This is a genomic window from Candidatus Neomarinimicrobiota bacterium, from assembly GCA_041154365.1.
Taxonomy (GTDB): domain Bacteria; phylum Fidelibacterota; class Fidelibacteria; order Fidelibacterales; family Fidelibacteraceae; genus Fidelibacter; species Fidelibacter multiformis.
Genome location: AP035449.1, coordinates 1 through 57,671 on the forward strand (window position 1 = coordinate 1; position 57,671 = coordinate 57,671).

Annotated in this window: 42 protein-coding genes (1 of these 42 running past the window's edge); 26 read left to right on the top strand and 16 right to left on the bottom strand. The window is 46.4% G+C overall.

All coding sequences use genetic code 11. From position 1 onward, the window contains the following. The first annotated feature begins 18 nt into the window (after positions 1 to 18). Both dnaA and strainIA91_RS00010 read left to right on the top strand, forming a co-directional pair. Entirely contained in the window at positions 19 to 1,422 is a 1,404-nt protein-coding gene (gene dnaA / locus strainIA91_RS00005; protein WP_400167028.1) for a chromosomal replication initiator protein DnaA, read from the top strand. A gap of 191 nt (positions 1,423 to 1,613) precedes the next feature. Continuing rightward, entirely contained in the window at positions 1,614 to 2,003 is a 390-nt protein-coding gene (locus strainIA91_RS00010; RefSeq protein ID WP_400167029.1) for a single-stranded DNA-binding protein, read from the top strand. On the opposite strand, the gene strainIA91_RS00015 is transcribed toward strainIA91_RS00010, so the two are convergent. Beyond that, complete coding sequence (locus tag strainIA91_RS00015; RefSeq protein WP_400167030.1) at positions 1,994 to 3,163, bottom strand: SPL family radical SAM protein; 1,170 nt, start codon at positions 3,161 to 3,163, stop codon at positions 1,994 to 1,996. The genes strainIA91_RS00010 and strainIA91_RS00015 overlap by 10 nt on opposite strands. Next, positions 3,160 to 4,092 (bottom strand): hypothetical protein, encoded by a 933-nt coding sequence (locus tag strainIA91_RS00020; RefSeq protein WP_400167031.1) that lies wholly within the window; start codon positions 4,090 to 4,092, stop codon positions 3,160 to 3,162. The genes strainIA91_RS00015 and strainIA91_RS00020 overlap by 4 nt, the downstream gene beginning before the upstream one ends. Positions 4,093 to 4,305: 213 nt before the next feature. On the opposite strand from strainIA91_RS00020, the gene strainIA91_RS00025 reads away from it, so the two are divergent. The 23 genes from strainIA91_RS00025 to strainIA91_RS00135 all read left to right on the top strand — a co-directional run bounded on the left by strainIA91_RS00025 (position 4,306) and on the right by strainIA91_RS00135 (position 36,966). Next, on the top strand, positions 4,306 to 5,595 hold the full coding sequence (locus tag strainIA91_RS00025) for an MATE family efflux transporter (RefSeq protein ID WP_400168270.1): 1,290 nt from the start codon (positions 4,306 to 4,308) through the stop codon (positions 5,593 to 5,595). A 57-nt stretch (positions 5,596 to 5,652) separates the two neighbouring features. Then, complete coding sequence (locus strainIA91_RS00030; protein ID WP_400167033.1) at positions 5,653 to 6,255, top strand: XTP/dITP diphosphatase; 603 nt, start codon at positions 5,653 to 5,655, stop codon at positions 6,253 to 6,255. A gap of 53 nt (positions 6,256 to 6,308) precedes the next feature. Beyond that, on the top strand, positions 6,309 to 12,428 hold the full coding sequence (gene sprA / locus strainIA91_RS00035) for a cell surface protein SprA (RefSeq protein ID WP_400167034.1): 6,120 nt from the start codon (positions 6,309 to 6,311) through the stop codon (positions 12,426 to 12,428). Beyond that, a complete protein-coding gene (locus strainIA91_RS00040) occupies positions 12,425 to 13,333 on the top strand; it encodes a M28 family peptidase (protein ID WP_400167035.1) in 909 nt (302 codons plus the stop codon). Before sprA ends, strainIA91_RS00040 begins: the two co-directional genes overlap by 4 nt. After that, positions 13,334 to 14,176, top strand: coding sequence for a 50S ribosomal protein L11 methyltransferase (locus tag strainIA91_RS00045; protein ID WP_400167036.1), 843 nt, complete (start codon positions 13,334 to 13,336; stop codon positions 14,174 to 14,176). Positions 14,177 to 14,190: 14 nt separating this feature from the next. Further along, a complete protein-coding gene (locus strainIA91_RS00050; protein ID WP_400167038.1) occupies positions 14,191 to 15,345 on the top strand; it encodes a hypothetical protein in 1,155 nt (384 codons plus the stop codon). Continuing rightward, complete coding sequence (locus tag strainIA91_RS00055; protein ID WP_400167039.1) at positions 15,342 to 16,931, top strand: WD40/YVTN/BNR-like repeat-containing protein; 1,590 nt, start codon at positions 15,342 to 15,344, stop codon at positions 16,929 to 16,931. The genes strainIA91_RS00050 and strainIA91_RS00055 overlap by 4 nt, the downstream gene beginning before the upstream one ends. Continuing rightward, the gene (locus strainIA91_RS00060) at positions 16,931 to 17,869 is read left to right on the top strand and encodes a hypothetical protein (RefSeq protein WP_400167040.1); all 939 of its coding nucleotides are present in this window, start codon (positions 16,931 to 16,933) and stop codon (positions 17,867 to 17,869) included. The genes strainIA91_RS00055 and strainIA91_RS00060 overlap by 1 nt, the downstream gene beginning before the upstream one ends. Next, positions 17,841 to 18,710: a hypothetical protein gene (locus tag strainIA91_RS00065; RefSeq protein WP_400167041.1), complete on the top strand. Its 870-nt coding sequence runs from the start codon at positions 17,841 to 17,843 to the stop codon at positions 18,708 to 18,710. Before strainIA91_RS00060 ends, strainIA91_RS00065 begins: the two co-directional genes overlap by 29 nt. Positions 18,711 to 18,761: 51 nt before the next feature. Continuing rightward, positions 18,762 to 19,364 (top strand): hypothetical protein, encoded by a 603-nt coding sequence (locus tag strainIA91_RS00070; protein WP_400167042.1) that lies wholly within the window; start codon positions 18,762 to 18,764, stop codon positions 19,362 to 19,364. Continuing rightward, complete coding sequence (locus strainIA91_RS00075; protein ID WP_400167044.1) at positions 19,364 to 19,930, top strand: hypothetical protein; 567 nt, start codon at positions 19,364 to 19,366, stop codon at positions 19,928 to 19,930. The genes strainIA91_RS00070 and strainIA91_RS00075 overlap by 1 nt, the downstream gene beginning before the upstream one ends. Beyond that, on the top strand, positions 19,914 to 21,014 hold the full coding sequence (locus strainIA91_RS00080; RefSeq protein WP_400167045.1) for a divergent polysaccharide deacetylase family protein: 1,101 nt from the start codon (positions 19,914 to 19,916) through the stop codon (positions 21,012 to 21,014). Before strainIA91_RS00075 ends, strainIA91_RS00080 begins: the two co-directional genes overlap by 17 nt. Beyond that, positions 21,011 to 22,021 carry an asparaginase gene (locus strainIA91_RS00085; RefSeq protein ID WP_400167046.1) on the top strand — a complete coding sequence of 337 codons (1,011 nt, stop codon included), beginning with the start codon at positions 21,011 to 21,013 and terminating at the stop codon, positions 22,019 to 22,021. Before strainIA91_RS00080 ends, strainIA91_RS00085 begins: the two co-directional genes overlap by 4 nt. A gap of 84 nt (positions 22,022 to 22,105) precedes the next feature. Next, the gene (locus strainIA91_RS00090) at positions 22,106 to 24,625 is read left to right on the top strand and encodes a PKD domain-containing protein (RefSeq protein WP_400167047.1); all 2,520 of its coding nucleotides are present in this window, start codon (positions 22,106 to 22,108) and stop codon (positions 24,623 to 24,625) included. A gap of 15 nt (positions 24,626 to 24,640) precedes the next feature. Further along, entirely contained in the window at positions 24,641 to 26,632 is a 1,992-nt protein-coding gene (locus strainIA91_RS00095; protein ID WP_400167048.1) for a hypothetical protein, read from the top strand. Positions 26,633 to 26,641: 9 nt separating this feature from the next. Then, entirely contained in the window at positions 26,642 to 27,565 is a 924-nt protein-coding gene (locus strainIA91_RS00100) for a hypothetical protein (RefSeq protein WP_400167049.1), read from the top strand. A 5-nt stretch (positions 27,566 to 27,570) separates the two neighbouring features. Then, the gene (locus strainIA91_RS00105; RefSeq protein ID WP_400167050.1) at positions 27,571 to 30,036 is read left to right on the top strand and encodes a hypothetical protein; all 2,466 of its coding nucleotides are present in this window, start codon (positions 27,571 to 27,573) and stop codon (positions 30,034 to 30,036) included. Positions 30,037 to 30,096: 60 nt separating this feature from the next. Beyond that, complete coding sequence (locus tag strainIA91_RS00110) at positions 30,097 to 31,395, top strand: hypothetical protein (RefSeq protein WP_400167051.1); 1,299 nt, start codon at positions 30,097 to 30,099, stop codon at positions 31,393 to 31,395. A gap of 19 nt (positions 31,396 to 31,414) precedes the next feature. After that, the gene (locus tag strainIA91_RS00115; protein ID WP_400167052.1) at positions 31,415 to 33,055 is read left to right on the top strand and encodes a bifunctional metallophosphatase/5'-nucleotidase; all 1,641 of its coding nucleotides are present in this window, start codon (positions 31,415 to 31,417) and stop codon (positions 33,053 to 33,055) included. 71 nt (positions 33,056 to 33,126) lie between these two features. Next, the gene (locus strainIA91_RS00120; protein ID WP_400167053.1) at positions 33,127 to 33,735 is read left to right on the top strand and encodes a hypothetical protein; all 609 of its coding nucleotides are present in this window, start codon (positions 33,127 to 33,129) and stop codon (positions 33,733 to 33,735) included. An 11-nt stretch (positions 33,736 to 33,746) separates the two neighbouring features. Further along, complete coding sequence (locus strainIA91_RS00125) at positions 33,747 to 34,580, top strand: glycosyltransferase family 2 protein (RefSeq protein ID WP_400168271.1); 834 nt, start codon at positions 33,747 to 33,749, stop codon at positions 34,578 to 34,580. Between the two features lie 20 nt (positions 34,581 to 34,600). Next, positions 34,601 to 35,617 carry an alpha/beta fold hydrolase gene (locus strainIA91_RS00130; protein WP_400167054.1) on the top strand — a complete coding sequence of 339 codons (1,017 nt, stop codon included), beginning with the start codon at positions 34,601 to 34,603 and terminating at the stop codon, positions 35,615 to 35,617. 5 nt (positions 35,618 to 35,622) lie between these two features. Then, positions 35,623 to 36,966: a C1 family peptidase gene (locus strainIA91_RS00135; protein ID WP_400167055.1), complete on the top strand. Its 1,344-nt coding sequence runs from the start codon at positions 35,623 to 35,625 to the stop codon at positions 36,964 to 36,966. Here the strand turns inward: strainIA91_RS00135 and strainIA91_RS00140 are convergent. The 10 genes from strainIA91_RS00140 to strainIA91_RS00185 form a co-directional block, all read right to left on the bottom strand. Continuing rightward, positions 36,946 to 38,214: a bifunctional folylpolyglutamate synthase/dihydrofolate synthase gene (locus strainIA91_RS00140; RefSeq protein ID WP_400167056.1), complete on the bottom strand. Its 1,269-nt coding sequence runs from the start codon at positions 38,212 to 38,214 to the stop codon at positions 36,946 to 36,948. The two genes, strainIA91_RS00135 and strainIA91_RS00140, sit on opposite strands and share 21 nt — an antisense overlap. Next, a complete protein-coding gene (gene murI / locus strainIA91_RS00145; protein WP_400167057.1) occupies positions 38,211 to 39,068 on the bottom strand; it encodes a glutamate racemase in 858 nt (285 codons plus the stop codon). Before murI ends, strainIA91_RS00140 begins: the two co-directional genes overlap by 4 nt. Next, complete coding sequence (locus tag strainIA91_RS00150) at positions 39,043 to 40,536, bottom strand: N-acetylmuramoyl-L-alanine amidase (RefSeq protein WP_400167058.1); 1,494 nt, start codon at positions 40,534 to 40,536, stop codon at positions 39,043 to 39,045. The genes murI and strainIA91_RS00150 overlap by 26 nt, the downstream gene beginning before the upstream one ends. 11 nt (positions 40,537 to 40,547) lie before the next feature. After that, positions 40,548 to 41,948 carry a hypothetical protein gene (locus tag strainIA91_RS00155; protein ID WP_400167060.1) on the bottom strand — a complete coding sequence of 467 codons (1,401 nt, stop codon included), beginning with the start codon at positions 41,946 to 41,948 and terminating at the stop codon, positions 40,548 to 40,550. After that, a complete protein-coding gene (locus strainIA91_RS00160) occupies positions 41,882 to 42,655 on the bottom strand; it encodes a hypothetical protein (protein ID WP_400167062.1) in 774 nt (257 codons plus the stop codon). Before strainIA91_RS00160 ends, strainIA91_RS00155 begins: the two co-directional genes overlap by 67 nt. A gap of 88 nt (positions 42,656 to 42,743) precedes the next feature. After that, on the bottom strand, positions 42,744 to 42,998 hold the full coding sequence (locus strainIA91_RS00165) for a DUF493 domain-containing protein (protein ID WP_400168272.1): 255 nt from the start codon (positions 42,996 to 42,998) through the stop codon (positions 42,744 to 42,746). A 378-nt stretch (positions 42,999 to 43,376) separates the two neighbouring features. Next, positions 43,377 to 44,753 carry a hypothetical protein gene (locus strainIA91_RS00170; protein ID WP_400167064.1) on the bottom strand — a complete coding sequence of 459 codons (1,377 nt, stop codon included), beginning with the start codon at positions 44,751 to 44,753 and terminating at the stop codon, positions 43,377 to 43,379. Positions 44,754 to 44,764: 11 nt separating this feature from the next. Next, positions 44,765 to 45,571, bottom strand: coding sequence for an outer membrane lipoprotein-sorting protein (locus strainIA91_RS00175; RefSeq protein WP_400167065.1), 807 nt, complete (start codon positions 45,569 to 45,571; stop codon positions 44,765 to 44,767). Next, positions 45,568 to 48,243 (bottom strand): RND family transporter, encoded by a 2,676-nt coding sequence (locus strainIA91_RS00180; RefSeq protein ID WP_400167066.1) that lies wholly within the window; start codon positions 48,241 to 48,243, stop codon positions 45,568 to 45,570. Before strainIA91_RS00180 ends, strainIA91_RS00175 begins: the two co-directional genes overlap by 4 nt. Next, a complete protein-coding gene (locus strainIA91_RS00185; RefSeq protein ID WP_400167067.1) occupies positions 48,244 to 48,837 on the bottom strand; it encodes a TetR/AcrR family transcriptional regulator in 594 nt (197 codons plus the stop codon). A 177-nt stretch (positions 48,838 to 49,014) separates the two neighbouring features. On the opposite strand from strainIA91_RS00185, the gene strainIA91_RS00190 reads away from it, so the two are divergent. Further along, positions 49,015 to 49,758, top strand: coding sequence for a hypothetical protein (locus strainIA91_RS00190; RefSeq protein ID WP_400167068.1), 744 nt, complete (start codon positions 49,015 to 49,017; stop codon positions 49,756 to 49,758). A 47-nt stretch (positions 49,759 to 49,805) separates the two neighbouring features. On the opposite strand, the gene strainIA91_RS00195 is transcribed toward strainIA91_RS00190, so the two are convergent. The 4 genes from strainIA91_RS00195 to strainIA91_RS00210 all read right to left on the bottom strand — a co-directional run. Beyond that, positions 49,806 to 51,482, bottom strand: coding sequence for a histidine kinase N-terminal 7TM domain-containing protein (locus strainIA91_RS00195; RefSeq protein ID WP_400167069.1), 1,677 nt, complete (start codon positions 51,480 to 51,482; stop codon positions 49,806 to 49,808). A 15-nt stretch (positions 51,483 to 51,497) separates the two neighbouring features. Further along, on the bottom strand, positions 51,498 to 54,806 hold the full coding sequence (locus tag strainIA91_RS00200) for a PAS domain S-box protein (RefSeq protein WP_400167071.1): 3,309 nt from the start codon (positions 54,804 to 54,806) through the stop codon (positions 51,498 to 51,500). Positions 54,807 to 54,962: 156 nt separating this feature from the next. Then, positions 54,963 to 56,825, bottom strand: a complete 1,863-nt coding sequence (locus strainIA91_RS00205) for an amino acid permease (protein ID WP_400167072.1) — start codon at positions 56,823 to 56,825, stop codon at positions 54,963 to 54,965. A 248-nt stretch (positions 56,826 to 57,073) separates the two neighbouring features. Continuing rightward, on the bottom strand, positions 57,074 to 57,671 hold the 3' end of the coding sequence (locus strainIA91_RS00210; RefSeq protein ID WP_400167074.1) for a PKD domain-containing protein. The gene runs 4,544 nt beyond the window's last position; 598 of the gene's 5,142 nt are visible here — the last part of the coding sequence; its start codon lies off the right edge, out of view; the stop codon is at positions 57,074 to 57,076.

Genomic DNA, 57,671 nt, shown 5'->3' on the forward strand with positions numbered 1-57,671 from the left:
TTGTCAATTGTGGATAAGATGGATTCTGAGATGCTGAAAAAGTGGGACGCTCTCCTTGAAGATTTGCAGAAGTATATTCCTACGCATAGCTACACATCATGGTTTTTACCCTTGCAGCCCGTATCCGCCAACGAACAGGTCCTTAGGATTTCTGCACCCAACCGGTTTCATTCTGAATATGTGGAGATGCACTACCGGGATGTTTTAAAAAAATGTATTAAAACGGTTTTCGGTAAAGATTTATTGGTGCAATTTACGATTGCAGAAAATTTACAGCAGGACATTTCATCTGAAAAATCCACACCGGGACCATCTCCCCGGCCTACAGTAACAGAAAGAAGTGACCGGGAAAACCTTCCGCCTCAAGAGTACTATGTTGAGGATCGTTACAGTCAGTTGAACGGAAGATACACCTTTGAAACTTTTGTGGAGGGTCCCCATAATCAGTTTGCTAAAGTAGCCAGCCGTGCCGTGGCGGAAGCCCCGGGCAATACGGCGTTCAACCCTCTCTTGATTTATGGGGGTACGGGGCTTGGGAAAACTCACCTTTTACAGGCCATCGGCCATTATGCCAGAACCCGGAACCCAAACCGGCGGGTGATTTATGTGTCCAGTGAAAAATTCATGGTCGATTTTATCACGGCAATCCGCAATAACCGCCTGAATGAGTTTGGTAATATTTATCGCAAGGCAGATCTGTTACTGGTGGACGACATTCAGTTTCTGGAATCCCGTGAAGGAACCCAGGAACAATTTTTTCACACGTTTAACGATTTGTATCAAAGGGGAAAGCAAATTGTCATCACGTCAGACAGAACCCCAAAAGAGTTAAAAGGAGTGGAGGAACGGCTGATTTCCAGGTTTTTGTCCGGATTAACCGTGGATATCCAGCCCCCGGATTTTGAATCCCGAATTGCCATTCTCCAGAAAAAGGCGGATATGGATCAGGTGGCAATTCCCCCGGAAGTGATAGAGTTTGTGGCACAAAATATTACGACCAACGTCCGTGAACTGGAGGGGGCCATGACCCGGATCTTTGCTTACAGTTCCCTTGCCCATACGGATGTTACGATCAATCTGGCAAAAAAGGTGATCAAAGATATTCTGGGAGTCCGGAAAACCCGCCACATTTCTATTGATATCATTCAAAGTGCCGTCTCTGATTATTACAAGGTTACAGAAAATGAACTGATGGGCAAAGGACGGAAACGGGAAGTGGCCCTGGCGCGTCAGGTGATCATGTTTCTGAGCCGTGAAATCAGCGGCATGTCGTTGAAAACTATCGGACTCCGTCTCGGCCGCAGGGATCATACAACCGTGATGCATGCATGCAATGTGATCGGCAAAAAAATTCGAGAAAACAAGGAATTTGCCCGTGAAATCGACGCCATCCGACACCAAATAGATCTGACGGCCGGCTAATCCTGTTGTTTGCAATCCCCCATGTGATAGATGACGCGTATCATTTACTCAGCAAAAGTTTTTTATTTAAAGCATTACAACATAGAATAAACCCTATATACATTTATTAAAATTATACTATAATATTGACATTTATTTTCTTCTTGTGTAAACTTGATGTAAGAAAGCTACAATGAAGCAAGGAGGTGTCTATGAACCGAAATTCAGCGAACAAGGTAATACTTGTCGGGTATTTGGGGAACCAGCCGGAGATGCGGTATACCCCCAATGACATTATGACCACCACATTCAACCTGGCGACAAATTTTTTTTGGCGGGATGAAGAGGGGGAATTTCAGGAGAGGACGGACTGGCACCGGGTGGTGGCATGGAGGAGTCTGGCTGAATACGCCAAAAGCCTGAAAAAAGGACAGTTGCTTTATGTAGAGGGCCGCCTCCAGTCTCGGGAGTGGACGGATAAAGATAACAACAAGCACTTTGTTACTGAAGTCATTGCAGAAACTCTTACGATGCTTGGAGCCCGTAAAAAAGGTGAAAGTGGCGGCAACGGAAACGATTCAGCCAAAAAAGATCAGGGTTGATTTCTGTGACGGGGTGTGTTGAAATGGAGGTAGTCATTTAAACGCGGTGGTTCGGTAAGCAGTCCCGGAAAGTGATGGTAGAGGTGGCGGGCAAACCAGTAGTCCAGTTCTCCATTACTGTCCGGGGCCTTGCCCGTGACGGCTCTCCATGTTTCTGCATCTTCCATGCAAAAATAGATAAACAGGTCCTGTCCGCCATATTTCCTTAGCATTTGATAAACATGGCGATACAGGTGGATACGCAGGGGTTTGAAATATCGTAATTTTCCATCCATGCCCCTTATCATCTCTGGATTTAATAATTGGGTGTCGGCAAAACGGTTCAGAATTTTTTCTTTCATATCGGGCGGAAAACGAAGCGTTCCCATGGATATCCACGCAATCTGGGAAGACGGTGCTACGTGAAACAACTGTTGAATGGTTGTCTCGTAGTCTTTTTCCCATGACGGGTAATCAAGGATTGGATCAAAATGAAAGGCAAGTTTATACCCGGCACGAACAGCAAGTTTCACGGCATTCAGGCGCCGGGGTAGTGACGCAGCGCCATGTTCTTCTGCCTGTATGACGGCCGGAGGATTAATAGACCAGGCCAAAATGGTTTTTCCTTTGTGATTTTCCTTTAACAGGGACTGAATCTGGTCGGATTTTGTTTTCAACTCTAAAATCATGTTCGGCGTATGAGCTGCAAAACGGATCAACGGCTGGGCAAAATGTCCTTCTTCGTTCAATGCAAGACTGTCTGCCAGTTCACCGGTTCCAATTCTAAAAAAACGCCGGGGCTCACGAGCCATTCGTTGACGTATCTGCTCAATCATTCGTTCTGTATCGGTAAACACCGTGAGATATGGATTGTTTAAATAGTATTGTAGAATGCAGTAGCTGCAGTTGAATGGGCAATTCATGGACTGGTTCAGGACCCAGTAATTACAACAGAGATACTCCTCTGATGTACCAGGACAGGGTTTAAAAATCTGCCCACGGCTTTCAGCCAAGAGGATCTTGTTTTTTATGACAGATTCCGTTTTGTACCCCGGCAGGAGATCTTCCGGTTTTTCTGCTGAGACACATTTTTCTACGGGATAAACACGCTTGAACTGCTGCAGGATCTCACCCTGAACCTTGTTCAGGACGATCAGTTTTTTTTTCTCGCCCTCCATCATAACTCGAGTCGCTCATTCAGCAGTTTTTTTATAGACTCCCTTACCTTTTCATACCAGGTTAAAAATTCTTCGGTGTCCTGTGGGTTTTGGATCGTGGCGATGATTTGTGTTCCGGGTTTTTCTCCATTTTTATCACACTGTACAGAGACAAAATGTGGAGGATTCAGCGCCTTCAACGCGTCATCCATTTTTTTTTCATATCTGCTTCGTAGCGGGTAACGAATTTCACGAATTCGCATAAAAACATGTTCCGCTTTTATTGGATCATTATGAAGTTCGTCCAGGAGAGTTTGTAGGATATTTCCAGCTGAGATCCCCTCACGCTTTTCGATTTCTGACAACATAATTATAGCTTGTTCAAGACGGTTCAGGCCAGGTATGATATTCAGCAGGGATACACATGCCTTCAGGTCGACGGCTTCACACATGGTTTTGATACGCCTGCCCGGTACGGTATGATCTGTAAAAAAACGGTTCCAAGCTTCCGGGAGATCTGTCAAATATGTATAAATTTTGTGATAATCCGCTCGATCCGGAAGGTTCAGGGCCCGTAAAATTTCCGCATCATCCCTTATGATATGGTTTTTTTTAAGCATTTGATATGCCGACACCTTTTCGATAAATGGAAGTGCACCTCTTGTATCCTGGTTCAAAACAAGAGCAAGGTGAGTTTTCCATGTAAGCTCTTTCTCCTCCAGCGTAACAGCCGGTACGGGAAAAGAAGACGGGAAGTGTTTGGATAATACGTGAATACGTTTAAATCCATCTATAATCAAGGGTGATTTATCCTTTATTAAAAGATACACCGGATCACAGAGACCGCTGTTTTTCATGGTGTGTGCCAGGCTTTCATCTGTCAGATACGTTCTGTACCGGAAATCGGTATTTTCCCTGTGGATGTGTTTTAAAGGAATGTGTGTCAGTTTCATCCCGAACTCCTTTCTCCGGAATTTACATAGAAGTCTGCCCTGACGTAACGGAACTTTCCGTGAAAGCTCTGAGAAATACGGTGGAATGATGTTAAATTCACCCACTTTTGCAAAAAATATGGATGTACAGTGCTGAGTAACAAAAAGAAAAATAAAGTCCGCGGCTTCATAAAAAATCCTCACCGGGCCCTCTGGCAACTTTCGGTACCCATCATGTTCGGAATGGCAGTACAAACGATATACAGCCTTGTTGATATGGTGTTTATCGGTCGTCTTGGCGGAGAGGCCATTGCAGCCCTTAGTTTTACCATGCCCTTGCTCTTTTTTGCCATAGGGATAACCTTCGGATTAGGCTCAGGGGTCACCAGTGTGATTTCACGTTTTTTGGGAGCAAACGCAAAAAAAGATGCGGATAACTCTGCAGAGCACGGAGTGCTGATGGGGATTGTCTTTGGGGTAATTCTCTCTGTTGGAGGTTATCTCCTCCGATATTCCATCTTTGAGTTCCTGGGTGCCACGCCGGAGATCATTCCACTGGCTGTGGACTATTTTTCCGTCATTGTTATGGGGTTTATTTTTCATATTATGAATGTTTTTTTTCGCTCCATTTTATCCGGCGAGGGGGACACGGTAACGCCCATTCGTTTTCAGATCGCCGGAACACTGCTGAATATGGTGCTGGATCCTCTTTTTATTTTCACCCTGAACCTGGGTATCCGCGGAGCGGCCCTGGCCACTATTTTAAGTCAGTTTATTGTGATGGTCCTCTTTCTTAATTATTTGTTTAAACGCAAACAATCCTACATTCACTTCAGGTTCAGTGAATTCCATTTTTCCTTTACACTCCTGAAAGAAATCTTTCGCATCGGCATTCCTGCATCTATGGCGATGATTATCATGTCACTGGGAGGAATGGTGTTTAACCGCCTGCTAATTCGTTTCGGCGGAGAGGCTGTGGCGGCTTTCGGTATTGCCCGAAATCTGGATCAGGTTTTCTTTTTACCCATTATGTCAATGGCAAACGGGATGGTTACTCTGGCCGGTATGTTTTACGGTGCCGGAGAGTATAAGAAGATCCGGAAGACCTGGTATTATGCCATATCACGGGGAATATTCATTGCCACAACCATTGGTGTTATTTTTTATCTGGGTGCTCCTTATATCTACAGAATATTCAGCTCTGAAAAGGAAATCCTGAGTATTGCCATCCAGTATACACGCCTGATTGTCTTTATTTATCCGTTTATTGTCATCTCCATGATTTCCGGGAGAATATTCCAGGGACTTGGTCGCGGGCTCCCCGGATTAATTCTCACGTCTCTCAGAGTTGTGTTTATCAGCATATTGTTTGCCATCTTTTTTGTGATTTATTTGGAGAAGCCCCTCCATTATATCTGGTATTCCAACATGATTTCATCGGTTTTAGCCGGCTCACTTGCCTTTGTATGGTTGCGATTTCACCTCCGCCGGCTGGAAGAAAGCCGTGCGCGGCTCATCATGTGATATGTTGAGTTCTATTTAAAGTCGTAGTATATTTTACTCTGTTTAAAAATGGATGCTATGAAACTCGTGCTTGCCACACACAACAAAGATAAAATTTCAGAACTTCAAGCAGTCCTGAAAGACGAACAGGTTTCTATTTTGACCTGCGATGATTTTCCCGGGATGCCAGATGTTATCGAAGACGGAGAGACCCTGGAAGAAAATGCCCTGAAAAAGGCAAGGGAAATCCATCAATATACCCAATTGCCGGTTCTGGCAGATGATACCGGACTGGAAGTCTCGGCCCTGGGAGGTGCACCGGGTGTAAAATCTTCCCGGTATGCCGGAGAGCATGCAAGCTATGCGGATAACGTAGCAAAATTATTAAAAGAAATGTCACAGATCCCCAAGGAACAAAGAGAAGCCCGCTTTCGTACAGTTATGGTGTATCTGGATGACAGATATCAAATGATGACTGAAGGTGAAGTGACGGGACAAATTCTCGAAGAGGTCTGTGGGGACGGAGGATTCGGTTATGACCCGGTGTTTTACTATCCGCCTTTTAAAAAAACCTTTTCGGAGTTGACACTCCAGGAGAAAAATAACATCAGTCACCGAGGACAGGCACTTTTGACAATGATAAAAATCCTAAGAGAAAACCATATACTCACGGAGGTGTGATCAGACTATTTGTTACAGGTTGTGAACGATAACAAAACCGGACATTGATGATCGTGGTAAAAAAACGGATTTTCCGGGTCCTCCTCAGTCTGATCACCGCATCTGTCTTATGGGCCCAATCACCATCTCCCGATGCAAATATACGTTTCACCTATGAGTGGAAACCGTCTGGTATTATGCCCCTTATTTATTCAGAACCGAGTGGATTTGACCGCCTGAAACCCAATCCGGATATGCCATTGCGTTATTCATTTCCTGTTTCCCTTCCAGGCTTGCGGGTTGTTCGCGAAGTTGCCGGTGAAGGCGAACTTCTTAAACAATATGAATCCAAAAATGATATCATGATTCGCAAACCGGTTGTCGCATCATTCGACAGCTTTTATGAAGAAATGAAAACGGCCAAAACACGGGAAATCTGGCAGAAGGAAATCGCCTCAAAATTCGATCAGAAAGAGGAAGGTAAACAGGAAACCAGTATCGAAATCATCGGAGCGGATATTGCCGGCCAGCGGGTTTCCCTCCGTGTCAGCGGAAATATCAGCATTTCGGGAAAACTCTCCCAACGGGATCAATCCAACCAGGTTACAAGCTATCAGCAGACGAAAACCACCAGCTTTATTATGGACCAGGAACAAAATTTTACCATCGAAGGCCGGGTGGGTGACCGTGTCAGTATCAAGGTGGATCAGGACAGTCAGCGGGATTTTAATTTTGAAAATACCCTGCGGATTCATTATACAGGCAAAGAAGATGAAATTATACAGAGAATTGAAGCCGGGAACATTTCACTCTCTCTTCCGGGGACCAATTTTGTCAAGGGGCAGGCAAACGCTACAGGGCTTTATGGCATCAAAGCGCTGATGAAATTTGGTCCACTGGATGTGACTGCCATTGCGTCGGTGGAAGAGGGACAAAATAAAAAAGTAAAATGGGGTGGTGGCAGCGAAAGTGAACCGGTGATCATTCAGGATTATGAGTATATTCGACGAAAATACTTCTATATCAGCGACATTTACCGGCAAAACATGTATCCCCTGGATGATCAGGCACGTTTTATGATCCGTCGCCGGATTACACAATTTGAACTTTATAAGCAGGTTCAGCCCCAGGAAGAAGGAGCTTTTATGGCGACGGCGTGGGTTGACCCGCGGGATACAACCCAGTACGAATCGTGGGCGGAACGGAATTTTTACTTCAAGCGGATGGAAGAGGGGAAAGATTATATCCTGGATGAAAACCTGGGATATTTCAAAATGCTGACATCCGTCAATATGGGAGATGTCTTGGCCATTGCATACAGTGACACAACGCAAAAGGCCGGTGATCCCAATCCGGTGATTACAGAAGGTGATCTGGTAGCGACAGGTGAATATCCAAAAAATTTGAAATTGATTAAGCCCGTCAATCCCCGGCCCGAGCATCCCACCTGGGATCTGGAATTTAAAAATGTATACTATCTGGGGACTCGTAATATTGAACAAGAGGGTTTTGAGCTGAAAATTTATTACGATGGAGGAAATGCGCCACAGGAACGTCACGCAGATGGCACACCCTATATCCGGATGTTTGGTTTGGACCGACAGGATGAAAATGGGGTATTCGGGCAGCATGATGATCAGGTCGATTTGAATGCCAATTTTCTCAATCTTACGGAAGGGGAACTCATGATTCCCTACGTTCGCCCCTTTACTTCAGAAGAAGCTGCCTGTTCCGGGGATCCCCAATGTTTTGACGGAAAATATAACCCCAGTCTTCCTGCTGATTTTTCCTCTACAGCGCTGTACGATACAACCACCAACAACAATGCCCATGCCACGGAACACAAATTCTTTATCGAAGTGAAATACAGTAACCGCAGCGAAGTCATCGAACTGAAAGATTTTATGATCATTGAAGGCAGTGAGGAAATTACAGCCAATCAGGTAAAGCTGGTACGGGGTATTGATTATGAAATCGATTATTTTACCGGCCGGATTGTGCTGAAAAGTGATGTGGCCCGGAACCCAAATGCAGAACTGGATATTTCCTATAATTCCCGCCAGGTTTTCCAGTTGGATAAAAAAATCATTGCCGGAACCCGAGCAGAATATCGTTTTGGAGATAAAAGGCAGAATTTCCTGGGCGGGACCTTTATGTATTTCAACAAATCTTCAATTGATGATCAGGTGCGCGTAGGTGAAGAACCATACCGAAACCTGATCTGGGATATCAACGGGGAATACCGGAAAGATCTGGACTGGCTGACCCGGGGGCTGAACAAACTGCCTTTGATCAATACAAGCGGCAACAGCTATATTCACCTCTCGGGAGAAATCGCCCAGATTATCCCCAACCCGAATACGATTTCCAACAAAGAAACCGGTGATGTGAACGGAGTGGCCAATATAGATGATTTCGAAGGATCCAAAAGGGTTACTTCACTGGGGGTTGAACGCCGTGGATGGCGGATGGCAAGCCCGCCGGTAGATGATTTTTTCCGGTTTCAGTATCCCAACAACGGTTTCCTTTTCTGGTACAACCCCTACAACGATGTTCCCACCAACAGCATTTGGCCCAACCGGGAAGTAAGCGCCAACAAACAAAATGACGTCACACGCGTTCTTACCATGGTTCTCGATCCCTACATTGAAAATGTCACCGGCGATTCCCTGATTACCGACGAAACCCCCTGGGTCCCGGAAAATTCCTGGGGCGGCATGATGAAAGCCCTTTATTCAGGTGCCTTTGACCAATCCCAAAGTAAGTATATCGAAGTCTGGGTAAAGGGGAAAAAAGGGAAGTTGCGTATTGATCTGGGAAAAATTTCTGAGGATCTCAATATCACCCCCAATATCACGGATGGGAAACCTGTGCAAAACGGGAAACTGGATACAGAGGATAAACCGGAAGCCGGATTCGTAGTGGGGAATGGTATCATTGATGAAGGTGAAAATATCGGCCTGAACGGATTAACAGACGAGGAAGAAGCCCTCCTGGATTGGGACCCCATGATGGATAATTACGAGTTTGAACCCGGAGAAGAAAAATATCGCTGGATAAACGGGACCGAAGGAAATGAAGACGAGTCGGGACATATTCCCGACACAGAGGATATCAATAATAATGGTCGCCTGGATGTTTCCAATGATTATTTTATTTATGAGCTGGATCTGGAGGATCCCGGTTCGCCCTACTATGTGACAGAAACCCGCTTTACGGATCTTCCCGGAAGTCCCAAAACCGGCTGGCGCCTGTACCGCATTCCCCTGGCGGATACACTGGAAACGGTGAACAATCCGAGCATGACGGAAATTGAGTTCGTCCGCCTGGTTTATGCCGGTGTGACCTCACAGGATACCGTACAAATTGCTTCCATCGGCCTGGTGGGAAATGAGTGGCAGGAAAAAGGCGTTGCTGCCATCATGGATTCAACACAATTTAAAAGAGATGATGATGTTTTTTCAATCACGGTTGTGAATACCGATGACAATCCCGAGTACTATTCCCCGGATGGTGTACAGGGAAAGCTGGACAGGATTTACAATATCCGTTCAAAAGAACAGTCTCTGGCCCTCAAACATCTGGACCTTCCCCCGCAACACATGACAGCTGCCCGTAAACAGTTGTACCAGAGTGAAAACTATATCCTGTACAACCGGATTAAAATGTTTATCCATGGAGATGACCGCCATCCGCTGGATGAAAAACAGGTGGATTTTTATCTTCGTCTGGGGAGGACCACTTCCGAGACAGATTATTATGAAATCGTGACCCCCGTCTATGCCGGATGGGATAAGAGAAATACAATCAATGTGGATTTTAAGACTCTAACACAATTAAAATTGTTGAATCAAGCCACAATTCCTGACACGCTTTCCTATCATATTTCGGCTGACGGACAGGTCCGGGAATTTCACGAACTGGATGAAAATCAAAATCCGACCGGCCGGATTTACCGGGTGGTCGGAGATCCTTCCCTGGCGCGTATTGATCAATTTATCATCGGGGTCATCAATGATTCACCCGATTATTATACAGGAGACATCTGGATTAATGAACTTCGGGTGAGTGACCCCAAGCGGGAGAGGGGGTTGGCATTCCGGGGAAGTGCCAATCTGAGCCTGGGAGATGTTTCCACGATCCGGGTCAATTCAAAATTTCAGGAAGCCGAATTCCATGAAGTAGATCAGAAAAATCCCTTTGAAGGTGGAACCCAGAATTTATCCGATTCCAGACAATTTGATGTTGTTTATACTTTCAATACACACGAGTTATTACCCAAAAAGTGGAATCTGAGAATTCCCGTGACGCTCTCATTTTCTGAGTCAGAACAGGTGCCCAAATATTCTCCCGGTAGTGATATACTCCTTACAGATGTCCCGGATAGCTTAATTACATCGGCTACCCGGAAGAGTCTTCAGACCTCCTTCAATAAAAACTCCAAATCTGATTTTTTCCTCACCCGGTGGACCGTAGACCGAACCTCCCTCAGTTTTACCATGACAGATAATTTCAGCAAAGACCGGTTTACACAGGAAAAAAGCGCCCAAACCTACCAGGGTAAAGTGTCATATAGCGCACAGCTCCAAAAAGACAAAGGGATCCCATACCTTGCGTGGATGCCCCTGATCGGAAAACATTTTAATGAAAGTCGACTGTACTGGAAACCCTCGTTAGTTAAATATGATATCAGCACGACAGAGAATATTTCAAAAAACACCCCCTGGTCCGGAGAAACAGTTCCTAATCATACCTGGACCATGAAACGGCAGTTTACGTTGAACTATAACCCTACAGATAAAATCGCGTTGAAATACAATCGTACAGCAGATGCGAACTACCGTGATTACCTGTCCCAGAAACTGGATGTGTTGAAAGAATTTTCCCCGGGCGAGGTCACGAACATTACAGAAGGGCTGAACGCCACTTTCTCACCGGAATTTACATCCTGGCTGAAGCCCAGCTTTACCTATGGCTCTACGTTCACCCAAAACGAACCCTTATCCCGAAACTATGCCAACGTGGGAAATACCCGATCTCTCAGTGGAAGCTTGAACCTGAATCTTCGTTCAATCTTCTCAGAAAAAGGACGATCTTCTACACCGGCCAAAAGTCCGGCAGCACGGCGTCCCCAACGCCAACAAGCCACCCAGCCCCGGGAAACAGAGGATCGGGAACCGGAAGAAGAAGAAAAGAAAACACTCAACCTGTCACCTAAAAAACTCTTTTTAGGTTTTATCAAAAATCTTTCACCCATATCCATTCGGGCTTCTGAAACCCGGCGCCTGAGTCATAACGGATTGGTGCTGGGTGACAGTACAGAGCAGAAATCCCCGAACTGGGCATATCGCTACGGATTTTCCGATACACCCGGCGATTCCATTGCCCTGGATCAGGTGGGACAGAATTACCGGGGTTTGAATATTACACGTAATTTGAATCTCCAAAGTGGATACCAGCTGACCAAACGGATTTCCACCACCTTTGATTTTGCCCTGTCGTCTACCACTAATGAGGCCGGGGTAAATCTCACCGAAACTTTTACACAGAACTTTTTCCCCCTCGGCGCCGAAGGGCGCTCCGGTTTTCCCCTGCCGGGATGGTCTGTGCGGTGGACCGGCTTGAATACGATGAAATTCTTAAGCAAGTATACGACCAATGTCACACTGGAGCACCGATATGCCGGGAAAGAGATGGTGCAATATCAAAATAATGAAGAAAAAAGTTCAACCTATACCCATGAGTACCAGCCCCTGATCGGACTGACGATCGCATTGAAAAACGGACTCCGTTCCACAACCCGGTGGACCCGGAGCCTGGATATCCGGAATACGGAAGCAGATACCAAAAGGACTTTTACCGATAATGCCTCTTTAACCTTTGCATATAACCATAAAGGTGGCTTATCCATCCCCCTGCCCTTCATGGAGCGGGTGAATCTCCAGAATTCCATGGACATTTCAGCTACCTTTACATACAGCAATCAGAAAACACTGCAGCGAAGAGGTGATGTGGAAAAATTTGCCGAGATGGACCGGCGCCAGAGCTGGGTTTTTCAACCGGAGCTCAGTTATCAGTTCTCACGGAATATTAATGGGGCCGCCTGGTTTATGTACAGTGAAACAAAGAGTAAAATGCCCACGCGGATTTCCCGGGATTTCGGTATTAAAGTTAACATAAGGATTCGGGGATGAAAAGCGCCTTGAAATGCCTGATGGGGCTTCTGTTCAGCTGTTTGCTGTTACCTGCAGCCACGCCGTCCTTTGATGGCAATCTTGCTTTTACGTACCTTACGATTCAAACTGATATGGGGCCGCGGAATCCCGGAAGCCGGGGACATGCTACTTGTATTCAATGGCTATCAGAAACAGGTGAAAAATGGGCGGATACTGTTGTTACACAAGAGTTTACCGGATATAATCCCTACGGGCCCAATGACGTTTCCCTCACCAATGTTATATATCGCTTTCAGCCGAAAAATCCGGACAGAGTTATGTTATCAGCCCATTTTGACACACGACCGGTGGCCGATTTAGACCGATTTCGCAGGAGTGAGCCGATTCCGGGAGCCAACGATGGGGCCAGCGGAGTGGCTGTTCTGATCCATCTTGCTCAAATTCTTGCTCAATTCCCTCCGGCCGTTGGTGTGGATATCGCTTTTTGGGATGGTGAAGATATGGGCCGCCCCGATTACCCTGAGGAGTTTTGTCAGGGAAGCCGCTATTACAGCCAACATCCCCTGCAACCGGTTCCACACAAAGGAATTTTGATCGATATGATCGGAGATTCGGAACTCCAGATATTCTATGAAATGTATTCCCTGCGTTTTGCACCCGGTCTGGCAAAAGAGATCTGGAATACGGCTATAAAGTCAGGATATGCAGATGTGTTTATCCCCAAATACGGCCCGATGGTCTATGATGACCATGTTCCCCTGTCGGAAGGAGGTATACCTACCGTGAACATTATTGATTTTCAATATCCAAATGCCCGGCAGAATTATTGGCACACCCATGAAGATACACCGGATAAATGCGCTCCGGAAAGCCTCCAGTGTATCGGGGATGTCCTGCTGATGTGGCTTTATGGACAGGAATAAATGATGACAAAAAAAGGTTATGCAAAAATCAGTCTGCCCCCCCACGACACGATTCAGGAAGCGTTAGAACGGGATTTTCTGGAAACAGGTCGCATCCGGGCCGTGGAAATCAATCCGACGGCTCTTGTGATTTGGGACGCCTGGGAATCGAGTGAAGCATTGATGAAAAGCCTGAAGGATCATTTCCCGGATGTTCCCATTGAGCGGGAATTTGTCCCCGACCAGGATTGGAACCTGACATGGATCGAAGGTTTTAAACCCCTGAAAATTGGAGATTTGTGGATTACACCTCCCTGGCACCGACAGACAATTCCTCCGGAAGAGCCGATGGTCTGCATCAATCCAGGCTCTGCTTTTGGAACAGGTACCCACGAATCCACGCAATTGAGCCTCATGATGCTTCAAAAATATGTTAGACCGGGTCAATCGGTTCTGGATCTGGGATGTGGGTCGGGTATCCTCTCGATTGCTGCCGCTCTGCTGGGGGCTTCTCCTGTCGTAGCCTGTGACGCGGATCCCCAGATTGAGACCAATATTCGTGAAAATATTGAATTGAACGGCAATCCTCCGGTTGACTGGAAGGTACAGGATGTTTTTCAACTGAAAAGCTATGCCTGCGATTGGGCTATGATTAATATCCAAAAACCCGTTATATTCCCCCTTCTTGAAAAATTTTCCAACCTGCCTGCGGATGAAAAAGCGAATCATCTGATTTTAGCCGGTTTGATGATTGAAGATGAAAAGGACCTGGTCCGCCTTTTGACGGAAGCAGGATACAAGGTGCTAGAGAAACAAACAGACGGAGATTGGCTTGCCGTCTGCGCAACCAAAAATGTGTTATGATAAGATTTCCATACATGAAATACGTAATGCTGCTTCTTTTCTTACTGGCGATGCGATGCGGTCCTGAAATTCCCCTTTCGCCTGAGGGTGAGGGAGAGTCTGACGGCCTTACCCTCAGCGCCGCTCTTGTCAACTATCGGGCATCCCTGGGACAGTTGCATCTTCGGGTACGGGTTGAACACGACATCTCTTCTGAGGACATCGATGTGTATTCGGATGTTTTCAAACCGGATGATGACTCGCTCTGGTTTTCCACCCCTCTTTATGATAAAGGGGAAAACGGGGACCAGATCGCCGGGGATGGATACTATAGCATTACTCTGGATTCAGCCCTTTCCGATACCCTCAGCGGTGATTTGGTGTCCCTTTTCTGGGCTGTGGCAGGGAATGACACTTCAGATACCGTCAGTGCCATGACCTCGTTACAGGCTAATGATCCGCCGATTATCCTCTCTGTGTGGGCACCGGATACGATTATGCGGCCCGACCCGGGAGAAGAAGATACCCTGGTTGTGGAAGCAGAGGTCACGGACCCGGATGGCCTGAAGGATATTGTCGCTGTGTTCTTTGAGGTCCGTGATGATGAAGATACTACCCGGTGGAATTCAAATTCACTTTTCGTGCTGAATGATGCCGGAATCGGAGCAGACCGGATTTCCGGTGACGGGATTTTTGCCACGTCTCTTATCATCTCGTCGGAAAATCAGCTGACAGACAATATTTTCCGTTATTATGCCCTGGATTATGCGGGAAATATCAGTCCTTATGTAAAAGATACGATTACGGTCTATAAAAATTATATCCCCCAAATTTTGAATTTCTTCCTTTCGTCTTCTTCTCAAATCGTAAGGCCATCTACCGGCTCGGAAGGAGATAGCCTGTTGTTTTACATTCAGGCGGATGATGGGAACGGCCTCGAGGATATCACATCGGTCAGCCTCCAACGCCGCAATCCCGGCGGAAATACAACCGTACAGTCACATCCACCGGCCTACGATGACGGACTTCATGAAGATTTTTCTCCTGACGATGGATGGTATACCATCAAAGCCGGGTTTTCACCGGATGATGAACTGGGCACTTATTTTTATCGAGCCCGGGTGGAAGATGGTTATGGAAATCGGGTGTTAAGTGCTGATTCTGTTGAAGTTACATTGGTGAGCGAATGAGAGGAAAAACAACAATCCAGCGGACTTTGGTTCTTTTGCTCCTGTGGATCACCGGTGCAATGGCCACACCCTGGACGGTAGCCGGACATTATTCACTGAATGATTCTCTGGTCTACGAAGGCCTGGGATCAAACGGGATTAGTGGAATCCTTTTCCTGGATGACTCTACCTATTTTTTTTCTACGGGTTATGGTTTATCTGTGACCACCGATGCAGGAGAAACATTTTACAGTTATTACAACAACCCCATGGCTGTCCGCTATGGCGGGGTGACATCCATGACCTCTCTTGGGCAACATCTTTGGGTGGCAACGGCTTTTGACAGTGCCGGTGTGGATGAAAGCGCAGCCACAGGCAATGGTATCAGCTACAGCCCCGACGGAGGATTCAGTTGGATTCAATACCCCCAGATGACCGATCATCCCGATTCGGACTTTGTTCTTTTATACGGAGATACGCTGAAAGCTCTGCCCACAACCGTTCCCATAGATAACCTGACCTATGACATGGCCGTTCATGTGAATACGGATGGAGATACTCTGCTGTGGGCCACCAGCTTTGCCGGAGGCACCCGGGTCAGCCGGGATTTGGGCCAAACCTGGAAACGGGTGGTGCTGCCACCGGATAACATGGACGTCCTGAATGAAGAAAGCCCCCGGAATTTCCAACTGAGTCCTGTAGACCGACCGGATCTGGGCATGACGGGCAATTATAACCACCGGGCCTTCTCTGTCGTGGCACGACGAGATACGGTCGCTATCGGAACGGCTGGCGGTGTGAACCTGTCTACAGATTCCGGCAAAACCTGGCGTCGGTATACAGCGCAAAATTCTGACTTAAGCGGCAACTTTATCGTAGCCCTCCATTTGGGGCAGGATGGAACCCTGTACGCTGCGGCCCTGCCGGCGGTGGGTGCAGGAGAATTCCAAAGCCTTAGTTATACGGTCAAAGGAACCTTTGGTGCCCTTCACTGGGAAAACACCTTACGTGATAAACGGCTTTATAATGTCTCTACTTGGAAAGATCAGGTGTTTGCCGCCACTGCGACGGGTTTGTGGGTATCCGGCGATGGCTGGAACTGGATTCCCATGCACGATCCCAAAGATTTTTCCTCCGGTGACCAGCTTTATTCTGATGAAATCTATACGGCTTCCGTTGATCCCCTTGAACGCTTATGGGTAGGTACCGGCGATGGACTGGCCGTAACAGAGGATAATGGCCTTAACTGGCGGATAATACGAAAGGTTGCAACCATTGGACCAGCCGGGGATTTGAACATTTCTGTCTATCCGAACCCCTTTTCTCCCGGCAGAATGAATGTATATGAAGGAGAAGGCCACGTCCGGTTCCACGTGTTGATTCCGGAAGAAGGAACCCTCTCCCTGGATGTTTTTGATTTTGGCATGACTCGAGTAAAAACCATCCTTCAGGAAGCCCTTGTATTTCCCGGTGAAAAGGATTTTACCTGGAATGGCAAAAACGGCCTGAACGACATGGTGGCAAACGGAACCTATTTTGTCCGGGCCGTATTTCATGGTCGGGGGACGGAACAGGCGGCCTGGACTAAAGTGATTATTCTGGAGTAATGATGAGAAGGAAATCCGTCATATTGCAGGGACTTCTATGGACTACGATTTTGGCCCTGTCCTTATCCGCTGCCCCCAGACGGGAAGCCGGTGGTTACGCCGGGACTTATCTCAGGATGCCCTTATCCGCCCGTTCAGCAGCCCTGGGGAATGCCGTTGGCGCGTTGATGGAAACACCGGAAGCCTTTACAGAAAATCCAGCCCTTCTGGGTCATCTCTCTAAGCGCCATTTTGGTTCGTCATTTCAGTTTCTTAGCCTGGATCGCTCATTGCACATGCTTAATGTGACGATTCCCGTTCCGCCAACAGCCGGCCTGGCCATTGCCTGGGTTCATGCAGGCGTAGGCAATATTGAAGAACGAAATTTTGCCAATGAGATGACCGGAGAACTTCAAACATCCCAGGATGCCCTCTATGTCGGGTTTGCAAACCGGATCTGGAAAAGTCTGAGCATCGGCGTTAATACCAAAATCTTTATGGATCAGCTTCCGGACGTCACAGCGACCGGTTTTGGACTGGATGTGGGTGCTTTTTATGCTCCCTTTGATTTTCTTTCCCTGGGGTTTTCCGTCAAAGACATAAACAGTAAAATCAATTGGAATACAAAAGATATTTATGAATTCGGTTCACAGCGCACCGATACCTATCCCACGCTGTACCAGCTATCCGTTGCACTTCAATTCAATCATCAGGTTTTTATTACAGCGGCTTACCGGGGAAGTGTTGATATCTTCCCTACTTTTCACGCCGGGATGGAGGTTCATGCCGGAGATCATCTGGCCATTCGGGGTGGTGTGGATAACCGAATGCCGGTTTTGGGACTCAGCACCCGGTATCCGGTGTGGGGACATATTGAAACCCGCATCGATTATGCCTTTCTCTTTGGACGATATAATGAAGGAATCAGCCATGCCTTTTCGTGGATCTTTACGTTTTAAAGCAATCATTTCCCTTTCAGTTTTGTGTCTGGGATCCCTCCTCTATGCCGGATCCGGCCTGACCGTTCTCTCTTTGCCGGAAGATCCGGTAAATGGATGGTATGCCTCGTCTCCTGGAGGACTTTCCAATGCCGTATCACAGCCGGTTTTTCTTCCGGATGAACCTGTTTCCTGGCATGGCATGCATGGATTCTGGATGTTTGATTCACCCTATTCCCGGATAACGGGAGGAACCCGAAAATTTTTTGGTGGCGCATCTTTTTTGAAAACCGATGGCATTGAAATCCGGACGGACGTGGCACAGGAAGAACCGATTGGTGAAACCGGATATTATAATGGAACACTTTTTGCCGGCAGGGAGTGGGTTATCTCACAGGATTTACGCGTGGGTACCACAGCCCAGCTGGTGTTTGAACGCTTATATCATGCATCCGCACTGGGTGGCGCCCTGAACCTTTCCACCGCATGGCGGGTTCATGAATTCGCCATGCTGACAGCCGGTGTCCGAAACCTGGGTAAAATGCAGGACTTATATACATCTGCAACTCCTCTGCCTCTGGACGTTTACACAGGTTTTTCCGCCGGAATAAAGGGACTCCGGGCCGGCCTTTCCCTTCACCTCGACGATGAAGCTGATGTCTATGGCACCGGTTTAATCCGATATGACATGAAGGGTGTCTTTTCAGCAGGGCTTTCTTATTCCGGTCTAAATAACAGCTGGCATCTCGGCGGAAATCTTCATTATAAGCAGTTCCGTTTCGGGGCTGGACAGTTTTTTATGCAGGACCAGATTGCCTATCCCGTGGTTCTGAGCATTGCTTATATACCAGGAATCAACTGATTCGATAAAATGTCTCTGTAATACGGACAGGAGAATCTGTAAATTTTATCCGTGAAACGTTTACACATATACATCTTTCCTTTTTTGCTTCTTTCTTTTCTGGGAGGATTCACCGGCTGCGGGGATCTTTTGGGCGTTAGGGATCCTGAGCCCCCGGACCGCCCGACGGAATCTCACTGGACTCCTGCCACCACACCACCCCTTGTGATTGAAAATCTCAAAGAGGCCTTTCAGTACCGGGAGTTTGAAACCTATATGAAATGTCTGAGTGATACTCACAATTATAATCTACCGGCCTTTCGGTTTCAGCCGTCCGCCGTCTCTTCCATCAAATATCCGGGAAAATTTGACGCATGGAGTCCTGCCGATGAGCAAGTCTGGTTTCAATCCCTTCTGGCTGCCTGTCCGCCCGATTCCTTGCTGAGTGTGACGATCACCGAAGATGAACCCTTTGTCGAGTCCCTGGATACTGTAGAATATCAATTTACTTATACCCTGGATGTGCATCATAACCGGGTAGGTCCACCTACCCAGTACGAAGGGAAAGGCGTGTTTAAAATGGTGCGGGACAGCCGGAATTACTGGTTGATCTATTTCTGGGAGGATATCAGCACAGGCGAGCCGGACTGGACCGATTTGAAGGCGTTATTCTAATGATAAGAACCGTTGTTACAGCGGTATTCACTTTTTTTTTGCTGACAGCCACATCGTGTCATAACATTTTTGCACCGGAAACCGGAGACATTGGAAAATCCGGCCTCCTGTATAATCCGGTAATGAGTCGCCCCGCCCATGTGCTGGAAAATTTTCGTTATGCCTATATTTACAGGGACAGCCTGGTTTATTCTACCCTGATTGACAGCCAGTTCGTCTTTGTTTACTATGAACCGGATGATGAGGGGGGCGGTGGCCATTATGAGTCCTGGCCGCGGGATGTTGAACTTCGGGCGACAGGCGGACTTTTCAGGGCGTTCCGGCCGATTGACCTGATCTGGAATTCCACCCTGGACAGCTCTTTCAGCTATATAAAAGGCGATACCCTCCTGAAAACGCAAAAAACATGGTTCGACAGCTCCAACTATGCCGAAATTGTGAAATCTTTTCAGCTAAACCTGGGGGATAATCTGGTGATTATCGGTTCGGCAATTTTTAATTTTAGCCGGAGTCCCTGGGACAACCAATGGCGGATTGTGAAATGGCACGATGAATCCAGTTTTTAATAAAAAATCACAAGATACGGTTTTCTATAGGGATAACCGGCTGGAACGCAGCATTCTGAAGGGACTCGCCGTTCTAGTCTGTGCGGCAGTCTTGATTCTTTTTGTCAGGCCGGCGGAGGAAATAAAGGCACCCCCGGATGATTTTATGAATCAGGTTTCCCTCTTTTTACAGGATTCGGTTCGGCATTTACGTCTTTCAAAGATGGAAATCTCCCCGAAGGATTCAGTCTGGACTCTTGAATTTGAATATCCCGAAGGAAAAATTCTCCGGGAGGATCTCTATCGGTTTGGGCTCTTTTGCGGGGATTATCTGAAAGCCTGTTCTGCACGGGTCGATTCTCAGAAAACCCGCATAACCCTAACCATCCGGGATCAGAAAAATCGTTTGGAAGGGCGTATTATCCTCCTGCCGAAAACACAAGCAGTAAAAGGACGTATTTGCTTGATCATTGATGATTTCGGCTATGCCTATAATGCAACAGAAAAGGGGTTTCTCAATCTGAGGGCCTCTGTGACCTTTTCCGTGATTCCGGGGCACACACATTCCAAAAGTCTGGCCCGTCTTGCACAACGACGTGGACATCCTGTTATGATTCATATGCCCATGGAACCGTTGAAATACCTGGGCGGTGAAGAAGAATATATGATCATGGATGGAATGGACCGGAATGAAATTGAGTACCGGATTTTGAAAGCCATTGCCGAACTCCCCATGGCCAAGGGAATGAACAACCACATGGGTTCACGGGTCACGGCCTCTGCGGACATGATTCATAAAATTGCCGATGTTCTGGAAACCAAAGATCTCTTTTTTGTGGACTCTTACACCGTAAACAAGACCGTTGTACAGCAGGTTATGAGATCCCATAACATCCGGGTTTATCAGCGTGATATCTTCATTGATCATGAAAATTCCGAAAACAGCATCCGCCGGCAAATCGATAAAATGGCCCGGATGGCGGAAAAAAAAGGCGTTGTGGTGGCAATCGGGCACAACAGACCCCTGACCTTGAAAATTCTCACGGAAATGATTCCAAAACTTGAAAAAGAGGGGTTTCATTTTATATCACCAGGAGAATTATGAAGAATTCAGAATTTATTTTAGCCAGAGCAGATGTCCTCCGGGGCGGTCGGATTGAAAGTGTCCACCATGCCGAAATCAGTGTTGTGGATCAGGATGGCAAGGAAATCCTCCATACCCCCGAAACGACTCTCTTCACCTATTTACGATCCAGTGCCAAACCCTTTCAGGCAACGGTGATTCTTGATACGGAGACGGATAAGGCCTTTCAATTACCCGACTCATGGATTGCCCTGGCCTGTGCATCCCATAACGGTGAAACCGTGCATACACACATTGTCCGGGAATACCTGAAGCGAATCGGCCTGGATGAATCGGCGCTGCAATGTGGGTCTCATCCCCCCCTGGTCTATTCAATCGGAGGCCAAAAAGGGGCGATTAAAGCCGGGTATTCCCCGGTGTACCACAATTGTTCGGGGAAACATACAGGCATGCTTTCAGTCTGCCGCCATCTGGGAGAGGATGTAGCCACCTATCTGGATTTTGATCATCCCGTTCAGAAAGCAATCCGGGAAAAAATCAGGAAATATTCCGGTGAAACCAATGTACCCCTGGCTTTGGACGGATGTACGGCACCGGTTTTTTTTGTCTCTGTACGGGGCATGGCCCGAATGTACCGCCACCTTGCCCTGGGATCTGACGAAAGTCTTGAAAGAATCTGGAATATCATGACATCCCACCCCTACCTGATTGCCGGTAAGGGGCGCTTCGATACGGCATTGATGGAAATTACCCATGGCAAAATGGTCGCGAAAGTAGGTGCAGAAGGGGTTCAGGGATGTGCCGTCAGGCACCCTGACGGAAGACGATTTGGGATTAATATTAAAATTCATGACGGGAATCGCCGGGCATTGGCACCCCTCCTGATTGAAACCCTTATCCACCTAAACACTCTAACCCCTGAGGAAGTCAAGAAACTGGAACCCTTTCACCATCCGATCCTCACCAATCATGCAGGTCACCGGATCGGTGAAATCCGCCCGGTCTTTGAAAACAAATCAGGGGTGTAAGCCAAAACGATCTTTTTCTACCCTTTTAACGGCAAAAGATTGTATCTTCTAAGCCCAAAAAAAATGTAAAAACGAGGTGATATCATGAAAATTATTTCTAAAAGTCTTGCCGTCTTGCTTGTCATGACCAGCCTGGCAATGGGACAGCTTTTTATTAACGAAATCGATTATGATCAACCCAGTACCGATAGTGCTGAATTTTTAGAAATTGCCGGTCCCGCCGGAACATACACAAATGTCACGGTCGAACTGGTGAATGGGAACACAACGCCTGGATCTGTATACCAAACGGTGGATATTCCATCACTGACCCTGACAGATGAAACAGATGGATATGGGTTTTTTGTCATTGGTGCCGCAACCGTTTCCAATGTGGATCTGACTCCCTCCGGATGGCCGACAACCCACATTATTCAAAATGGCGCTCCGGATGGTATCGTATTAAAAATTAACGGATCGATTGTGAATGCCGTATCCTATGAGGGGACCATGAATGATGAAGATGGGAATCCCATGGAAGTAGCTTCTGCCTCAGAAGATGTTTATGAAGGTAGCGAAGGCGAATCTCTGAGCAGACTTGGACTTCAGGGAAGCCCCTGGCAGGTAGCATCCACAACCCCTGGCGCTGCAAATGTAGATCAGGTTTTTGAAGAGGTGAATTATGCCCCGGTGGCCAATGCTGGTGAAGATGTGGTTGTCCGGGTGAATGATGACGTAACCCTGGATGGCAGTGAGTCCTATGATCCGGACGGGAGTATTGCTTCCTATGCCTGGACACAGCTTTCAGGCACCAGCGTTACATTGAATAATGCCAATGCGGCTGTTGCCACCTTTACGGCACCTGCTGCAGCTTCTGAGCTCTCCTTCCGCCTGGAAGTTACTGATGATGGTGGACTTATGGCTGATGATACAGTCACCATTTCCGTTGTCGACGTGTCGGAATCTACCATTATCATCAGTGAATATGTAGAAGGATCTTCCAACAATAAGTACCTGGAAATTGCTAATGTAGGCGAAGAAACAGTGGATTTGAATGCTGAAGGATTTACCATGGGTATGGCATCAAACGGCAGTGCTGATTTTTCGGTTGTGCTTGAGGATTGGGGACATTTAACAGTACTGGCTCCTGGTAATGTAATTGTACTGGCGGCAGAAGATCATACCCTCTATACCACGCCGGATACTGTTTTTTCCTATCCTTCCGTTGTCCATTATAATGGAAATGACGCAGTGGCTCTTTTTCACAATGGTGTGATTGTGGATATTGTGGGAAATCCCAACAGTGACGAATATATCATTGGCGAAATGACCCTCCGGAGAAAAACCAGCGTGGCCGTGGGGAACCCTGTTTTCACCATGGATGAATGGATCCAACTGGGAACGGATGATGTCAGCGGTCTGGGCATGCACGGCGGTGCCGATGCACCCTCCTTTGAAAACGCTGTCCGATCTCCTGAGTTTGTCACATCGGTGAATGCCATTGAAGTTTCCATCGATATCGTACCGGCTGAAAACGCTCCGGCCATCACGGCCATGGATATTGAATACGGAACAGGCGGAAGTTTTCTGAACGCCGTGGGAACCGGCAACACATGGAATGATCACGACAATACCTGGATGGGCGAAATTCCGGCCCAGGCCGGGGATCAGAAGATCAATTACCGGTTTGTTGCTTTGGATGCTGACGGTAATGAACACCGTTCCGGCGCTTACTACGTTCTCATCGCCTCAGCAACTCCCACGCCAATCGCGGACATTCATGACAATGTTGAAACCTGGGAAGGACAGATTAAAACGATTCATGGCGTGATGACCATCGGATCCAATGTAATTCAAACGGACCGGACAAATGCCTATATTCAGGATGCTTCCGGAAACGGACTTAATTTATATGATCCCACCCTGTATCCTGATCTGGAACGCGGTGCCGAAGTGACAGTTGTGGGTGAAATTGACCTTTATTACACGACCATTGAATTGAAAAATTTCACATATCAGATTACGGCAACAGGCCAGCCACTCCCCGATCCGGCAGAACTTACGGTCTCGCAGGCTAATGATTCGGAATGGGAAGGGACTCTCATTAAAGTGCCGGGTGTTGTCAGCAATATCACATCTTATTCCAGCAATACCGCCGTCACCATTACAGATGGAAATGACAGCCTGGAAGTGGTTTTCTGGAATTCCACGGGAATCGATATTGCCGAACTCAACGAGGACCGGGAAGCGGTTTTTATGGGCGTCGGCGGTCAGTATGCTTCAAAATACCAGCTCATCGTGGGCTACCAGGAAGACTTTGGGGTGGCCAACAGCATACAAGACCCTCAGGCAAAACTTCCCCGGACGTTTGAATTGCTCCAGCCCTACCCCAACCCCTTCAATGCCCGGGCAACCATTCAATGGTCTCTGCCTGAAGCGTCTGATCTGACCGTGGATATTGTCAATTTGACCGGCCAGGTTGTGGAAACCCTGCACCAGGGTCATCTGAGTGCCGGCTCCTATTCCTATATCTGGAATGCGGATGCCTTTGCCTCAGGAATCTATGTGGTCAGAATGCGGGCCGCAGACAGGGTGTTTCATCAAAAACTTGTATTACTTAAATAAATGATTGGACACACTATGTCGACTTACCGTCAAGGCCGTTTGTGGCTTTTAACTGTTGTGGTCCTGTTGCCGGTCCTGCTTACGGGAGCACCGGATCATCTCTATATGTCCGAATTGGTGCTTTTTCCAAGCCAGGCGGAATATGTGGCCATTACAAATCCCACAAGCCAGTCCATTTCACTGGGTAATTACTACCTGACGGATGCCACAGATACGGTCAATGGAAAATACTACTATAACCTGCCAACCGGGGCGGATTTTTGGTCCGAATCCTCATCGGATTTTGTGGCCCGTTTTCCCGACACGACCCTCAGTCCGGGTGATATCCTCATTGTCGGACTGGCCCGGCGATCTGACTATCAGGCGGAATATGGAAATCCTCCCCACCTGGCGCTGAAAAATGATCTTCTATCGGCATCAACCAGCGTATCCACCATTCCTACACGGCCTTATGGCTATATGGATGACATCAAAGGAACCCTGGTTCTGTTTTACTGGGACGGATCTGCTGCCACGGTTCAGGATGTGGACTATCTTTTGTATGGCGGATTGGATAAAGCAGTGGACAAAGGCGGTGTTTCCGGATATCTTGCAGATACACCCGTTTCACAACAGTCCTATGCAAGTGTCCATGGTGTGGATCAGAAAATGATTCACAGCGATGAAGGCAGCGAACCGGCTTCCGGAGGGAATGGAATCACAGGCCACGACGAAACGGGAGAACCCCTGGATGTGACCTGGGATGTGGTGGATAAAACCGAATCCAAGCCGGATATCACCGCTGTGCAGGTCTCACCGGCCAATCCGACAACGGAAGATACGCTGACATTTCAGGTGTCTGTGACGGATGAATCCGGATCCCTGTCGGTGTTTCTGGTAACCCGTTTTGATGATGTGCGGCAAGAACACCCGATGCAGGAAGTGAGCACAGGAAATTATTCCTTTCAAATGCCTCCTCCGGAACATGCCGGACAGCTTCTGTATTACGCGAAAGCAGAAAACGGCTGGGGACTGTTGGATTCCTCTATTGTCCAGAGTGTAAGCATCAGTGAACCGCCGGAAGTCTTGACAATCCGGGATGTGCGGGACAATTTTGATGCCTATGACGGTGAAACGGTAACTCTTCGAGGTATCATGACCATTGGATCCGGTAAACTCCGGACAGACCGGTTATCCGCCTATTTTCAGGATGGATCAGGCCGGGGTATCAATGTTTACAGCCCCTCCATGATTGACCTTCCCCGGAGTACCGATGTGGAAATTACCGGAACCCTGGAAGAGTACAACGGAGTGAAGGAACTGGTGATATCATCCTATACCGTGATGGGAACGGCTCCCGTGCCGGATCCCCTGAGTATTTCTATTGAAGTGTTGCGCCGCGATCCGGCTGAATATGAAGGGACCTTTTTAGCCTTGTCCGGGCGGATTTCTTCACGGAGTGATAATATCGGCGGCGGGTCCAACATTGATATTGATGACGGGACCGGCTCGGTGACGATTCGTATTTGGAATTCTACCAATATTCTGGTGAATGAATCCGGAAGTGTGATCAACGATGATCTGGACAGTTTACTTCAGTCCGGAAATATGATTTCTGTAAAGGCCGTGGGGGGAATCTACAACGAAACCCCTCAATTACTGGCGGCTTATGCAGAAGATTTTGCTCCCTGGCAGGAAGGCAGTGAATGGGATGCCGGGGTATCTTTGGATATTGCCCCCTATCCCTTTGTCCCCCAGGCCGGAGAAACACTTCAGTATACCTTCGGCTTCCCCTCGGGCGTCAGACTGGTCCTGAGGGTTTATGATATGTCCGGCCGGCATGTGGCCACACTCTTTGATGAATTTAAAGGACTCAGCCGGCAAATTACCCGGACCTGGGACGGCAGAGATGCCGCCGGAAGACTTCTGACTCCCGGTCAGTATATTATGCACCTGGAAGGGACGGACAGAGAGACGGGAAACGTTACGTATGACCTTGCACCTTTTGTAATTGCGGTAAGATTTTAAGAGAAGATTATGAAAAAAATAAAACACTTAAGCCTGTTCCTCTTGTTTTCTTTGTTGTCGGGCATTGCCAATGGACAGGTTTTTACGGATTACTGGTACGGATCTGTGGCTGATGCAGGTATTGGCGGGTCAGGTACAGCAGTTTCTTCCGGTATCTGGAGCCCTGACGTAAACCCTGCGGGCCTGGCGGACCGGGAACAGCCCGGCTTTGCCGTGGACTATTCCCAGCCTTTTTCGCAAACCTTTACGAAAAACACCCGGGCCGTCCTGGCTGCCGCCCTGCCAAAATCTCTGGGTTCTGTGGCTTTGTCAGGATATGCAGGACAGATGAGCTACTCAGGCAATAATCTCTCATCGGAAATCCGGGTAGGACTCTCTCACGCCTTTTACCTTCAGAAAGACCTCCGGTCCTCCCTGGCCCTTGGATATAATATCAATTTCCTTCAGATGGATTATGGATCCCAATCCGCCGGGCAAACCGGAGATGGTTCAGATGGTGTTTCCCTGGGATCCGGTGCAACCTGGGGATTGGATGTGGGTATGAAAGCGAGTCTGCGTTCCCGGGCATGGGCGGGATTTTTTCTGAAAAATGTGAATGACCCTGCCCTTGGATCCTCCGGGACATCTCAATCCATTCCTTCAAAACTGGAAATCGGTATTGGATACCAGCCCTACTATGGCATGACCACGAGCTGGTCAATTGAAAAAATCATGGGACGGGATGAATTTCAAATCCATGCCGGACTCGAATACTATGTGCTGGAATGGCTGGTTCTCCGTACAGGGCTTTCACATGAACCCAGCCAGCTGGCCCTGGGCGCAGGTATCCATACGGATTGGGGACATGTGGATTATGCCCTGATTACTCACCCTGTTTTGCCCCTGACACACATGTTTTCCCTCCATTTTCAGATGAAACAACAAGACCGGTAATGCTGATGAACAACACAGGTAAAATACGGCGTGTGGTATGCATCCTCTTCCTGAGCCTGACGATCCTGTTTGCTGCAAAACCCGATTTAAACACGATGGACGCCAACGCCCTGTATGAACTCGGTCTTTCAGACGAGGCTGTTGACGCCATTCTGGATTACAGGCTTTACCACGGCGGATTTGAAAACATCTATGAATTATCAACCCTGGAAGGGGTCAGCCATGAAGAGTTTGTGCTGCTGAAAAAACAGGTGGCCGTTTTCCCCATACTTTTAACAGCAGAAGAACAGCGCTTTGAAGATAATTACTATCAACTTGAACGAATGACGTTTTCTGAAGGATCCTCAGAAGGACTGGTGGAAGAATGGATCCGGCTTTTGAGTTCACCTGAAAATGTGAACCGGATGGATTATTTCGATTTTATGAATTTGCCGGGTGTGTCTCCCGTAGATGCGGTGGCCGTGGAAAAATTCATTGCCTCTGATCAATCCATTACATCAGCCAGAGATCTCCGGAGTATTGAAGGCCTCTCCTATTACGGTTATAGCAATATCGGTGATTATGTCCGCTTTACGGATGATGAGGATAAAGGTTGGCACGGCTATTACAATGCTACAGTAAAAAATTCCCAGCAAAACATAGTCCCCGACGAAGATGCAGAATCCCTACAGATGTTCCAGTCAAGAACAACGCCCCTGGATATTTATCACAAACTTTTAATCAACAAAGGAAATTCTTGGTCCGGCGGGCTCTCGTATAACCGTCCCCTGGGACAAGGCGATGAATATTATCAGCTGGGTTCCCTGGGCCGGATTCCCCGGGTGAAAGCATTTTTATCCTACGAACCGGTCCCAAACGGTGAATTTCACGTGAATAAACTGATTGCCGGAAATTATGTGGCGGCTTTTGGCCAGGGTGTGATTATGGAATCGGTGGATTATTTTACACCCCGGAAAAGCGGCTATGGTTGGCGGAAGCGATTGTATGGTATTTCAGGCGATGTTTCCAAAAACACCTATGTTCCACTTCGTGGCCTGACTGGGGAATTTCAATGGAATTCCCTGTATTTCACTCCTTTTGTGAGTTTTGAATCCCGGGATGCCGTACTGAATGCAGATGAATCCTTTTCCATGCTTATCCGGATGGAACCCCGGTATGAATATGGGCTGAATGGACAGCTGTCAGAACCCCTCACCCGGACAGTGGATGAACTAATTTATGGATCAAATTTGCGGTGGCGGGTGAATACAAGCACACATGTGGGCATGACAGCCTATGAAAGTTTGTATGACCGGGAAAAAGATTTTCAAATCCAATCAGTCGTCGCACCGGAAAACATGGGATATTATCTGAACCACATGGGAAATTCCGCCGATACGGAAATTGCATCAATCTATGAAAACAGTGGTGAATCAGGCCTCTGGGGAAAAGCAAAATCCTACAGACGGGTCCTGGGCGGGGATTTTTCAACGGTTTATAAAAATCTGGTGCTCCAGGGTGAAATCGGCATTCTGGACCATGACGGGGCTGTATTTGATTTAAAGGATGATCCCATGGCCTGGGTTGTGAATATGTATTGGCAGTTTGATAATTTTAATATTCTCCTTCTCTACCGTGATTATGATCTGGCATATGATAACCCCTACCAGCGCTCCTTTTCCAATTACCAGCGGTATAAAAGTACCATTTTTGAGGATGTTTTCTATTTGAAAGACCCTTCTCTGGGATTTCTCTACACCGGAGCGTCACAACCCCAGGCAGAGCGGGGATTTTATTACAACTTGCGCTATCAGTTTCACCGTCAGTTTGTCACGACGGTTGAACATGATATCTGGACCCGGGTTGCGGATCAGTCCAAATATAATCGCCTGGTTTTCAACCTGGAATATCGCCCTGTATTTAATTACCGTTTCCGCCTGCGGCAAAAGTGGCAGAGCCGGGGCGGTCAGAACATATTTGCCCCAACAGGATACGAGTCCACGGAAACCCGCCTGGAAGGTGTTATGCGCATGTCCCGTTACAATGAACTCCGTCTTTTGCTGGCAACAGGATACACAGCCTTTAATCCCCGGCCCCGCCTGACAGCCAATACTGCCGGAGGAACCTCCATGGTAGGAAATGCCGGAAGTCCCAGCAAAGCTATCGCCGCCCAGGTGACACACAATTTCAATGATCGTTTCAAAGTTATGGGACAAATGATGATCTATGAAGGATTCATCTGGAATTTTGAGGATACGGATTTCCGTGTTTTTAACGCCGATTCAGAAGCCTTCCACGGTTGGATTGCCTTTTTTTCCAGATTGAGCCCCAACCTTTCCGCCCGCTTTAAATACTCCTTTGACCGCCATGGTACCATGGGCAACTATGTGGGTGGTATTGTACCCACCGGTTCCGGAGACTATGAAATAACGGATATCACAGCACGGGAAACGTACAATGATTTTAGAATTCAGCTGGATTACCGGTTTTAATGACGTGTTGAATGAACGGAGCTATACATGAAAAGAAAAGAAATACATAGGACAAGACACATGAAAATCCTGGCAGGCATCCTGCTGATTGCTTCCCTGGCCCATGGTCAGACATTTTATTCCAACGTTCTTCTGAACAATAACCCGTATCACAGCGCCCGGGCCAATGCCCTGGGAGGAACAGCCCTGGCCGAGTGGGGACATCCGTCTGCCATCACATCCAATCCGGCCGTTGCATTGCACATGCCAGGCCTTCGCCTTGCCCTGACCGGCAAGGGATGGCACCTTAGAGAGCGGCGCTCATTTCCCGTTCAGGATACCTTCGGCGATTTTCTGACAGATAACGATTATGTGCACAACCGCTACTGGATTTCTGATGCCGGTTTTTTTGCTGGATATGGACAGAACACCTGGTCTGTATTACTGGGATATACTCCTGTCAGAAATCTCAATTATATCTATGAAGAAGAAATCCGAAGCGCTACCTACGATTATAACCGGGATCCTTTGGTAGGGTATCATCAGGTGACTTTTTCGGGGCAAATCAATGGCCTGAGTGTGGGAGCTGCCTGGTCTCCTGCTGCATTTCAATGGCTTCAGATGGGTGTCAGTGCAACAAAGCTTATGGGAAACCGTATTGAACGGGGACTCGGTGTAACGGTGATTGACCGCCCTGACGACCGTCTGGCATCGGATACAACGACATACTCCCTGTTTGATACCGATTTTCAGGGAGGCATGGACCTTCGGACGGGACTGGTATTTAATCTGACAAAGCGACACACCCTTCAACTGGCCTATACCCTGGCTGGAGAAGTTGAATTCGAAAACCCCGGTGTCATTGCTTATATGGACAGTTCGCTGATGATGCCTGCCTATACGGTGGACAGGTCCATTGTCAAACAAACAGTTCAAAGGCCCAATACCGTATCCATGGGCTTGCGGTATATCCCGGAAAATATTTTAAAGACAGAACTCTTTGCCCAGGCGGATCTGACGCTGTGGGGAGGACTGGAAAATGAATATCAGGGGGCCGATACTACGACGTTTTCGCCGGACTGGGAACATTGCTGGGCCTTCAGAATCGGCGCCGAACATGTGTTTTCTTCCGGAATTCCCATGCGTGCCGGTTTTTCATATACGGAAAGCCCTGTCCGGAATGAATTGAACCGGAGTGAAATCCATTTTGGAACAGGCTATCAGATTGAAACATTGGTTTTGGATCTGAATGTGTCCTGGTATGAATCCATTTACCATTATAACGACCTGTTCCCCATCGAAGGGGAAGTCCGGGTTGCCCGGGATAAGGTCCGGGAAGCCGGAGTACGCGTCATGGCAACCCTGACGTATTCCCTGTAAATCAAAACGGGAAAGACTTATGAGACGATTCACATACATCTTGTTTTTTATTCTGATCTCTGTTTCCGGATTGTGGGGAAGCCGGGAATATCCTGAAGAAGAATATCAAAAGATCACCCTTATTTTTACCAATGATATCCATGGAGGGGTAGACCGGATGGAAGCCCGGTTTATGAATCCTGAGTTTCCACCCCTCATTGGAGGCGGCGCGGCCGTGGTCCATTATATTGATGCCGTCCGGGAAAAAGCTGAAAAAGAAAATACTCCTGTGCTTGTTGTGGATGCCGGTGATTTTTTCTCAGGCCGCCCCATCGGATCCCGTACCGAAGGCGAAGCAGTGATCAAGTACATGAATATGGCCGGATATGATGCCATGACGGTGGGAAACCATGATTTTGATCTGGGCCTGGATGTGCTCAAGGCCCGGGCAGCACAGGCAAATTTTCCCTTCCTTGGAGCCAATATTATTCAGGATTCCACCGGGCAGATTCCGGATTATCTGGACCCCTATGTGATGGTGGATGCGGCCGGAATACAAATAGCCATCCTGGGGATTTCTACAACTGTTACTCCGGATTTAAGCTTTCCGGATCATGTCGCCGGACTCACTTTTCTGCCTGAAATTGAAACAGCCCGGAGATGGGTACCCCGCTTAAAAGAGATGGGTGCCGATATGATCATCGTTGAAACCCATGCCTGGACACCCTACGACCGGAAAGTCGCCTATCAGGAACTTCTGGAAGATATGAGACAAGGGGCGATCCGTCCGGACAAACACGGCCCCAATGCCCTGGAAATTGCAGCCATGACGCCCGATATTGATATCATGTTTTCAGGCCATGTCCACAAAGGGTTTTATGAACCTTATGTGGATCCGGTCAATCATACCCTTATTTTTCAGAATTATGCCAACGGGACCAATGTGGGACATGTCAATGTCTATATCCATAAAGAAACCAAAGAACTGGCAGGCTATGATTTTGCCGTTGATAACAGCGCTTTGATCACGATGGTCGAGGATGAATTCTGGCTGGACGAAAAGGCCGATTCCATCCTCTCGGCAGAGAAAGCCAAAGCCGAAGAGGGTTTTCATGAAGTACTCACTGTTTTACCCAAACCTCTCAGACGAAGCTCCGAAGGTCAATCCCTGCTGGGAAATATGATTTGTGATGCGATGACCACTGTTGCCGGAGCTGATGTGGCCTTTTCCAATTTCGGTGGAGTCCGGGCTGATTTAAATGCGGGTCCTCTTACCCCGGCAGACCTCTTTAATGTCCTTCCTTTTGGGAATAATATTACCGTATTCCAGGTTTCAGGTTCTTTTATTGACCGGCTGATTGAAGACCGTGTCTCAGGAAATTCGAGGGGAATGCTGGTAAGCGGCCTTCAGGTAACTGTAGACCGCCAAAAACCCAACGGTGATCGGGTAACCATTCATTCTATTCAGGGCAAACCCTTTGATCCTGACGCAACCTATACTATGGCGATATCCGATTATCTGGCGGAAGGGAATTCGGGATATGGCCGTGTAACGGAAATCCCCGAAGATCAACGTCTTGATACAAGTATCATGATTCGCCAGGCACTACAGGAATATATTACCGATCATAACGGTCTGGAGAAAACCTCAGTAGACAATCGCTGGGAAGAAGTTGAATAAACAAAGCATATCCTAAAGGATCTCTTTTTAAAAAACGGGGAAAAGCAGAAAAGATTATTCTAATTTATACCATGACCCTTATTTTACCTCAAACGGTCCTTGTCTTTGCATTGAAAGGTGAAATGCGGGACGTATTTCGTAAAGTTGAAGTTAAAAGCCATCATTCGTTGAGTAAAAGAAAGCACTTGTATCAGGTGATATGGCAAGAAATTCCGTTTTACCTGTTACAGACGGGAATCGGTCCGGCCTCAGTTCAGCAGACCTTGGATGCCCTTTTGCCGGATATGAACATTTCACAGATTGTGAATGCCGGGACTTGCGGTTCCCTGAGGGAGGATGTGTTTCCACGAGACCTTGTGGTGCCGGAACAGGTTATTTCACAATGGGACAAAACAATTCAAAAATCCACAAATATCAGTTCAGACATTCAGACTGTAAACACCTGTATCACAGTAGGTAATAGCGAAAACACACATGAATTCAGAAGTCATTTAATCCGTCAGTTCAAGGCGGATATTGTGGATATGGAAGCCTGGGTGGTACTAAACTGGGCCGGAAAACATGGATTTCCTGCCTATGTACTCAAATGTGTGAGTGACCGGGTCGGCCCCCAATCGCAAAGTGATGTAAAACAACACATGTCCGCCTGTTCAAAACAGTTAGCGAAAGCCCTTTTATGATGAAACCCGTGATGCGCATTTCCGTTATCATTCCTGTGTATAATCGTGAAGGATATATCCGGCGGGCTATAGACAGTGTGTTAAATCAAAACCGACCGGCAGATGAAATAATTGTTGTTGATGATGGGTCAACGGACACAACTCCATCTATATTAGCGGATTATGGAGAAAATATTCAGGTTGTATATCAGGAAAACAAAGGGGTTTCAGCCGCCCGGAACCGGGGAATCCGGGTTTCATCCGGGAACTGGATTGCTTTATTGGACAGTGACGATGAATGGTTACCGGATAAACTGGCTCTTCAACAGACCTGGTTGAAAGAAAATCCCTCATACAGGATCTGCCAAACGCAGGAAATCTGGATCCGCAGGGGAAAACGGGTTAATCCCATGAAAAAACACACAAAAATACACGGTGATATTTTTTTCCCCAGTCTGAAACGTTGTCTGGTAAGCCCTTCAGCCGTACTCTTTGATCGGCAACTCTTTGAAGAAACCGGTGGCTTTGATGAATCGTTTCCCGTCTGTGAAGATTATGATTTATGGCTTCGGATATCACTTCATGAACCAGTAGGACTTCTGCCTGAAGCAGGTATTATCAAATATGGAGGACATGCGGATCAACTTTCCAGGTCTGTGTGGGGAATGGATCGTTTTCGGGTGATAGCCCTGGAAAAAATACTCACCGGTAATCCTGATCTTTCAAGGGATAAAACAGAGGCGGTCTTGCGTGAATTGATTCACAAACTGACGGTTTTGCATCATGGAGCTCTGAAACGAAACAGCAAAGAGAATGCATGGAAAAAGAAGTTGGAAAAATATAACTTTATGCTTCAGCAACTGTAAAGCAAGCACCGGAGGACGACATGATGAAATACAGATGGCTGATACTTGTCATTATCGGTATTTCCGTGCTCCAGGGAGCATCTTCCCAGCAATTTGCCGATATTGGCAATTTTAGGCTCTATGGCGGTGATGTCATTGAGAATTGCCGCGTGGGATACCGTATTGTGGGAGATTTCCCTCGGAACAAAGATGAGATTATCATATTTCCCACCTGGTTTGGGGGTACATCGGAACATGTGGAAGGACTGATCCGGACGTATAACTATATTGATACAACCCGATTTACCATCATTATTATGGATGCCTTCGGTAATGGGATTTCCTCTTCACCATCCAACAGCATCACCCAAAAAGAGGGATTGTTCCCGGAATTGACGATTCTGGATATGGTTCGGGCCCAGTACCTGGTTCTCACCCAAACCCTTCGTCTGAATCATGTGTATGCTGTTGTGGGTGGATCCATGGGGGGCATGCAGGCTTTTGAGTGGCTGGTCACGTATCCCTCTTTTATGGATAAGGTTATTGCTTATGTAAGCACACCCCGCATGACATCCAGGGACCTGCTCCACAAAGAATTTCAACTTCGGCTGATTCAAACGGCACGGAGGTACAAGGTTCCCGAAGAGCGCCTGATGATGTTGCTGGATATGTCTCAGGATCTGGTCGCCCGGACACCGGAATACCTGGTGACTGAGATTCCCGTGGAAGATTTTGAAAACTATCTGACAAAATATGAGCAATCTTCGGGTCGGGTTTTTAACAGTTATAACTGGGAATGCCAGCTAAAAGCCATGATGAGCCACAATATTGGACAATCCTTTGAAAATGGGTATGATGAGGCTGTTTCTGAAGCCATCGCAGACCTTCTGATCATTGTAAACCGTCAGGATCACCTGGTTATGCCACAACCGGCTCTGGATCTTGCAGAGCAGTTAAATGCAGAAACTTTCATTCTGGATAACAAATATGGACATTTGGGTATCACACCGGAAATAAACAGAGTGATACCTGTCATTCACACATTTCTGGAAAGGTAATACACATGACAAAAAGACACATGACGACTCAATTTCTCTCCCGATGCAGGGAAAATTTGCCGGACAATCCTCACAAACGCGTTCTCAGAAACAGCATGATTCAAAACGGCATTGATAAAACAGTGTTAAGCCACGATTCCCTGGTAGAGAATGTTTTTGCATTCTCACATGAAATTCCCACCGGGAAGATCACCAACCAGGAGAAAAGCGGCCGCTGCTGGATCTTTGCTGCCCTGAACACCTTTCGTTATGCAATTGCCCAAAAGATCAAAGTAAAGGATTTTGAACTTTCCCAGAGTTATCCTTTGTTTTGGGACAAATTTGAAAAATCCAATTATTTCCTGGAAAATATCATTGAAACCCGCCATGAAGAAACCGACAGCCGGATTGTGATGTGGCTGATGCAGGATCCGGTTCAGGATGGCGGCCAATGGGATATGTTTGCAGGATTGGTGGAAAAATACGGGATTGTTCCCAAACAGGCGATGCCTGAAACCTTCCATAGCAGCAATACACACCGGATGAATCAACTTCTTACACTCAAGCTCAGGGCCTCAGCTTCTAGTTTGCGAAAAATGGCGGCCCAGGGTACCGGTGAGGATGACCTTCGGAAAGAAAAGGAAAAGATCCTTGAAAAAATCTATGATATGCTGGTCTCCTTTTTGGGGAAACCACCTGTAACCTTTGATTTTGAATACAGAGATGATGATAAAAAATATCATGAAGACCGGAATTTAACCCCCGTGACATTTTGTGAAAAATACCTTGAAAGTAAACCGGCAGATTATATCAGTATCATACATGCGCCGACCAAGGACAAACCCTTCATGAAAACATATACGGTTCAATTCCTGGGAAGTGTTTTGGAGGGGCGTCCTGTTAAATACCTGAATGTAGATATTCAAACCCTGAAATCCCTGACACTTGCACAGTTGAAAGCCGGGGAACCGGTCTGGTTTGGGTGTGATGTCGGACAGTTGTCGGACCGTGAAAGCGGAATCATGGCGACGGATCTCTATCTCTATGAGGATGCCCTTGAGACCTCCTTTGATCTTGATAAGGCCGGGCGTCTGGATTATGGCGAAAGTATGTTAACGCACGCCATGGTTTTTACCGGTGTTCATTGTGTCAAGGATAAGCCGGTGCGCTGGAAGGTTGAAAACAGCTGGAGTGAAAAATCCGGGAAAGACGGATTTTTTATCATGACGGATACATGGTTTGATGAATACACGTATCAGGTGGTGATCCATAAAAAATATTTAAGCCCGGAATTGCGTAAGGCTGCAGAGCAAAAGCCGGTAGTCCTAAATCCCTGGGACCCCATGGGATCACTGGCTTTCGGGGTCTGATGCACAGGAGAAAGCCTTATATACTTCAGGGGCGATATAGTGACTGCCATAGATAAGGATTAATCCGTTATCCGGTGAATTTTGGAGGGCATCCTCTATGGCGTGGCGCACAGAAGGCACAACACGGGTTCGCGGACGCACTGCGGCAAGTTCATCCAGTGCTTCAGGTGTCATGCTCCTGTGTGAATGGACAGGCGAAAGATAACAAATTTGGGCATGGGGAAGAAGAATATCCACAATTTCATGGGTTTCTTTATCTCCCAGCATACCGATGACAAGGGTGAGCGGCTTATTTGGGTAAAGATTTCGAACGAGTTCTTTTAAGCGTTGCACGCCAGCCGGATTGTGGGCTACGTCGTAGTAAACCAGTGGTTTTTCCGATAAAAGTTCAAATCGCCCTTTCCACTGGACTGTTGTAAGTCCTTTTATGATAGCGGTTAACGGCAAAAAACCTTCCGTAAAAATTTCACAGGCTTTTATAGCCAGGGCAAAGTTTTCCAATTGGTGAAACCCCGCCAGTGGAGTATCTACCCACTCCCTGGTCTCTTGCAGGCACAGGGACATACCCCTGGGTTTTAACCGGACATCCCGGATATAGTCTTCAGGTTGTGTAATATACAAAGGTGCCTTCTTTTCTTTGGTTTTATCTTCCAGTACTGCCATGACGAGAGGATCGTGATAACAGGTTACAAGGGGAGTTTCATTTTTAATAATACCTGCTTTTTCAGCAGCAATCAAATCCAGTGTATCCCCTAAAATCCGGGTATGATCCCGGTTTATGGATGTGATGACGGTGACCTTTGGGGTGAGAACATTGGTGGAGTCCAGCCGGCCGCCCAGCCCGGTTTCCACCACCGCAGCGTTGACGGCTTCCTCACGGAAAAGATGAAAGGCAAGTCCTGTGGTGATTTCAAAAAAGGAAATGTCATGAGAGTCCAGCCAGGGACGCCATTGGGTAATCAATGATTCGATCCGTTCTTCAGATACAGGATGACCATTGATCCGGATTCGTTCGTTAAAATGGACAAGATGGGGGGATGTAAAACGACCTGTCAGAAAACCGCTATGGCGTAAAATTGCTTCACTTAAAGCCACAACAGAGCCTTTGCCGTTTGTCCCGGCCACATGAATTGCGGGAAATGCCTGCTCGGGATGTTGAAGCCATGCCATAAATTCCAGGGTACGCCCCAGTCCCAGCTTCATCTGCCCGCCAAGCCTGGCGTACAGCTCATTTAAATAGTCTTTCATTCTTTTCTGAGGGAATACCGGTTCAGGGTTTCAATGGGAATTTTTTGGACATGGTCTGGTTCATATCCCAGAAAACGACTGCTGATAGCCTGAAATTTCCGGGGGAAATCGGTTACATAAAAAAGATCTGTACCTGGCTTTGTCTGTGCATGTAACACATCGTGTAAAGTCAAAGCTTCTTTAAGGGTTCGGGCGACGACCCGTGATGAATCCACGATGGTGATATGAGAGGGAAGGATCTTTTTTAAAGCAGGCTTCAGGATGGGATAATGGGTACAACCCAGGATCAGGGTGTCAATATTCTCCTGAACCAAAGGATCCAAATATTCCCGGGCAATCTGTTGGGTTATCGGGTGATTTTCCCAACCTTCTTCCACGAGGGGGACAAAGAGGGGACAGGCTGCAGCATGAATCTGAATATCCGGATTCATCGCCTGCACACGTGCTGCATAGGCTCCACTTTCAATAGTTGCTGTTGTTCCAATGACGGCCACATGTCCGTTATGAGTTGCATTCACGGCTTCCTGAACACCGGGATCGATGACATTGACAACGGGAAGATCTGTCAGAGAACGAACGGCATCCAATGCAAGACTCGATGCCGTATTACAGGCGACAACAATGGCTTTCACAGGCTGGTCCAATAAAAACCGAGTAATTTGTATGGCAAAATCGCGAATGGTACCGGTACTTTTGGATCCATAAGGAACCCGCGCCGTATCTCCAAGATAAATAATGTTTTCCGATGGTAACAGAGTTCGAATTTGACGATAAACGGTGAGTCCGCCCAGTCCGCTATCGAAAATTCCCACCGGCAACCGGGCCAGATCAGTGGTTGGGAATATCTTTTTCATATTTATCTTTAAATTCCTTAATCGCCTGAAAAAGGGATTCGGCAATTTTCTGCCGGTATGAAGCACGTTTCAGTTTTTGCAGTTCTGTTTTATTAGAAATGAAGCTGACTTCAGTCAGGATATTGGGCATGGAAGCCCCCAGGAGCACATAAAAGCCGGCTTGTTTCACACCACGGGATGTTGTTTTCAGATTTCGGATATAATTTTTTTCCACCAAAGCCGCCAGATCTTCACTCTCTTTCATGAAGGCACTTTGAGCCATGGCCGCCAGGATATACTGTTCATTTGTAATTTTTTCATAGATTTCCTGGTTTTCTTCCAGACGGATCACCTGGTTTTCTGTTTCGGCGATTTTTATCGCCTCTTCTGTCAGCCGGGGTGCCAGTAAAAAGGTTTCACTGCCGCTGGCCCGCCGGTTGTCATGACTGTTACAATGAATACTGATAAAAAGCTTTCCGTTTGCGTTATTGGCTATTTTGGGCCGCTGATGCAGGGGGATGAACACATCGGTTTTTCGGGTGTATACCACATGGGTACCCAGCTCCCGTTCAAGCAAACGCCCTAAACGGAGGGTTATGTCTAAAGTAATATCTTTTTCCCGGGTGCCGTCTGCCCCCAGAGCGCCCGGATCCCTTCCTCCGTGGCCTGCATCCAGAACAATCGTATCGATCAGCCATTTTTCCGATGCTTCCAGGGTCCGTTCAGATGCAGACAGCGAAGAGGGTTTTCTTAAATTGATATTGATACTCCGGGTTTCGGGATCAATGTAAAAATCATATCCTGATATGGCATTTCGCAGGCGGATAGAAAGCTGAAACGTTTCACCGGATTGAATGGGTATGATGCCACGAAGAATACCTGAATCATAGGTCCTGTTAAGCTGGATGGTATCTCCCGTTGCCCCATAGATTGTGCAGTAAAGCCAACCGTTGCGCCCCTCCCAGATATTGATGTCCTGTTCCTGAAAAAGCCGGGTGGTTTCAATGCGAAGCGTGGACCCATTCTTGAAATTCTGGATGACAATATCCCGTATGCTGTAAGATTCAGGTTCAAGAATCAGGGTTCGTCGTTCTGGTGAAAAAGTCAGGTCCGGATAGATACGGGTATGGAGAAATCGGATCCACTCGTAAAGGGGGACCAAAAGTTCCTTTCCGTAACGCTCTACCGGAGCCGGGAGGTGATAAGTACTGACATCCAGGTGAATAAAGGCACTACCACCGTGAATTGTGACCAGGTGTCCGCCCAATCGACCGTTGGCTGCCCAGCTTGTTGTGTCTGACAAGGGGTCTTCACTTAGGTTTAACAGAAATTCTGAAGCGGAAATCCAGGGATATCCATACAGTTCATGTACAGATATTTCTACACCCGGATCCAGGGTGGTTTGCTTCACATTGACCGTAGTTCTTCCCTGTAAAAGGACAGGAAAAATAAATGCAAGCAGGAGTGTGTAACGCCATTTTTTCACCATATCCGTATAATTTACCGGTTCATGGAATCCAAAGCAATTTGCAATTGAACAACAGCCCGAATATCCTCACGACTTATCGAAAATCCAAATCCTGTTCTTACTGTATGAACAGGGTGATAACAGGTGATATCCAGGGTGGAAAGATTTTCTTTTCCGGCTTTTTGGATCACGGGCTGCTTGCCACAATAGAGCCGGGTATACCACATATCTGAACTGCCACCCATTATCTGGCTGATTTGAATTTTTAAAGTAGTTTTGTTGTGCTTCAATGTCATCAGAACAATACCAGCAGAGGCCGGTTGATGGAAATCTGTAGATACCAGCCAGATGTTTTGTAATTCTATCCAGGATGTAATTGGCAAAATAAAGGCTTGTTTGAACGTAAAGAGGTGGTTCTTGATGTATGTGAGAAGGGCTGGAAATGTGGAGGATTCGCCGATCGTCTGTTCAAAAATCAGGCGCAGGAGTGTCTCGGATTTCATCTTTCCAATATGAGATGAAAGGTACAGTTCGGTTTTTCTGTCATCGCCATCGGCTCTGATTTGTTGTGCTAAGGTTGTTTTGAGCGTGTGTCCAGCCCGGGTGCTGACAGAAAGGCCCCATCCAAATCCTGTGCAACCTCCTTCGTCACCGCCGAACCAGGGATGTTTACCATAATGGGGATTAAAACCGGTTGATGTTGTGTAAGCCAGAAAAATAACCCGGGTTCGTTTCCCCTTGATCGTCAGGTTTCCACACGCATGTCCCCATTGTTTGTCATACCAGTGGTACGAGATATTTGATTGTGCCAGAAAATGCTTTCCACAGATTTGAATCATGCTTTCCTGCCATTGGTCCGGACTATGATACAGTGCCATGGTATGGTTTGGATACCGGATCTCAAGGGAAGCACCCCAACCTTTTTCGCTGAGAAAAAGTGTTGCAGACAGTTTCTGCAGATCCACAGATGCATATCCCGAATAAGGGGAATGGGTATAGGGTCCTTTACGAAGGGCGATTGACTGTTTAAGTTCAGTATTTCCCGGATACAGGGATCTTCGGGCTGTGGCTTTACCCACAATCCAGCCCCGGGCGTGTGAAATCAGGACCGGTCCGGCACCTAGTGAAATCTTATTGGCTTTAAAGTGGATAGAACTGGTATTCCGGCTTTTCTCAAAACCGGCCTGTCCGAAAGTTCTGAAAGAAAATGCCGGAGTCAGCGTAATATTTGCCCGATGAGAGTAGGGATAGTCACTGCCAGTCCGGATTTGAAAGCGGATATTTCCACTTGCAACGGAATCCAGGTTCAGTTGTAAAAATTCCGGATCTTCTCTGAAAAGCAGGGCTGTGTTGGCATAAAGCAGATTTAAAAATCCCGTAAAACAGAAGATCCATAACATAAACCGAGAGAGGGATGCCAGCGGCACTGCCATTGAAAACTCCAGGAACGGTAAAAAAGTGAAAAGGAGGCATGAAAGGCACGGCTCAGGCTAAACCAGGCTGCATTCCATGCTGTGAAAGGTCCGGGCTTGAACGATGAACCCCAGCCCCAATCCGGCGGGAAACCATCCCGGCAATATACACCGGCAGTCAGATAGATTTCGGACAACAAGCGTATTCCAATGGTTCCGAACCATGCCGGCGAATTGAGGGTGAAACGTTCTTTAGGAAGAGTGAATCCCGGCAGGAAATCGTAGCCTAGGCTGGTGTAAAAATCCGGGATAGGGTGCAGCAGCAGTCGCCATGAAAGAGAGAATTCATGAGCGGTTCTTGTTTCAGCCGGAGATGCCCGTGTCCAGTTTAAAGACAGATAACCGGCCAGATAGGGAGTAAGGTTCCGAGTCATCTGAAGATCAAATGTTTGAGAAGCCAGCAACTCGTGGAATTGAAAGGTACAATCCAGCCCGACCGTATTTTTTTTCTTCTTGTGAAGGAAACCTAAGCCTCCTTCCCTGATGAACGAAGTATGATATCCCCGTATGATGTATGTATTCTTTGAAGACACATCCGTAGAGTCAGTAAATGGAGTGATATCAAGCCAGGCTAGTCCACTCCGGCCCATTGCATGGGAAATAAATTCCACACCGTACAGATACACGGGAAGTAAAAGAAGACAAAAGATTTGGTGTTTTTGTAACATGGGAAAGTTTACGAAAAACAACCCGACACATCAATATTATTTTATATTTACTATATATTTTAAATTGAATAATATGATCACATTTTATTTAAAGAATGAAATGGATGCCAGGTTGTTTCAACAGATCTTTTTTATAAGTATTTTTTTGATCTTCGGATAAAACGACAAGAGTCAGGTGCCAGCTGACATAATTCCCTTTTTTACTGGTGTTTCCCGGTTTCAACGAATAGGAATCCATATTGGGGATAAGGGTAGACACGGCATGTTTTATTGCAGATGGATTCTTTCCGATGATACGGAAGGTCCAGGTGCATGGATATGTAATGGTAGGCTTATCCGTCATCACTTTTTTGCTTTTTGTTTCAAATGAAAGTTATATGATCAGGTGGACAATGAAAAGAAAAGAAGGAGATGAATCTGAACAGTTGAATTTAATATATGAAGAATAATATAAACTTGCGCCTTTAAATGCCCGGTGTTATTTTGTCCCCGGGGGCGCAAAGAGATAGGAATTTTCATATATTATAATCAATTGAACTCACATCCACCCTGCTTCAAGAATTCAGATTATTATCTCAAAAAACATGGTTATGTCCATGTATTACGCCTAAAACTCACAGGGAACACATCTCTTTACTCCCTACACTTTAAGATTTGTTACTCTTACCGGTTCAGACACCCGGAAAACCAGTATCGAAGTATATCATCCTGATATCACTATTTAAAATTGATATTCCATCCGCAATGAGATAAAATCATTGTTATTGTATTGCCCGAACAAGGTTCCCGGTTTTCCCTCAAAACGTCGATATATACCGGTGACATACAAGCCTTCAGTCAATTTCTGATTCAATTTCAGTGTGATCATGTAATCTTTTGCTTCCATATTATAAACCCATTGAATTTCAGGCTTGAACTGTTCCCTGAAAAAACTGTCTGCCAGCCGTGTGGTGAGGAGATGGAAATCATAGTAATTATTTAAAATTCCTCCTTCAAACAGAGCCGGTTCCAGGCCAAGCTGAATCGCCAGTCCTTTTGCAATATCTTCAAAACCGGGGAGCATGGGATTCATTTTTTCTTCCGGAACAAAATCTTTTTGATACTGAATATTCAGATTGAGATGATGAATGGGAAGGTTAATATCCCCGCCCACCAATAGAGACCATTTCGAGTTATGGATATACGGCTTGTTTCCTTTCGTATCGGCTGTAATATACCGGCCGGCTTCTCCCCGGAGATTCAGTTTTCCCAAAGCTGTTCCGCCTTCCATACCGATAACGGTTACAGGATTGTTGAGAAGTGTGATTGTTCCTGTCGGATCCGGGGAACTCGTTGGATCGGGGGTAAAACGCACAGATGGAGTGCGAAGTTTTCCCCGGTATACAGAAAATCCAAGATCAAAACGCCCCACGGTTTGGGTCCAACGGGCGGCAAGTTGTCCGTCCTCAAGTTCATCATAGCTTTCTTCAGAGAGTACAATTCCGGGATAGGCCTCCAGTATGGTGTACAAGGCCTGGTATACCGGGGGCTGCCAGGGACCCGACGCGGGAAATGTCATTTTTGAAAATCCCGGCGTGTACACAATTTCCAAATTTGTATTCCAGTCATAGGGGCCGATGATGGTATTAATTCTCACCATGTTTTCTCCCCGCCGCCTCCGCAGGTAATCCGGGAAGAAAAAATCCCAGTAATCATCTGCATTGATTACATCCAGAATGTGAAGCTCATCGCCCTTTCCCCATACAATCACCTGGTTTCCCGCATGTATCTGAACCCGGCCCAGATAGGCCGATACATAGAGTTCATTCAGACTCAGGTTTACATCGCCGGTATGATGCACCCTGAAATCTCCTTTCATGGCAATCTTTTCTTTGTCAATTTGAAAGGACAGATCCAGCACATGGATTGTTTCATGGTCTGCAGGAGCCAGGTCTTTGATAAAAAAACGGGGTTCAAATTCATAGTATCCGGACCAGGTTAATGGAGAGACGGAAGATGCCTCATCTGCTTCAAAGACGCTTTGGGTATCAAAGGCACTTTGGCCGGATACGTAAGTTCCAATCAGGAGCAGAAAGAATAAACAGAAGAGTTTTTTCATTATGTTACCTCCTATTCCGCACGGCCGGTCTGGAGAAAATTCCGGGTGAACCGTCGCGGGTCTATCTTTTTATTGTATTCAATAAAGGGTAATCCGTCGGCATTTCGAAGAATGGTTAAAAGGGTGATATGATTTTCCCGGACATTTTCCATTTTTGTTTCAAAAACAGTCCAGATGCCATCAATTTTTTGGATATTCTGTTTTACGGTCATCACTTTCAGCAGTTTTTCGTCTTTCTTGTCATAAAACTCAACCCTAACAGGTATCAGGTGATCCTTGCTAATCCAGGACACCAGCTTATCATAAGCATGATCATCGGGTTGGGTACTTTTGCTTTCGATGATCCAGCAGGGATATGAATCCAGGGTTTCTTCCCGGAGAAGTGTATGTTCTTCGTTGGTCCGGCTGTTCTGAAGTTGCATATCATCATAGGTAAAATCCGATCCCATAAAGGATGAGCTTCCTTCTGAAGCAGCAATGCGGCGAACCTGGCCAAGGGCCGGCAGATAAATCCACTGATCATCATCCCGGTCTGCCTGTTGAATTTGCAGAAACCGGGTCCCTTTAACGGTCGCCGGTGATTTGAATTCCATCACACTTTGGTGAAGGTCTTTTTCTGTATCATACACCATTGACCATGTTTCAATGATCCGTTCTGTTTCTTCTCCGTCTTTATCAATCAGGGTCATTTTCATGATGGAATGCATGGTTTCTCCCTGATCCCGAGCCTCCATTTTGTCTATGATATCCTGTCCTGTCAAGGCCCATAGGATCTGAGATGACATGAGCAGTGAAAGGATAATGCCTGTGAATTTCATGATTTCCTCCCTGTTTTAAGAATAAACCGGGGTTTAAAAGTATTTAAAAGAGCCGGCAGGACCGTCAGGGCTCCGAAAGAGGATGTAAACATGGTCAGGGCAATCAATACGCCCAGGTTTTCCAGAGGTGTGAAATTGGAATATATAAGAACGGCAAATCCGGCTCCGACGGCAAGTGCATTGAAAAGGATGGCCTTACCGGCAGTGGTCAGTGTTTTTTTGGTTACGATTTCCAGATTGCTGGTCTTTTCCCGTTCACGGCGATAAGCGCTGAGGAAATGGATGGTATAATCGATACCGATACCAATCGCGACAGATGCCACCATGGAAGATCCCATATCCAGCTTGATATTGAAAAAACCCATGACCCCGAAATTGATCAGGAGGGAAAGAGAAAGTGTGATAATACCGTACAACCCTGCCAGAAAAGAATGGTATGAGATAGCGATGATAGAAAAAACAATCAGAAGAGAGGTGATAATACTGGTGGTTTGGGACCGGATCACAAGATCATTAACGGAACAGGTGAGTTTTCCCAGGCCGGTCACCTGGACAGAATATCCTTCCGGAAAGGTGTTCCTGGCGTAATCCAGGATTTTATCTTCTACATCCAGGACATGAGCATTTCTTGGGGATTTCATCTGGACAATCATCCGTGTTTGGGATGGTTCCAGGGGATCGTCGGCAAATTCGCCCAACGAACCGCTGTAGAGTAACAGATACTGGGCAATTAAGTTTTGAAGCTCTCCACGGGCCGCCGGATACCTGGATGGATCCGTCGGAATTTCATAATATGCCGCTCCTTTATAATTGGTCCGTCGTGCCAATTCATCAATCAGCCGGTCTGCCGTAAGGTCCCCAGTGCCATGATCCCTGCGTATGTCGTGAAGAAGAGGCATGATATTTTCTGCCGAAAGGACCGGGTAATCAAATGGTTCAGCCGTGTGTGCCGATGTTTCTGTGTTTGGAGTTACGTGAGGTTCCATATCGGATTCCATATCTTCAAATGTAAACCCGGATTCTTCTATCATATTCTCGTTTGAATCTTCGAAATCCTCATAAGAAAAACCTGAATCCTCCTGTAAGTTTTGTGGCGTGGTCGTTTGTTTTAATTCCTTATCATTCGGTGGAATGTGCATAATTTGATTCATTCGTTTGATCAGATCGGTAAGTGTTGTCACCTTACCCACCAGGGGGATTTCCCGCTCCAAATAATCAGCACACTGATCCACCGCCTGAAGAATCTCCGGATTCAAAAGGGCACCCTTTTCGCCACCGTCAACAATCACACTCAACAGAGTTGTCCCGCCAAATGTTTCATTTTGAAAACGGTCTGCCTGGGCAATGGGTGTTTCTGAGCGGAATGTTTCAATCATGTTTGTATCGACAAGTATTTGATTCATCCCCACGAAACAAAGGGCGATAATTACTAATGTTATCAGCAGGTTACGAACACTGTGCCGGACAAAGAAATCGTAGAAAAACAAAAGAAAGCGGTCCATCCGGGAGCTTTGTTTTCCAGAAAGGGAGGAGTCTTTCCCTTTTAATTGATGTTGTCTCAGAATGAGCAGGGACGGGACAAAAAGCAGTGTGATTCCCAAAGCGGTTAAGACCCCGAAGGCCAGGAAAATGCCGCTTTCCCTCAGGGGAATGATTGAACTGCTGACCAGTGAACCGAATCCCACCATTGTGGTGAGTGCTGTGAGGGCAATGGGAACCCCCACATGATGTAAGACATTCCGGATGACTGTGCGATGCTCGTCCTGTGTATCAACAGAGGATCTTAATTGGTAGATTTCGTCATAATAGTGACTCAACAGGTGAATGCAATAAGCGCTTCCTACACTGATGAGAATAACGGGTATGGCCGTTCCTACCATCGTTAGATGAATGTTCAGAAGGCTCATGAGTCCCAGTGTCCAGATGCTGGCAATGGCCACCGTGACCAGAGGTAAAATAACACCGGCTGAGGTTCGGAAGGAGAGAAAAAGAATCACCAGAATCACCAGAACAACGACAGGGATCAATTGTTTCATGTCATTATACATCTTTTCCTTGAGGATGACAGAAATAGCCGGAGCCCCGGCCAGATAGATTTCAAGATTTCCCATGTCTCTGTCGTTCAACACGGCCTGAGTTTTTTCATAGGCACTTTCAAGTTTCTCCACTTCCAGACCGGATTCCATGTAGATCATGATCTGGGTGGATTTCATATCATCACTATAGAGCATCAGCCGGTACATTTCCGGCCAGGAGAGAAGGCGGGATTTCAGGGTATTTACCACGTGATCATCCCATTGTCCTTCCGGAAGGAGTGGCTCCACAAGCAATCCTTCCGGTGATCCGGTGATATAATCGGCATTCGTCAGGCTCATGACGGAACGGATCAGGGGGATGGTGTCCAGGTGTCGGGTGAGATCATCAATCAATGTCAGTGTTTCAGGTGTCAGTATGCTACTGTAGGGATTGTGCAGGGCAATAACCATGGCATCGGTACTCTTATAAACATCCTGCATGGCATCGTAGGCGGTTTTTGCCGGGTTGTTCTCGCCCAGGAACAGGGAAAGGTCATTATTGATCCGGATTTGAGGCAATTGGTATCCAAAGAAAGCCGTGATCAAAAGGATGGTGGCAATGATAGTTTTGGGATATCTTAATATCTTATCCATCATTTATTCCTCATTGAAGAGTTGGCGGGTAAATACAGAGACCATGTAATTCACTTCCCGTTTCAGGATCGGCGTATGGATTTGAAGGACCACCCGAATCATAAAACCGTCTGCAATACCCCACAGCCCATGGACCAGATTATCTGTTTCTTCATCTGTCAGGTGAATTTCTCCTTTTTGCCGGGCCCATTCAAAAACCTCCCGGATGCTTTTGGAGTGACGGATAAATGTGTCCCGAAGCAAAGGATATATCTCAGGGTCATCAATTTCGCTCAGGACCTTGTGCATGACACGGAAAAAGGGGACATCCTGTTGAAGAGACAGAAAAAAGCCGTCCACAAAGTGCCTAAGGTTTGCTTTTAAATTTTGACGGGAAGACACTTTGGAGAAAATGCGATCTGCGATGGCCTGGCCGTAGAAGTCCAGTACTTCAAACAGGAGATGGCGCTTATTTTTAAAATACCGGTAGATGGTACCTTCTGCCACACCTGCCAGGGCGGCGATCCGGGCCGTGGTCATATTCTGAAAATTGCCGCTTTCAAGCAAGTCATAAGCGGCCTGTAAAATCTGATTGTAACGCTCCTGTTTTTTTGCCATGCCCTTTTTCTCCGTGTTGTAAATGATACAAGTGAGTGCTCACTCATTTTTTAAATATATCAGGATGTTTTGAGAAATGCAAATTACGTTTAAATGTTGAGACGTTGGAATGTTAAGGGTTTGAAAAGAAACGCGTATTTTGCATATTAGCAACGAAAATACTTATTAAGGATGGGGATGTCTGGAAAGCGGCGAAAACGGAAAATACATCTGCTTAATCCGGAGAGCATCATCTGGGTGATTCGGATACTGCTGATAAGTTCAATTCTCCTGAATGGGCTGGTGGTTGTGCTGGATATTTATAAGGACGCCGAAGTTAATAAAGGAGAAGTCCTTGAAGCTACGACCGATCAATCCGAATTGTTTTTTCTGGCTATTTTGGCCCTGATCCTCTCCTTTTTGCCCGATTATATTGAAAAATGGCGGCATATTCATTTTCCCCAACAACTGGAACTTCTGTTGATTCTCTTTATGTATGCCGGTGTATATCTGAGTGCCCGTTTTGATATGTATTACCGGGTGTTTTGGTGGGATGACCTCCTGCATGCGCTTTCCGGTGTGATGATTGGATTTATTGGCTTTTTAATTGTCTATAAAATTAATCACAAATACAGTATGGATTTTAATCCCCTCCTGATCGCTCTTTTTGCGTTCACTTTTTCTGTGACCATCGCTGTATTTTGGGAAATTTTTGAATTTTTGATGGATGTTTATTTTGAAACTGCCATGCAGAAATGGGATCTCCCAAAGGAAACCAGTCTGATCGGTCGCCCCTACCAGGGAAGTGGCCTTCGGGACACCATGTCCGACCTGATATTGGGAAGCGCCGGTGCCCTGGTCACCTCCTTTATCTCATATTTTCTCTATAAAAATGAGAAACGGAAAACACTTAAATGGATGAGGACGGTTTTTCCCGAATAAGTGTGGTAAAGAATGCGGTTTTTATTTCGAATAATTTTGTTCAGCTTTTAGGTTTCCCTGATGACTATTTTGAATTCTGTCCCCTCTCTGCGGTTGATCTCCAGTGTCCCTTTCAACTGGCGGACCAGAAGGGATATAAGACTAAGTCCGAGCCCGGGTTTTGTTTTTTCCATGACCTCTTCGGGAAGAACATTCCCGTTATCTCTGTAGATGAGTGTGAGGGTGTGGCTTTCAACCCTGAAACAGATATCAATCAGGCCGTCGTTCCGGTTTGGGAAGGCATATTTGTAGGAATTGGTTAACAGTTCATTCAGTATAATGCCCAGCTGAAACATGATTTTTGAATCCAGAATTTCGTCATCAATTTGTCTTTTGATGTGTATTTTCGATTCGTTGTCATAGGATGATGTAATGTAGTCTATCAGCTGATTTAGATAATCTGCAGAAGAAATATTGGTAAAATCGTTGGTATGCATGAGTTTGTCATAGATCATCATCATACCTGAAATCTTGTTTTTTGCTTCCTGAAGAGCGATGATGGCTCCCTGATCTGCCATGTTCCTGGCCTGGAGGGTTAAAAAGCCGGCAATGGTGTTCATGTTGTTTTTAATACGATGGTGTACCTCCCTTAGGAGTATTTCCTTTTCTGCCAACAGGTTTCGGATTTCTTCTTCGTCCGCAATTTGGGTTGTAACATCCCGGAGTATCAAAAGGGTTCCGTTATTTTCTCCCATATGATCTGAAATTTGCGAAGCCCGGATACTTAAAACAATTTCGGAACCGTTTTGTTTATAGGGGATTGTAATATCTTCATCGTTCTGATGGGAATTCAGAATTTTTTGGAGTGTTTCCTGGTTAAAAAGGGAGGCTGCATCAGCGCCTTTTTGCGTTAAATGTTTTCCTAAAAGGCGCTCAGCTGCCTGATTGCACTCTGTTACAAGGTTTTCCCGGTTAAGAATGACCACCCCGTCCTGCATGGATTCAAAAACTGTTTTTTTTGCTGCAGGGAGGAGCTCGAAAAGCTTATAGGCATAAATGTTATAGATGAAAATCAAGGCCGCAGCAAGGATTCCGAAGGGACCAAAATCGATTTTCAGGTTGTTATGGGACACCTGATTGATGATAAGAGAGATCCAGGGAAATAATGACCCAATAAAAAGAAGAAAAAAGCGTTTTCGAACAGCCTCATTACTTGTATACCAGGTATAAAGAAGCAGTATGGTACCGATAAGAAAACAGATGTTGGTATACGAAACGAAAATCCAGTACCAGGGACCTCTGTCAAATGTCACAAGAGACAGGTGCTCCAGTTTGACGAGCCCCAGGTTTTGATAGTACAGCTCATGAGCCGGGTTGGAATTCACAACGAAGAGCGTAATCAGAGAAAATAATACCATGAATGTTGCAATATACCTGCGATATTTCATGAAACGCCCGGTATATTCCATGATAAAAAGCACCCACAAAGTTCCTAAAAAGGCCAAACCAATATACTCAATGGATAAATACATAAAAGCCGTATCCACATCAGAGCTGTGAACCTCAAAATAGTAACCAAAAGTATACACAGATGACGCAATCATGAGCAAAGAAAAGAAAAATCCACCTTGAATATCCCTGTTTCGGTCGCTGATGAGACCTAAAAGCAGATACCCGGCACCAAAAATAGGTAAAAAGTTTATGATGATTTGAAATGCATCTGCACTGAAGCCCGGATTGTACATAGTTGCCCCTCCCGTTTATGATTTTTTCATGGTGTGTTGTATGGGAAATGTGATGGTATACCGTGTCCCCTTTTCCCTCTCCAGGGAGATTGTACCCTTAAGCTGATCTGTCAGCAAATGGACCAGTTTTAAGCCAAAACCATCGGACTGCCCTTGAAGGGAATTTTCAGATATGCCCACTCCATTGTCTGCATATTGGAGGGCCAGAATCCCCGGCTCCTTTTGTAGAAGTTCAATGGATATTTCTCCACGGCGATCACCCGGAAAGGCATATTTTTCTGAATTGGTCAGGAGTTCATTGATCATCAGGCCAATGGTAAAAAGGGCATTGGAATCCAGTGTGATATTCTGAATCTTTTTTTGAATTTTGATTTTTTCCGGATCTTTGAAGGAAGCACAGACTTTTTGTATCAAATCATTCAGGTAAAAGGGGGCGGACATTTCCCGGAAATTGTCCGATTTAAAGAGTTTATCATACACGGAAACCATAGTCCCAATCCTGTTTCTGGCGTCCTTCAGGGCAGATATGGCTTTTTCGTTGTCCAGTTGTTTTTCCTGAAGGGATAAGAGGCTTGCCATGGTGTTCATGTTGTTCTTTGTCCTGTGGTGAACCTCCCGGAGGAGTATTTCCTTCTCTTTTAAAAGGTTTTTTATTTCAATATATGCCTTCATTTGTGGTGTCATGTCGCGGATAAATCCTTCCAAAGCAATCATCTTTCCCTCATCTGAAAACACGCCTTGTCCCAGCTCATGAACCCATTTTTCCATTTTATTTACATCAAGAATCCGGTATTGAATACTGAAGTTTTTTCTTTGATGGACAGCTTTCTGGATATCATCCCACACTTTATCCCGGTCGTCAGGATGAATGATTTCTTGATACAGGGATGACTTTGTATAAAAATCCTCCGGAGAATACCCTGTAAGATTAACAGAGCCGGGACTGACAAATTCCATGGGCCGGGCCGGTACATTTTTACACCGGTATACCATCCCCGGCAGATTGCCGATAAGGGTGTTAAGCATCCGTTCACTTTCACGGATTTTTTCCTGGATTTCATATTTTTCCGTTACGTTGGAGAAAACAAGAATTACACCGTGAATTTTACCATCCTGATCTATGATAGGAGCCGCACTGTCCGATATGTGAAATTCTTTTCCGTTTCTGGCGATCAATACAGTATGATTTGCTAGTTCGGCAAGTTTACCGGTTTTCAATACAGAGGCAACAGGATTCAAAACCTTCTGACGTGTATGCACATTGATAATATGAAAAACAGCGTGAAGCGGTTGTCCTTTTGCATCCCTAAAGTGCCATCCTGTAAGATTTTCCGCGACGGGGTTCATACGTGTGATCTTGCCTTCAAGATCCGTGGCAATTACGGCATCTCCGATGGACTGTAGGGTGATGGAGAGGTATTCTTCCCTTTCACGCAGGGCTTCTTCGGCTTTTTTCCGGGCCGTGATGTCGTGAATGATAGAGTAGAGAAGATGTTTTCCACCGATATCAATGGGACCGCTGTACACCTCCACATCCCGGATTTCACCGCTTGCCAGGCGATGTTTAAAATAGAACTGCTGTTTTTGCTCCGCCCTGGATTCTGCCATGGCTGCTTTGATTTTTTCAAAGGGAAGTGTATTGATCGCTGATATATTCATCCCCCGCAGCTTATCCATAGGCCAGCCGTAGTATTGGGCGGCCGCCCGGTTTGCATTGGCAATGATGCCTGTTTCCGGATCCAGAAGAATCATCACAGAATTGTTGTCGGTGAATAGGGACTGGTATCTCGATTTGCTCTCTTTCAGGATGGCTTCCTGCTTTAAGCGTTCGGTGATGTCCCAGGCCACTACAATCACGACTTTTTCCCCAAAATAAGTTCCCGGAGAAAGACTTATTTCTTTGGGGGAAATGGTGCCGTCCTTTTTGCGGGCCCAGAAAATTAAGCGTTCCCGTTTTCCATCAAATGCACTTTTCACCTGCTGATCAATGGTTTCCAAATCATTTTGTCCCGGAGCTGCCAGGAAATGATGGGTTTTTCCAATAATTTCCTGTTTGCTGTATCCAAACATCTCTTCCACCCTGTCATTTATATCCAGAAGGATGCCATCCTGCTTCTGAATAAATATGGCTTCCGAAATGCTGTTGATAATATTCTTATAGGTCCTTTCAGAAAGTTTCAGTTTCTCTTCGGCGATTTTCCGGTCCGTGATATCTGCTATGGATATTAGCCCCGCCGGTTTTCCCAGATATGTAATGGATCGCCCATTTAGATATACCCAGCGATCAGTACCATCTTTTCGCCGGATCAAAAATTCATAGGTATTGGTAGTTTCTTGTCCGGACTGTCGTTTCGAACCTCTTTCCAGGACCAGGGATCGGTAATCAGGATGAACAACCTCCCAAAATTTTTGCCGATAGAGTTCTTCAGCACTAAACCCGGAGATATGTTCACCCGCAGGGTTGGTGTAAACCCAATAATTCTCCTGGTAGATCATGATGGCAAACGGCGTGGATTCTGCCAGTGTCCGAAATCTTTCTTCGCTTTCTTTTAAACGGGTTTCGATGTGAGTCTGCTCAGTAATATCCCGCATATAAGCGCCGACCCCCTTTTTATTTTGGCCGAGGGGAACCGGAAATTTTCGGGCTTCATAGATTCTCCCGTCAATTTCCTCTACTGAGATGATGATTCGGTTATCTCGGATGGCCTTTTCGTCTGATGAGCGGCAATTTTCCGCATTTTGCCGGGGCAACAGTTCAAAATCAGTTTTACCCAGGATGTCCATTTTCCGCTTGTCAAAAAATCGCGCGTTGGCATCATTGATAAGTATATAGCGGAATGATTCATCTTTTAGATATGCCAAATCATCCATAGAATTAAGAAAGACTTCGTGTTTGCGTTCACTTTCTTCCAGGGCTCGAATTTGTTTTTGAAGTTTTATGTGTGCATCGTAAAGCTCAAACGCCATCTCGATAGAAGAAAGCAGGACAAAGTCCCCGGAGTTTTTTATTATATAGCCATATCGGGTAATGGAACGGACCTTTTCAACCATATCTTCTTCAGAATGTGATGTAAGAAACACAATGGGAATACTATGATTTTTGAGAATGATTTTTGCGGTTTCCGGTCCGTCTATACCAGGCCCCAGGTCAATATCCATTAAAATCAGATCAATATCTCCGTGATTGTTCACAATGTCCAGTGCGGATTCGCCACATTCAGCGATTCGTGTTTTATATCCATGATCTTCAAGGAGCATTGCTGTATCCAGGGCGATCAAACGCTCATCTTCAACAATAAGGATCGTCAGGTTTTTTTTAATCATGAAATCTCCGGGAAATTAATATGTCACAAGAGGGGAATTCCATATTCACAATGAAGGCAGGAAAAATTGGGCACTTTAAAACCATATTAAATATAAATATAGAGAGAACTTAAATCGACTGATAATTTAGATATAAGGCATATTGCAGATAACGGATCAGGTGTTTTGATTGAAACGATCCCGCGTAGAGAGAAGAATGATATCCCTCAAGCCCTGTTCATTGGTGGCTTCGTACCAGCGTTTTTCAAAGTCTCGTTTTTGAACAATCTGTGCGATGGCCGCCAGGGCTCTTAAATGAAAACTCCGCTTGTCCCGGGTTCCGGCAATGACAAAGAGGGTTTTAACTCCCGGGTAATCTTTTGAAAATTGAATCCCTTCTTTAGCCCTGACAATGAGTAATTCAAAGTGGTTGGTTCCCTCTACAATCACATGGGGAACTGCCAGGGAAGGCGTTAACAGGGTGCTGCTTTCTTCTTCACGTTTTTTCAGGAGCTCTGTCAGTTTCTTCTCATCAATATTCAGGCGTCCTGAAAGTTTTTTTGCACTAAGACGGAATAACTCATCCCGTGAAACTGTTCCTTTCAGATCCAGAATGGGGGCTTTTTCCACCAGATAATCAAAACGGTCCATACTGATATCATCCCTTTCCCGGATAATTTGTTTCAGTTCATCTTCCAGAGTGCCGGTGACGAGTTGTTTATTTGTAATACGTGAGACAAGATGAAGAAGTGCAGATTCTTTATTGACCACTTTTCGGGCGAAAAACCAATAATAGGCAAAGGCTAGCAGAATAAGTGCGGCGCTAATCAGATAGGCATCGGTTCCAACTTCATATAACACATAGATCAGGCCAATAATTCCTGCAATTTGAAGCCAGGGATAGAGGGGTGATTTATAAAGGGGCCGATAATTGTGAAGGGCGCTTTCCCGCAAAATGACAACCCCCAGACAGGCAAGAATATAGGTCAGCATTAACACGGTTGAGGCGGCTTCGACGAGAATTTTCAACTCAAGCAGAAGGCTGAGGGCCATGATGAGGCCGGTGACCAGCACTGCCACATGAGGAGTTTGAAACCGTTTGTTGATTCTGGAGAATGGCTTGGGCAGGAGATTGTCGCGGCTCATGGCAAGCAGGTAGCGTGATGCGGACATGAGTCCTGCATTGGCTGTCGACACAAAGGCGAGAATGGCTCCGATACTCATAGCAATAAAACCCGTTTGCCCCAAAAGTTGTTCGCCCCCCAGTGATATGGGAGTCAGCGAGTTGTCCAGTTTTTCCGGGTCCAACAATCCACTGGTAACGGTAATAGTGAGGGCATAAATAATAATAACGGTTGTGAGTGAGAGTAAAATTCCCCGGGGCATGGTGTTCCCGGGATCCCGGACTTCCTCGGCCATACTGGCGACTTTCAGCAAGCCCCCGTAGGAAACAAATACCAGTCCGGTTGCAGAGAAAACCGGTGCAATTCCTTTCCGGGCAAAAGGGATCAGGTTGGATATATTGATTTTTGGGAAACCGATGATGATATAGAGTATCAGTAAGATGAGAAGTCCGGCCACAAGCCATGTTTGTGCCCGGGCGGCCTGTTTGACTCCCAGAGTGTTCAGAATGACAAATAAAAGGACAAGTCCGGCACCAATCAACAAACCGTTTAAATCGATGATCAGGCGGACAAATGTTGCCATCCCAACAATGGCAAAAGAACTTTTCAGTGTCAGGGAAAACCAGCTTAATAAGCCTGCAACAGAACCTACACCTGGCCCAAATCCCCGCATCACAAAGAAATAATCACTTCCCGCCTTGGGCATGGCCGAGGAAAGTTCCGCCATACTCAAGGCACCGATTCCCGCCAGCAAACCGGCCATCACATAAGACCATATCACTGCCGGACCGGCGACGGAATGAGCCAGCCCCGGTAGAATGAAGAGTCCGGAACTGATCATTGCCCCGGTGGCAATGGTAAAGACATGGACAAGCTTTAGGCCTTTGTGAAGGTCGGAAGAGGCATGCTCTGTCATTGTTTTTTCCATATTATGTGTGATAAGACATTTTAAAGTATTATATGAATATAAAAAGGACAGGTTTCGAAATGAAATAAAATGATGAAGCCGGCCGGGACTTTTAAAATGTATGCAAGTAACTGGAAATCATAAAGAAATATGATTCGCGACATGGAGAAAAAACGGATGTGAACCGGGTTCGGACAGTGTAAAAAAAGAGGGGCACGAAGATGTGCCCCTTCTCTGTAGTTTTTTGTGAAAAAAACTTATTTCATGAATACTATTTTCATGGTTTGATGGAAGTTTTTGGTTTGCATGCGGACGATATACATTCCGGACGAGATTTCTTTACCATGAAAGTCAGTACCATTCCAGATCAGCTCATAATAACCGGTTGACTGATATGAGTTTACCAGGGTTTGAATATGCCGCCCCGACAGGTCAAATATCTGGATATTTACATGTGTATTTTCCGGGATTTGATAAGGAATTGTGGTGTATGGATTGAATGGGTTGGGGAAATTTGTGCTGAGTTCGAAATGGTCAGGAGTACCGTTGCGTCCTAAAATGCCGGTAGTATGGGCATCCAGGGCCGGAGTGATTTCAGACATGTTCCCATGATGATCCACAGCTGCCAGTCGGTAATAGTAATGTGTTCCGGGCTGAACATCTGAGTCCACATACAGTGTGTCGACCCCGTGCATCAAGGGATCAGAAGTCAAAGGATCAAAAGCCGGATCCATGGATTTCCAGAGGATGTAATAAGCGAGGTCCGGATCGGTTGACGATGTCCATGCGAGTTGTAATTCATGGTCAGACAGCCAGTTTGCACCGAGTCCGGCCGGGACGGCCGGGGCGAGATTA

Excerpts from the sequence above, each read along its gene's own strand:
- strainIA91_RS00010 (WP_400167029.1), top strand. The coding sequence starts at position 1,614 with ATGAACCGAAATTCAGCGAACAAGGTAATACTTGTCGGGTATTTGGGG.
- strainIA91_RS00040 (WP_400167035.1), top strand. The coding sequence starts at position 12,425 with ATGAAAAGCGCCTTGAAATGCCTGATGGGGCTTCTGTTCAGCTGTTTG.
- strainIA91_RS00085 (WP_400167046.1), top strand. The coding sequence starts at position 21,011 with ATGAAGAATTCAGAATTTATTTTAGCCAGAGCAGATGTCCTCCGGGGC.
- strainIA91_RS00025 (WP_400168270.1), top strand. The coding sequence starts at position 4,306 with ATGTTCGGAATGGCAGTACAAACGATATACAGCCTTGTTGATATGGTG.
- strainIA91_RS00015 (WP_400167030.1), bottom strand. The coding sequence starts at position 3,163 with ATGATGGAGGGCGAGAAAAAAAAACTGATCGTCCTGAACAAGGTTCAG.
- strainIA91_RS00060 (WP_400167040.1), top strand. The coding sequence starts at position 16,931 with ATGATGAGAAGGAAATCCGTCATATTGCAGGGACTTCTATGGACTACG.
- strainIA91_RS00135 (WP_400167055.1), top strand. The coding sequence starts at position 35,623 with ATGACAAAAAGACACATGACGACTCAATTTCTCTCCCGATGCAGGGAA.
- strainIA91_RS00095 (WP_400167048.1), top strand. The coding sequence starts at position 24,641 with ATGTCGACTTACCGTCAAGGCCGTTTGTGGCTTTTAACTGTTGTGGTC.
- strainIA91_RS00130 (WP_400167054.1), top strand. The coding sequence starts at position 34,601 with ATGATGAAATACAGATGGCTGATACTTGTCATTATCGGTATTTCCGTG.
- strainIA91_RS00105 (WP_400167050.1), top strand. The coding sequence starts at position 27,571 with ATGAACAACACAGGTAAAATACGGCGTGTGGTATGCATCCTCTTCCTG.
- strainIA91_RS00080 (WP_400167045.1), top strand. The coding sequence starts at position 19,914 with ATGAATCCAGTTTTTAATAAAAAATCACAAGATACGGTTTTCTATAGG.
- strainIA91_RS00055 (WP_400167039.1), top strand. The coding sequence starts at position 15,342 with ATGAGAGGAAAAACAACAATCCAGCGGACTTTGGTTCTTTTGCTCCTG.
- strainIA91_RS00120 (WP_400167053.1), top strand. The coding sequence starts at position 33,127 with ATGACCCTTATTTTACCTCAAACGGTCCTTGTCTTTGCATTGAAAGGT.
- strainIA91_RS00075 (WP_400167044.1), top strand. The coding sequence starts at position 19,364 with ATGATAAGAACCGTTGTTACAGCGGTATTCACTTTTTTTTTGCTGACA.
- strainIA91_RS00185 (WP_400167067.1), bottom strand. The coding sequence starts at position 48,837 with ATGGCAAAAAAACAGGAGCGTTACAATCAGATTTTACAGGCCGCTTAT.
- strainIA91_RS00160 (WP_400167062.1), bottom strand. The coding sequence starts at position 42,655 with ATGTTACAAAAACACCAAATCTTTTGTCTTCTTTTACTTCCCGTGTAT.
- strainIA91_RS00195 (WP_400167069.1), bottom strand. The coding sequence starts at position 51,482 with ATGTACAATCCGGGCTTCAGTGCAGATGCATTTCAAATCATCATAAAC.
- strainIA91_RS00140 (WP_400167056.1), bottom strand. The coding sequence starts at position 38,214 with ATGAAAGACTATTTAAATGAGCTGTACGCCAGGCTTGGCGGGCAGATG.
- strainIA91_RS00125 (WP_400168271.1), top strand. The coding sequence starts at position 33,747 with ATGCGCATTTCCGTTATCATTCCTGTGTATAATCGTGAAGGATATATC.
- strainIA91_RS00100 (WP_400167049.1), top strand. The coding sequence starts at position 26,642 with ATGAAAAAAATAAAACACTTAAGCCTGTTCCTCTTGTTTTCTTTGTTG.
- strainIA91_RS00205 (WP_400167072.1), bottom strand. The coding sequence starts at position 56,825 with ATGACAGAGCATGCCTCTTCCGACCTTCACAAAGGCCTAAAGCTTGTC.
- strainIA91_RS00050 (WP_400167038.1), top strand. The coding sequence starts at position 14,191 with ATGAAATACGTAATGCTGCTTCTTTTCTTACTGGCGATGCGATGCGGT.
- strainIA91_RS00155 (WP_400167060.1), bottom strand. The coding sequence starts at position 41,948 with ATGGCAGTGCCGCTGGCATCCCTCTCTCGGTTTATGTTATGGATCTTC.
- strainIA91_RS00190 (WP_400167068.1), top strand. The coding sequence starts at position 49,015 with ATGTCTGGAAAGCGGCGAAAACGGAAAATACATCTGCTTAATCCGGAG.
- strainIA91_RS00110 (WP_400167051.1), top strand. The coding sequence starts at position 30,097 with ATGAAAATCCTGGCAGGCATCCTGCTGATTGCTTCCCTGGCCCATGGT.
- dnaA (WP_400167028.1), top strand. The coding sequence starts at position 19 with ATGGATTCTGAGATGCTGAAAAAGTGGGACGCTCTCCTTGAAGATTTG.
- strainIA91_RS00175 (WP_400167065.1), bottom strand. The coding sequence starts at position 45,571 with ATGAAATTCACAGGCATTATCCTTTCACTGCTCATGTCATCTCAGATC.
- strainIA91_RS00200 (WP_400167071.1), bottom strand. The coding sequence starts at position 54,806 with ATGATTAAAAAAAACCTGACGATCCTTATTGTTGAAGATGAGCGTTTG.
- strainIA91_RS00165 (WP_400168272.1), bottom strand. The coding sequence starts at position 42,998 with ATGACGGATAAGCCTACCATTACATATCCATGCACCTGGACCTTCCGT.
- strainIA91_RS00045 (WP_400167036.1), top strand. The coding sequence starts at position 13,334 with ATGATGACAAAAAAAGGTTATGCAAAAATCAGTCTGCCCCCCCACGAC.
- strainIA91_RS00030 (WP_400167033.1), top strand. The coding sequence starts at position 5,653 with ATGAAACTCGTGCTTGCCACACACAACAAAGATAAAATTTCAGAACTT.
- strainIA91_RS00115 (WP_400167052.1), top strand. The coding sequence starts at position 31,415 with ATGAGACGATTCACATACATCTTGTTTTTTATTCTGATCTCTGTTTCC.
- strainIA91_RS00150 (WP_400167058.1), bottom strand. The coding sequence starts at position 40,536 with ATGGTGAAAAAATGGCGTTACACACTCCTGCTTGCATTTATTTTTCCT.
- strainIA91_RS00180 (WP_400167066.1), bottom strand. The coding sequence starts at position 48,243 with ATGATGGATAAGATATTAAGATATCCCAAAACTATCATTGCCACCATC.
- strainIA91_RS00020 (WP_400167031.1), bottom strand. The coding sequence starts at position 4,092 with ATGAAACTGACACACATTCCTTTAAAACACATCCACAGGGAAAATACC.
- strainIA91_RS00065 (WP_400167041.1), top strand. The coding sequence starts at position 17,841 with ATGCCTTTTCGTGGATCTTTACGTTTTAAAGCAATCATTTCCCTTTCA.
- murI (WP_400167057.1), bottom strand. The coding sequence starts at position 39,068 with ATGAAAAAGATATTCCCAACCACTGATCTGGCCCGGTTGCCGGTGGGA.
- strainIA91_RS00090 (WP_400167047.1), top strand. The coding sequence starts at position 22,106 with ATGAAAATTATTTCTAAAAGTCTTGCCGTCTTGCTTGTCATGACCAGC.
- strainIA91_RS00170 (WP_400167064.1), bottom strand. The coding sequence starts at position 44,753 with ATGAAAAAACTCTTCTGTTTATTCTTTCTGCTCCTGATTGGAACTTAC.